The organism is Scytonema sp. UIC 10036, assembly GCF_009725235.1.
Genome location: NZ_WJFC01000021.1, coordinates 1 through 57,671 on the forward strand (window position 1 = coordinate 1; position 57,671 = coordinate 57,671).

Sequence of the window (57,671 nt, forward strand, 5' to 3'; positions counted from 1 at the left end):
CCCTACCCCCTACCCCCTTATTCATCAGTCATGCTTTGATTAAAGCCCAAGCCAAAGATTATATACGGGAGACTCAAATTAATTTGATTTTGCAACCTATTATTAATGAATCGGTCTCTCAGCTTGGTAGTTTAGAAAATATTTGCCGCAATCTCTCTCAAATTCTCTCCCATCTACGCGGAAAAACACCCAAAGAAACGGGATACGCAGCTGGAAATACTTTGAATTTGTTACATCAAGCACAAGTTGATATGACTGGCTTTGATTTCTCTGGTTTAACATTGTGGCAAGCTTATATGCAGGGCGTACATCTACATGACGTTAATTTTTCCAATTCAGATTTATTTCGCTGTGTTTTTACTGAAACATTAGGTAATATTTTATTCGCTGCTTTTAGTCCAGATGGTCAGCTTTTGGCAACTTGTGACACTGACTGCAATGTGCGTCTCTGGGAAGTCGAAACAGGTAGATTATTGTTAATTTGTCAAGGTCATAGCAATTGGGTAAGGTTTGTGGTCTTTAGTCCAGATGGAGAAATTTTAGCAAGTGGCGGTGCTGACCATACAGTAAAGTTATGGAATGTCAGTGATGGAGTTTGTATAAAAACCCTAACTGGGCATTGTCATGAGACATTTTCTGTTGCTTTTAGCCCTAATGGTGATATTTTAGCCAGTGCAAGTGGCGATCGCACGGTCAAACTTTGGAATATTCGTGATGGGAGCTGTATTAAAACTCTTACCGGACACACAGACTGGGTGCGTTGTGTGGCGTTTAGTCCAGATGGAGACATTTTGGCAAGTAGCGGTGCAGACCATAAGATTAAATTGTGGAACGTGGAAACAGGTGAATGCTTGCACACCCTATCTAAACACCAAAGTTGGGTACGTTCTATTGCTTTTAATCCAAGCGGTCACACCTTAGCCAGTGGAAGTGGCGATCGCACGATTGCAATCTGGGATTATCATACAGGTGAGTGCATCAAAACATATACAGGGCATACGAACAGTGTCTATTCTGTTGCCTATAGTCCTGATGGAGATATACTCGTGAGTGGAAGTGGCGATCGTACTGTTAAACTTTGGGATTGTCATACCCACACCTGCATAAAAACACTGCACAAACAAACCAATGAAGTTTGTTGCGTAGCATTCAGTCCAGATAACCAAACAATTGCTTGCGTCAGCCTAGATCAAACAATGCGGTTGTGGGATTACCAAAACGGGCAATGTTTAAAAACCTGGCAAGGAAACACCGATTGGGCGCTTCCCGTTACATTTAGTCCCAACGGGCAAATTTTAGCCAGTGGTAGTAACGACAAAACAATTAAATTATGGGATTGGCAAACAGGAAATTGTCAGTTGAGCTTGCAAGGACACACAGATTTTATTTATGGGTTGGCATTTAGTCCAGATGGGCAAATTTTAGCCAGTGCCAGCACAGATTCTACAGTTAGATTATGGGCTGTAAACACGGGAAAATGCTTTCAAATTTTACAAGGACATACAGATTGGGCTTATACTGTAGCTTTTCATCCTTCATCTGAAATCATTGCCAGTGGGAGTGCTGACTGTACCATAAAACTGTGGGATTGGCACACCGGACAGTGTTCCAAAAATTTAATCGGTCATGCAGACAAAATTTGTGGAATAGTCTTTAGTCCCAATGGGCAACTATTAGCGAGTGCCAGTGCTGACCAAACTGTGAAGTTATGGAATTGGGAAACAGGTTATTGCATAAAAACTTTACCTGCTCATGATGCCAGAGTGTACACCGTTATATTTAGCCCAGATGGTCAAACTTTAGCCACTTGTAGCACTGACCAAACGATAAAATTATGGGATTGTGAAACTGGTAAATGCCTTAAAATACTTACAGAGCATACCAATTGGGTATTTGCCATTGCTTTTAGCCCAGATGGACAAATCCTTGCTAGCGCCTCCCACGACCAAACCGTCAGAATATGGGATATCAAAACGGAGAAATGTCAACATATTTGTGTTGGACACGCCCATTTAGTTTCTTCCGTTGCTTTTCATCCAGATGGAAAAGTCATAGCGAGTGGTTCGCAAGACCAATCCGTAAGAATTTGGGATGTAAAGACAGGCGAATGTATGAGAATCTTGAGAGCGAAAAGACTCTATGAGGGGATGAATATTACTGGTGTGAGAGGTTTAACGGATGCAACAATTTTGACACTTCACTCTTTGGGTGCGGTAAGTTTAGATAGGTAACTCCACGATACTTCAACTCAGATTTGGTTTGAGTTGGAACTGTTGTTATCCTCAAAATTGAGTAACTAACGCCTCGGTACTTTGCATTGACAAAATATGGGGGGTTTGGCAATTGAGTATGGTTTGTGTTGTATTGAGAACCGCGATAAGAGAGTTGCATCATTGAATTTTTGTGGTTAACTAGTGTTGACTGTTATCACCATAGAATTTAACTTTCCTTAAGTCCATGTATAAAAGTTATGGAGTTGGTAAGTTCGAGACGACTTAATCCTTTGTTTCAAAGAACCTATAACCCACATTCAGCAGGTTATTTAGGATAAAAAATAATATTGGTGACAAAAAGAACCAAGAAACTGTAGAATCAAAGTTTGTCTAGGAGTGAGTTTAATCCTTGACTTAATCCCATCAACTTTGTCCATCATTTATAAAATATACCCCGTCCTGTCCATACTCCGACCTGATAGCATATTGAAGTTGATTCCACTTCATTAATGATACTCTTCCCCCTCAACAAGATTATTCTATTCCTCAGATGCCCGTAAAAATTTGTAAGGAAAAACCTACCTTTGCTAAAATAAATTCCTAGTGAGCAAGCAGAATATTTAAAATACCTGCTAATATTATAGTGAGGTATGCTAGAATGAAATCTACTTTTTTAACAGTATGGAAAGCCAAACTAGGTACGATCTAAACTATTTAATCAAGCTGCTGGAACTGTCTACTCCAGATTCACTGAATATTGCCTCTGCTATTTTAAAAAGAAATCACGAAATAGATATCCCAGAACTTCCACAATTGCGTCAGGCTGTCTACCGCAGTCTGTCAGAGAAGAAAAATCGGCAGCTTTCACAGGAAGTTAGAGAAATCAAGACAAAACTCATAGCTTCTTTGGCACAAAATAGCTAGGTGAAAGGGTTGTGTAGATTCGCGAACAATTCTTTTTCTCCAAAGTCCATGCCTAACATAAATTTCGGACATCAGGTCATCCCATATACAGTATTGCTGTAGCGATCGCAAAGTTACTCTTTTTTCTCTTCTCCCCCCGTAAAATTACTCAAACTCCGACTAGCCACGTCCGCACTCAGTCCCCAAACTAACAATCCGAAATAATCAGAAAAGGGGTCAGCCCCAAAAGTTGTTCCTTTTTGCACGTAAAGCGATCGCAACCCCACTACGGACAAACCAACTAACAACACCAAAGAAAATAATGGTCTTGCAAACCAATAAGTTACTTGAGTCCGAAATTTAGTTCCAGATAAGATAATCAGAGATTTCTGCAACCATAGCACCCGTTTATCTATAGGTTTGTTTACACTAGATTGAACAGCACTACCAACAGCTACAACAGCATCTTTTACCCCCTTAACAACTTCTGATAAGTTAACGGGTGTTTTATCTGGTCCCATCATTGACGGTAGTTGCAACTTAGTGACATCTTGCTGTAACTCTCCTAGTAAACTTTTTGCCTGGTCATCCTGTCGGATATCAATTTGCAATCGCACATTGTTGATTTTTTGAAGAATGCCATTGTCTCCCTTCACTTCAGGACGATTTTTGAGAGGTTCTAACTTTTGTTCTATAATACGTAACTGCTGCAAACATTCCCGACGAGCATCAATTTTCTCTACTTCTGTTGTTGCAGCTGACAATTTCATCTGCTGAACCAATTGCTCGGCATCTGATATCATTGGAATAAGAATTTTTTGGTCTTCTGAGTTACTCTGAGACACTTGCTTTTCTAGCTCTTTTACCTTACCTAGTGCTTCAGACTGGGGAATACCCTTTTCTTGCATATATTTAATTAATCTACCTAAAAGAATGCCCAAGAATAACACCAACAGTGGCATAAAGGGAGCAATTCGCATAGTCAAATTTACTGGAATAATTAAACGCTCACGCCCATCTTCTAAAGTTAGGTAAACTGCTCCTGTATAGCGGTCTGAGGGAATTTGGGTATTGTCCCAATTTAAAGGTAATTTGACAATTTGGTCGGCTTTTAAAATTTGAGGAATATTAGGTATTTTGATTTGGTTAGAACTTAACTGATAACCAGTTTGCTCACCTTTTAACAACACCTCAGCACCAGTTACTTTTACAGATGCATCCTCTGTATTATCAAAGGCTAAATCCCAGTTTTGTAAAAATGCACTTTTGGGAAAAAATAGATGTGCTAAACTACAATCTAACCACCAACTACACTGGGTTAATTGTAACTGTACCTGTTCGTTTCCCTTCAAAAGTGTTAGTTTTGGTCTAGCTTTTACTAATACAGTAATATTAATAACTTGTGGTTTTTGAGCGGGAAGCCGTACTTGAATTTGTCCTTTATATGTTCCTGGTAATTGAGGATTACTGACTTTTACCTGGAAATCTTTGGGTATACCAGCTTGTAATTTAGTTTCACCTATAAACGATACTTGCTGACGACCAATGACTTCATCCCCTTCTTGACGCTTCAAGTCGGAAGCTAAAAAAGTGAATTGTTCTACCTTTGCTGAAGCAGAAAGACGTATGCTACCTATCAGGGTATTTTCTTCATTCAACCATCCCTTAATCTCCAAAGGATTGTCCTTAGCATCCACCTGAATGTTGGTTTGAGCTAGAGCCGATGGGGGACAAATTAGCAATAAGCAAACAGCCGCAAAAATCCAACGTTTCATATTATTTCTGCAATACAGAACAAGCTAAAGCTATTTCATGGGCAGCATATAGAGAATAGACTAAGCCAAGGGGATTATAATGCTGTTGTAGCAATTCTCGACGCACTGCAAGCATGGATTGTCCCATTGGTTCCCCTGCAAACAAACGCTTAAATACCTCAATAGCATAATATTCAGCCAAATTTTCTGATACGGGACATTCTGTACCAACCACTCCACTTGCTCCCGCATTCAGAAAATCATCAATTAAACTTACGTAACTTTCAGGACCATAGTCTCCTGTTGCACAGCCATTGAGGAAAACGAGTGGGTGGTGTAGCCAATTTGACTCATAACACTCTAAAAAATTACTGTCAATGCGATCGTCACTCAGTTCTAAATATGGTCGTTTTGGCATCTCTTCTACTCCACCGTGACAGTAAAAGTATACTAAATCCAAGACTTTGCTGTGTTCTCCCCAAATGTGTTCTAGCTCTAATATTTCTTCTGCAAGTAGTATATTCACTGAAGCAACCGTTTCTAGTTTGGGTAGATGCTCTCGCCAAAGTTGAAAATCGCGGTATACATTAAAACTTAACTGTAATGGCTGATTATTTTTTATTTGTCGTACTAATGCTATGGGAGCAGAGTGTTTGCTACTAGTCCAGCAAGGGAGTTGCTCGATTGAGTAACGGTAGCCCCAGAAAGCATGGGGACAAACATATTTTGGATCGTTTTTATGAGGGCAACTTGTACAATCTAAGTCATGCTCGGTAAAGCGATCGCATACACGAGCGAGATGGCTTTTGACTTTTCGCTCATACAGCAACGCCCAAGGAATTGTTACTTTTCCTAAAATTGGGTTGACTTGGATGACTGTGTTTGGTTTAAGGATAGCTTGTAGTATTTCCCCTTGGTCATCTGCTAGTAAGTTAGCTTGGTTGTGGGGTAAAAGTTGTCGGTAGAGTTCCCGTCCTACACCTGCTAATTTGGGGAGCCAAGTATTAAGTAACTCCATGTTTCCCTCAACTTGTCCCCAATATCCGTCATGTAAAGTTGAGTAGAGTTGTTGGCGAATTCCTGCGATCGCATTCCCCAGTGCTGTAGGTTGCAGAGTAGTATCATAAAATGCTAGTTCCTTATTACCACCAGTTCGGTCAAGGAAACGAAAGTCAATACTGCCGTCCCTTTGGTCAAGTTCCACATCTACAGTCAATACCCGCTCGGGAAGCAGTGCTAGCTGCTCGTTGGTTAGCAAGTCAGTGGTAGTAAAGGTAATGCGAGCAGTTTGAGGGGAACGTAGAGAGTCAGGAATTTCCGCACCTACCATAGGTATAATTAAGACTGTAATTTTTTTGGACTGGAGTAGGTAGCCACGATAAAACAACTCCACCTGGATGTAGCCCCGACCTTCAAATAGGTTAGGTTTAACGGTGAACTGTACGCTATCTGAAGAACCACTGCGGGGTAAAGTTAACTTTTTTACTGGTGCATTAATACTAAAATTTTTAGAAGCAACGACTACATCTAGAACCAATGTTTCCTGGACATTCCAAATTTGAGCTAAAGCCTGTTCTGGAAAAGGAGTTTGCTGCTGGTCTATTCCTTTTTTTTCTGGGCTAATATCTATGTATAAAATGTAAACATACCCGTGAATGAGAGGTTCACTGGATGGAACTGTTATTTGATTGCTAGGGTCAGCAAAGTAGGTATTAAAGTAACGGTAATTTTGGACGAAGTCGCTTATCTGCTCCAGAAAAATTAGCTGTTTAGCAGTTCGATCTTGATTTTCAGTTAGCAAGATGTTACTGGTAATGGTGATTACCTCGTTAGGTTTACTATTGGGGTCTCCTTTGGGCTGACCATCAAAGGTTATAACTTCTTTTGTCTCCCCAAAAAGTTCTTGCTCTAACTCATCTAAGCTGGGAAACAATTTTCGTGGGATTTGTCCGTCTAAAGCATCTAATTTGACTTTGTTATATTGGTAAAGGTGATTTAAGGTGGCATTCGCCTCAATCATTACCATTAGCTCTTCTTCAATAAAGTCCCAGTCATCAGGGTCAAGAGCCAGTTGCTGCCCCACATCTTGTAGAAGTTCTTGTTCATCGGTGGTGAGGGGGATTTTCAGTTCTCTGAGAGCTAGTAAGAGAGCCAGTAGAGTTTTGGTAACAGAAGAATTCATCAAGCTAGGGTGCCTCGGTAACAGGATAAAGCAGTTAATCAGTATAGATTAAGTTTTTATGACACGAGATGCACTTGTAGTTGGTATAAATCAGTATCCTTTGTTGAAGGATACATCGACAAGTAAAGCCAAGCACCTAAAAACTCCCGCAACTGATGCGGAAGCGATCGCTCAACTGTTGGAAATCGATGGCAATTTTCGAGTGCAACGATTGCCACGAAGCAACATTGATGGCAGATTGCAGGTCGATCCAGAAAAAAGTGTTACTGCTGATGAACTGCTAGATGAAATTACCAAACTATTTCTGACAAAAGATCGGCGAGACACGGCACTATTATTTTTTGCCGGACATGGGCTACAAAAACCCTTGGGCAGTCTCAAGCAAATTCTAATAGCAACCAGTGATGCAAATCCTGTAAACAAAAAGTGGAATGGTATATTACTGCGAGATTTATGGGAAATCGTAGAGCAGAGCCAAGTAAAAGAGCAAATTATTTGGTTAGATAGCTGCTACAGTGGTGAATTACTAGAACTTAAGGATAGCGATTTCCCAGGACGCAGACGCTTAATAATTGCTGCATCTCATAGTTCAGAAGTTGCTTATGGGCGGCTAGATGGTAAACATGGTTTACTTTCAGGAGCACTGATAAAAGGGCTTAATCCTGATAAAGTTCCACAAGGAGATTGGATAACAGACCGTACATTGGCACATGATGTGGAGGAAGAGCTTAACAAATACTATGCAGAAAAGAAAATCCCTCAAATTCCCCAAATCAGAAGACCAGACCAACCTATCAAACTGATTCAAGGAAAAGGTCAGGTAAGTTTAAATAAGCTACCAGATGTAAAAAAATCAGCAGAGCGTAAAATCCCATTTGTGTTGCCTCAGTTGGATATCTCAACTTTCACTGGTAGAAATGAGGAGTTAAAAAAACTAGAAGAATCGCTTTTGGACAATCAAGGGGTGAAATTGTGCAGTATTGCTGGGTTGACTGGTGTAGGAGGTATTGGTAAATCGGCTCTCGCCTGTCATTTTGCTACATTACATAAAGCAGATTTTCCTGATGGAGTAATTGGTTTACGGGTGGATGGCAAGAATGTAAATACCATTGCCCGCCAGTTTGCCCGCCTATGCGGAGCGGAAATTAAGCTAGATGCAGATGAAGAAGAAGCGCTGGATGCCACAACTATTATGCAACACGTGTTTGCCCACCGTCGGATGCTGCTGATTTTCGACGATGCTGATGATAGTATTCGCCAATTGCTTCCAGGTGGCAATCGATGTGCAGTCATTGTGACGACACGCGATCGCGGATCGGCAATTTCGCTGGAGATTCCCAAAGAGGGTAGAATCAACCTCTCTCCACTTCCTGAAGCTGATGCACTGTTGCTGTTAGAAAAGCTTATAGGTAAAGAACGTGTGGCAGCAGAACCAGAAGCTGCCCGCGAGTTAATCGAATTGGTAGGTTATTTACCCATTGCTATTAAAATTATTGGTTCACTATTAAGTCTATATGAAAAGCGCAGCCTTACTCGCCATGCCAAGAGATTAACAAAAAAAAGGCAACTTGCACGTATAAAATTTGGCGACGTCAAACATTTGGATCTATTTGCTTGTTTCTCATTGAGTTTAGAGTATTTACAGCCGGATGAAATAAACTTCTTTGCTTGCTTAAGTGTTTGTGCCAAAAATGGCTTCTCTTTGCAAACTGCAATAGTTACAACTGCTTGCGATGACGACACTACTGAAGAGCGCCTGAACAAACTCGATCGGCTTTCGCTAATTAACAATTCCGAGGTAGGGGAAGACCGCTTTGTATTTCATCCACTTATCTACGAGTTTGCTGTAGAAAAGGCTATTGAGTTAGGGTTGCACGAGGAGGCAACGGCAAGACACGCTGAATATTTTATTAAGTTGGTTAAGAGGGAAATTAATCCCGTAGTTGCCAAAGAAATTGCAGCAGAGTTTGATGAAATTATCTTAGCTGCTCAGTGGTTGCAGCAGCAAACAACAATAAAATATCAAGAACAAGATAAGTATGAGTTCGCAGTTTACCTACAGCCATTTTTTGAGCAGTATGCTGATTGGGAACAGGCTGTTCATTTCATGTTGGGATTTGAAAAATTAGCAGAAAGTAATGAAAATTGGGAAAAAGTTGTAAAATTCCGGATTCAGCAGGCAAAATATTTATCTCTACAAGGTAACCGGACAGGCGCAGAAGAACTTCTCAAATCTGAACTTATCTCAGAAATATTGAGCAAAATTGAGGAAGAAACAACTCGTCAACTTTCTCTTGCAAAGTACCTTAATACCCTGGGTGGTATAGTAATGCGGCAAGGAAAATTTGATGAAGCTGTTAAAGTTTTCAAGCGTGCTGTGGAGATTGAGGAGCAACTGAATAATCAAGAAGGTTTGGCGATGGTGCTGAATAGTTTGGGAGGCGTACTGCGACGACAGGGAGGCTTCAACGAAGCCGAGGAGATTTTAAACCGCAGTTATGCTATCTCTATGCAGTTAAACGATAAACGCCATGCAGCTATGGTATTACACAACTTAGGTATATGTTTCCAGGAACAAGAACGTTTGGATGAGGCTTTTTATACCTTACAGCGCAGTTCTGCTATTTTTGAGGAATTGGGACATCAACGCAGCTTATTAATGGTATTAACCAGTCTGGGTAGAGTTTTACAAAGACAGGGAAAACTTGATGAGGCGATAACAGCAATTGAAAAAAGCGCAGCTATTGAAGAGAAACTGGCTGACAAACGCAACTTTATAATCAAATTAAACCTTCTAGGTAGTTTATACCAGGAGCAAGCAAGGTTCAATGAAGCAATCCAAACCTATGAGCGTGCGCTCGCCATTGCACAAGAAACGGATAACAAGCAACAATTGGCAATTACTCTAACTCAGTTGGGTGGTTTGTACCAGGAGCAAAGACAGTTCGACGAAGCCATACAATCCTGTGAGCGTGCCATCGCCATTACACTAGAAGCTGATAATAAACAACAATTAGCTATTATACTGACTCAGTTGGGTGGGTTGTACCAAAAGCAAGGACGAATCGATGAAGCCATACAATCCTGTGAGCGTGCCATCGCTATTGCACAAGAAACCGATAACAAGCAACAATTGGCAATTACCTTACATCAGTTGGGTGGGTTGTACCAAAAGCAAGAACAAATTGATCGAGCCATCCAATCCTTTGAAGGTGTGATTGCAATTACCGAAGAAACTGATAATAAGCAACAATTGGCAACTACTCTAACTCAGTTGGGTGGGTTGTATCAGCAGCAAGGAAGAATCGATAAAGCCATCCAATCTTTTAAACGTGCAATTGCTATTGCACAAGATGCCGATAACAAACAACAATTAGCAATCACTCTAACTCAGTTGGGTGGTTTGTACCAGGAGCAAAGACAGTTCGACAAAGCCATCCAATCCTTTGAGAGTGCCCTCGCCATTGAACAAGAAATTGATGACAAGCATTCATTAACAATTACCTTAAAGCAGTTAGGTGGGTTGTACCAGAAGCAAGGACAAATTGATCGAGCCATCCAATCATTGGAACGTATAGTCACAATTGCAGAAGGAACAGATAATAAGCAACAACTAAAAATTATTTTAGATAACTCACTTGATTATACAATTTTTTTGTGCCAAGTTGATATTTTGTACGGGTCTGCTGCTAGAGCAACGCAAAAATTTCATGCCCCTGAAATGATTCTCCGACGCTACTATGAACTATCTGTGAAATTAGATGACAAGCAATGGCAGGCAATCATACTTAACAGTCTAGGTCAAGTGTTCTGCAAGCAAGGAGGAGAGAAGAAATTTCAATTAGCTCTTATGTATTTTCGAGAAAGCATAAAATGTGCTGAACAATTAGATAACCAAAAACATTTAGCAAAAGTTCATACTGATATGGGTCAAGCCTTACTAGCACATGGACATACTAAGCAGGCATCTGAAGCATTTCGCATAGGTTTTGAAATAAATGAGAGCTTAAGAAATAGCTTGGGTTTAGTTAAAATCACGCCTGAATTAACATATGCTCTGGTACAGTTAGGAAATCGTGAAGAAGCTATCTCTTATTGTCAACGTGCGCTTGCTATTTATCCTCAAGACCAAGTTGTTGTTGAACTTTACGATAAACTTTCTTCATCAAAAGAAATAGTAAACTCAAATACCTTAAAACTTGGAACTGTCAAATTTATTAAGAAAAATAAGCAAGGTAAAGTATATGGATATATCGCTGCCGATGATGGTAGTGATGATATCTACTTCCAAGAAGATTTTATAAACTCAGACTTCATATTTCAACTGCAAAAAGGTTCTCGTGTAAAAGTGGAAGTTAAGCAAAAAGAAAAAAGAGTTTATGCCAAAAGTTTACGAATACTTACTAATGATGAGAGTACATAAATTAAAACAAGTACTTGAATATTAAATTATTAGTTTGTAGCAAATATATAAATCTTTAAATTAATTTACTGATATGAGTAAAGAAGCCTTAGAAGCAAAGAATTTTAAAAATCTACAATTAGAAGCTAACATTATCAATGAACTAGTGCAGCTGCTCCGACCTTTTTTGGAAGATGAGAGAAATCGTCGTCCCTTTTTAGTTTTCGCTTTGGGTAATGATGCACCTGTGTTGCAGCACATCAGTTGGGGTGGTGCTGTGGCAAGTTTTATCCCAGATATGATGTGCAAGCTAGTAGACTATGGCGAAGTAGCTCCAGGAAAACAAGCGCTTTGGGCATTGTTGGAATATGTGCGATCGCAAGTAGGTGTAGATGTGCAGCAACGTATCGATCATTTGCGTCCTCTACTTGATGTGGGAGCGATCTCTTCCACAGCAACTGATAGCATATCAATAGATGTCCTTGTGCAGAAAGTGCGTGCTCGCCTGCATGATGATATCCAAAGCTTGCATGGAACAATACCACTTTTAGGTGTTGACCATTGGGTAAATTTGGGCGAGTTATTTGTAGATGTTAATATTCTAGAACAAGTTAGTAGTAGCCGCAAATCAGAACTAAATGACTTGTGGCAAGATTTTAGTGTTGGTGTTAAAGAATATTCCAGTTATCGTAGTTTGGATCGCATTGGCTTAGGCAAACAGCAACAGCGAATATCTGGGTTAACAGTGCTGGCAAAAAATACGAATTTAATGGTGTTGGGGAAGCCTGGTTCTGGGAAAACAACTTATCTCCAGTGTATTGTCATCGAATGTAATGAAGGTAGATTGCAACCACATCGAATTCCGGTCTTGATTAAGCTACGAGAATTTGTAGATGATGGTCGCTCCTTTGAATATCATTTAGAGCGTTATTTAACTCAGCAATGGCGCTTGTCTGATGTTGAAACTGAATTAGTCTTAAGTCAAGGTAGGGCGTTGATTTTACTAGATGGTTTAGATGAGGTTACGGGAACCAACGGACAAGAACTTTCTAAAGAAATTAAACGATTTGCTCGTACATATCCCCAGAATCAGTTGATAGTTACTTGTAGAACACAAAGTCAAGAATCCCGATTTGACCGTTTTGATTATGTCGAAGTCGCAGATTTTAATCAGACACAAGTCAATGCATTTGCGGAACACTGGTTTAAGGTAGTTTGTTCAAATATAAAGGAAAGACAAGCGAAAGCACGAGAATTTATAGAAAAACTTTATTTAGAAAAAAATCAGCCAATTCGGGAATTAGCAATTACACCAATCTTATTGAATTTAACCTGTTCAGTGTTTCATCAAACAGAAAAGTTCTACTCAAAACGGTCGAAACTATACGAAGAAGGATTAGAGTTACTCCTAGAGAAGTGGGACAAATCACGGGCAATTGAGCGGGATGAGATTTACCGAGAGTTATTGCCTGAGCGAAAGCAGGAACTTTTGAGCTATCTAGCGGTGAAGAAGTTTGAGCAACCACAGTATGTGCTGTTTGAGCAGGAGGAAATAGAGAGGTATATTGCGGAGTTTTTGAAAATTTCGCGGCGAGATAGTCAGGTGGTTTTAAGAGCAATTGAGGCGCAGCATGGGTTGCTGATTGAAAGGGCGCAGAAGGTTTGGTCTTTTTCGCACCTGACTTTTCAAGAGTATTTCGTAGGAAAGTGGTTTTGCAAACGAGCTGATTGGCAGATACTAGCCAAGCATATTTCTGAAGTACGCTACCAAGAAATATTTTTGATTACTACTGAGCTATCTTGTAACAGTGGACAACTACTAAAAAGTATGAAAAACGAAATTGACTATGTACTAGGTGTAAATAAAGAGCTTCAAGATTTTCTCGCTCGTGTTTATGCAAAATCCCAATCTGTTACTGTTCCCTATCATCCAGCAAAAATTAGAGCTTTCTATTTTTCAATAAATCGTAATGATATTCTTGATTTTCAATCTCCTTCAAATTTTTGCTCCACACATACCTTTGACATTGATATTAATTCTGTAATTAATCCTGAATATGCTCTTGATTGTGTCCTTGACTACGAACTGGCTTTATTCCTATATAATGCTTATTGTATAGCTTCCAATCCACCTATGATGGATGCTTTTAGCTATTCTCATGTTAATCAACAATTCATTGAAGGATATGAAAAATTAACTGCATATCAACTTGAACCAGAATTTAGAACGGAACTTGAAAAGATAAAAAATGTGCTACCGAGCTTCTTATGCGAAGACTGGGAGAGCTATAGAAACTGGGGGTTAACAGAAGGTCGAATCTGGGCTGAGCGGCTTAGAGGATTGATAGTGACATATCGAAATATCAGACACAGCCTACACTATCTTAAAGATGAGCAATGGGAATCACTAAAACAGTACTACGATGCCAATAAACTATTAGTAGATTGTTTAAATAGTGGTAGTGTGATGAGTGGCACAGTTCGCGAAGAAATAGAAAACACCTTACTATTACCCATTACGGAGATTGAGAAGTACAAAAGCACGCAATGTCACTTGGAACAATAAGCGCTAAACCTCATGTCAGTACTCACAGTTATAAATCTATATCATCTTTAATTAGAAGATCGCTGCATGACTTTATAGGAGCAGTAACCGTGACCGTACAACTATCCCAACCCGACTTCCAACGCCTGACGCGCATTGTGCAGAATTTACCAGACTTTGCCAACGTGCGCGATCGCCGAGATTTTCTTACAGGAGCTTTTGGAGGAGATCCGAAAGCTGAGATAATTCTGGCGCGGCTAGATTGGGAAGGTAGCCCCATGAGTTTCTCTGTGAGGATAGTAACCTTTTTGTCGCAATTTGGACAGGTTGCTTACGGTAAAGAAGCCCTGGCAGTTTTCCTCAACCATATTCAGAACTATATTGGCGATGGTGATGATAAAGACTTTATTCTGGGCTTATTTCAAACATATCCTCTCCTAGATGTTGCTAGTACTCGCAATCGCTCTATTGATTCTTGGCGCGGAACTGACAGTATAGTTGACATCCAGGAAAAAATTATTGGAGAAGATACTCTACGCCATATTTACATTTTAAACTTAGCATTAGAAGCATCAAAAGCGGTGGTTCGTATCAAAACTCCAGAAGGTTTGGGTACGGGGTTTATGATTGCACCTGATTTACTCATGACGAACAATCACGTTATCAAAAGCCAGGAAGTAGCAGAAAAAAGTAACTTCAGCTTTAACTATCAATTAGATATCAATGGTAAAGAATGCCCAACACAAACTATTGGGGCTTTACCAGATGGTGCTTTTTACACTAACAAAGAACTGGATTTTACAGTAGTAACCCTGAAAGAAGTTCCAGACTTTGGCAAACCTTTAATCTTCAAAAGTCAATTAATGCGGCGAGATGACCGCGTGGCAATTATTCAACATCCAGGCGGACATTTAAAGAAGATCTCAATACAGAATAACTTTGTTGCTTACGCCGATAATCAAGTCCTGCAATATACTACTAGTACAGAACCCGGTTCATCAGGTTCGCCTGTTTTCGATGATGATTTTCAGGTGGTTGGGATTCACCATAGCGGTGGGATGTTAGTAGAACCAAGCACGCAACGGAGGTATTTACGTAATGCAGGTACGAGTGCGATCGCTGTTTTGAAAGATTTACAGGCGAATGCACCTGAAATTTACGCAAGATTGCAGGGGTAATTTAGATGGCAGAACTCAATGGGGAAATCATCCAAGAATTATCGCGTGTGTTAAGACCATTTATGTGGGATAAGCAACAACGTCAATCTTATCTTGTTATGGCTTTAGGGACTAATGCAAATGTCTTGAATCGTTTGGTTTGGGATACGAGTGTGGATGTTTTTATTCCCCAAATGGTGAGGGAACTAGTAGCATTTGGAGAAATTAACTCTGGGAAACCTGCAGTTTGTACTTTATTGGAAGTCATACGTGAAAATGTAGGCGTAGATATTCAACAAACAATTGATAATTTACTACAAAAAATTATACAAGAATTAGCAGAACAACAAAAACGAGTAGATAGTCTAGATAGTCGCTATAGAAATATCAATTCCCTCAGCGGACATTCAGATTCAGTTTTATATGTTGCTGTTAGTCCAGATGGTAAGATTGTTGCCAGTGGAAGTCGCGACCGCACAATCAAATTATGGAACTTAACGACGGTCGAATTGCTCACTACTTTCATAGGACATTCTAGCCCAGTTCTTGCTGTTGACTTTAGCCCAGATGGACAAACCTTGGCAAGTGTCAGTAACATGGAGTTTCAGGATGGTAATATCAAGTTGTGGGATATACGTACAGGTAAACTGAGACAAACTTTAGGCAGTTCGTTGGTTTCTTTGCGAACTAGTTGTGTCAGCTTTAGCCCGGATGGACAAACCCTCGCCACGGGACATTTTGACGCGGCTATTAGACTTTGGCATCTTAGTAGCGGAAAACAGTTACACACTTTAAGGGGACACGGATGGGATGTCAATTCTGTGACTTTTAGCCGTGATGGACGGTTTTTGGTGAGCGGTAGTATTGATGGTGCAATCATGATTTGGAATTGGCGTAATGGGGAGAGAATACGTACTCTCAATCGCCCAACCGACTTTTTTGGTTCTATGGTATCTTGGTTTGACCGTTCGGTAGGGTCAATTCGCTCAGTTGCTATTAGTCCTGACGGACAAACCATTGCCAGTGGAGGTACTAGTGTCGGTGATAATGGTGTTTCTAATCCACCAATCAAGCTGTGGAATCCAAACACTGGAACCCAAGAGCGTATTCTGACTGGACACACAGATTCTGTGAATGCGATCGCGTTTAGTCCATCCGAAAAAATTATCGCCAGTGGAGGTGAAGATAATACAATTAGGATATGGAATTATCAAACAGCAGAACTGTTACAGACTCTTGAAGCTCAAAGTCTTGTAAATTCTCTTGCTTTCAGTCCTCATCCTAAAATTTTAGTTAGTGGTAATGATGATTCCAGAATTAGGATTTGGGGTGTACCTTCTTAATGACGCTTACGTCTGTTTGGTTTCAGAAATGATAAAAGTAATACAGATAATCTAACCAAAATTTCCCAGGCATATACACCCTTTTGCAGTGAGCGACCTAATACACAAGTTATTACCTCTACTCAGACCTCTAATGGAGAATGAGTACCAGCGTCAAGGATATTTAAGGAGGGCGTTAGGGATGAATACGCCCGTGTTAAACCGTCTGTGCTGGAATTTACCCGTTGATGCGTTTATCGGGGATATGTACGTGAAACTGGTAGAATTTGGGGAAATTTCTCCAGGGAAACCAGCAATTTGTGCATTACTAAAGGTGATACGTGAGGAGGTGGGCGTTGATGTCCAAGCTATTATCGACACACTGATTGTAGAATTTCTACCACCAGCAGAAACTCTAACTATTTCTACACCGCCGCATTTACTCTTTGATTTACTGCTACAAATGGACTTTAAGCAGCAGGTGCGGTTAGTGGAAGATGTATTGGAACAACATCGAACAGCTGCATTCCTTGTTCACGGGGAACCTGACTGTGGGCAGGAATTACTGGTGACTCGTTTATTTCGGGTAAAATCAGGATGGAAGAATAACTCTCCCATTAAAAACGATGTGACCAACAATGCGGCTTATCGCAGTACTGAACGCTTGTGGAAACAACTCGCTCGTTCGTTTTTACTCCCACTAGATACTAAACCAGAACAAATTATTGATAGAATTTGCGATCGCTGGCAGACTCAAGATGTCATTTTCATCTTTGAAAAAGTTGACTGTATGCCGTCAAAAGTTCTCGTAAGTTGGCTTCAGGAGTTTTGGGAACCGCTAGTAGACAGAGGAAAGTTCAATCCACCACTGAAAGATACACATTTATTAATGTTCTTAGTGGATAATTGTGGTAATGTTTGTCAGTCACAAGTCATGCTGGCAAAGCAATTTGATGAACCGGAGTATCCTCGAATTCCCCTGTACTTGCCACCTGTTAGTCCGTTTCCAACCGATGTCCTACAAGATTGGCTAAGCGATATGAAGGTATTTCGCGATTTACAGATACCTACTAATTTAACTTATCAGCGAATATGGGAAAATTCTGATAACGGCATTCCTCAATTTGTCTATGAAGAAATTTGCACGCACTTTGATTTAAGTTGGGAAGGAGATTTGGCGAAATGGCTGATTTAGCAAGCGTACTCACCGCCAATGGCAAGCAGTATTATACTGGCAAGCCAATTTCACCCCAAGAGTGTCAAAAGTACGGGCTTTCTCCTTACTTACCATCACCAGAACTTATCAAAGCCGTTAATCTTGCTATTTTCTTAGAAAAACGTCCCTTGTTGCTTAAAGGTGAGCCTGGATGCGGTAAAACAAGTTTGGCGCAAGCAGTGGCTTACGAATTGGGCTTACCCTATGAAGCTTGGTATATTAAATCTACCACTAGGGCGAGGGATGGACTTTACACCTATGATGCTGTTGGTCGTTTGCACGATGCTCAACTTGCTCGCGTGGGGGAAGCAAGCAATTCTAAAGTCGGGAATTTGGACAATTACATCAAATTGGGACCCCTAGGACGTGCGTTTAAAAATCAACAACGCACTGTGGTGCTGATTGATGAAATTGATAAAGCTGATATTGACTTTCCTAACGATCTATTGCGAGAGTTGGATGAGCAGCAGTTTACCATTGAAGAAAAGGGGGAAGAAGTCAAAGCAAATTACCCTCCCATTGTCTTTGTCACTAGCAATGATGAAAAGGATTTACCTGATGCTTTTCTGCGGCGTTGTTTGTTTTATTATATTCAGTTTCCCTATTCACAGTTAGATAATATTGTCAAGTCTCACTTCCCCGAATCTTCGTCTGAATTAGTGGAAGCTGCGGTAAACCGTTTTACCGAACTACGGCAGAAAATGGAGAAGGGGAAAGCTGGTAAAAAAGTGAGTACCAGTGAGTTGCTTGATTGGTTTGCAGTGTTGCGGCAATTTCCTCAAGATGAGGTGTTAAAGCAGCTGCACGGAGAAATTCCTTTTCCGGAAGTTTTACTAAAAAAATGGGAAGACCATCTGCGGTATTTAAAGTATGAAGCTTGAAGAACTACCACTACTCGATATTTTTAACAGCCTACGACAGCGACATGGTTTGCCGTTGGGGGTTGAAGAATATCTGGCGGTTTTGCGTAGTTTAAAAGCAGGTTTTGGTATCAGTAATTGCCAGGAATTAGAGCAGCTTTGCTGTATATTATGGGCAAAGTCTGAGGAAGAAAATCGCCTAATTCGACGATTGTTTGAGCAGATGTGGCGACATTCTCCGGTGGAGTTAGAGAAATCAGAAATAAGCATACAACATAGTACTTCCAATTTATCCATAGATAAGCAGTTATCAGTTGATAAAGAATTAAAAACACTTGGTATAACCTCCGAAGCAGTGCAAGCAGTGCAAGCAGTGCGGAGTAGTCGCCGAGATAAAGAACTCAAGCGCCCCCGCTACATACTTTTAACAGAGTATTTCCCCGTTACCAAACGACAAATGAAGCAATGCTGGCGTTACCTGCGTCGTTCGGTGCGTCAAGGACTACCTACACAGTTAGATGTTGAGGCGACGGTGGCAAGAATTGGGCGTGATGGCATTTTACTACAACCTGTGATGGTGTCACCTCGTAGCAATCGTACAGATTTGATGTTGCTAATTGACCAGGAAGGCTCGATGGTGCCGTTTCACAATTTATCGCGGCAATTGGTGGAAACGGCACAACGGGGAGGACGGTTGAGAACAACAAATGTATTTTATTTTCATGACTACCCTGATGAATACTTGTATCGTCATCCTGCCATGCTTGATGCCAAGCTTGTGTCTAAGGCGTTTGAGGACGTTGGAGAACGAGCGGTGGTACTGATTGTCAGCGATGCAGGCGCAGCACGGGGAAACTTTGACCAAGAGCGGGTTGATAGCACTAAGGCGTGGATTGAGCAATTACAGCAGTCAGTGCGTTATTTTGCTTGGCTCAACCCGATGCCTAGTGAATCTTGGCGGCAAACTACAGCTGGTGAAATAGCTAGTTTTGTACCAATGTTTGAGATGAGTCCGCAGGGGATGAATGCAGCAATTAGTGTACTGCGAGGTCGATATATCGCTAGGGAGGTGATGTATTCATGGTTGATGTGACCGCAAATATTAACCAAACTCGTGCAAGAAGAATTGCCCAACGACGAATTGAAGGGTTTGCTCAGCAGTTTGGGGAAGTATACTGCAATTTGGCTCGTCACGCTTCATTTCCCTTGGTGCTCACACCCGACTTGCTTTACCAAATTTGGGCAAACTTTGTCCCCGAAGCCCCTTGGATAGCGGTTGCTCATGTCTTGCTATCTCGTTTATGCCGTCAGGTAGGTTATGAGATGTATGAGATGGATATTGCTGACCGGGATTTGTTATTGCGGGAACTGAAGGAGCAATTTGGGCAGGAAAGATTTGATGAATTGGGGCAGTTTTTGCTAGATTACGTGGCGCAGCAACTAACTGATGATGACACAGATACGCAAGATTTGCGGGAGGCTCAGGAGTGGACAGCCTTGGCGTATACTAAGCCGGATGAGGCAGCGCAGGAGTTGGCGCAGAGATTAAGTGAGAGGGTGAAGCGGAAGGATATGGGTGAGGTATTACGCTTAGTATCTTTGGTGGAGTCTTTTGCAGAACCGCTAATAGAAGCTGGGTTTGAACCATTACTAGTTTATAGTCGCGGAATGAAGAGTTTTGCGAGTGATGAATTAGATAGAGCGGAAGAGCAACTTCGTAAACTGCTTAAACAGGGACATAGAGTAGAAGTTGCTGGTGTAAGTTTAGAAATCCCATCAGCCACTCCTCAGCAAATAAATACTGCATCATTAAAATTTTTGCCCTGCTCCTTCTATCGAAGGACAATAAATCCAGAGGCAGACAAAATTTTTCAAGCAGGTCAAGAGTTTTATCAAGTTGATCCTAACAACTTGGAGGCGAAAATTCGCAGTTTTTGGTCGGCAACTCAATTAACTATGATCATCGATCGTGAGGACTTTGAAGGTATAAGACGTGAAATGTATGGTCACTACAATGGCAACGCGCTAGCAAATCGAATAGGAATGACTGATACTGAATTTCTTAACGACATCAGAGTCCAGTTTGAGGTTAATCAGAAGCTAGAGTTTACTCTATTATTTTGTCAGGGTAATCCCAAATACAAGATTCCTGCTAACATTTCCTATCTCGATATTGGAGTAAGAGTAGGAACCCAAAAAATCTTTTCCCACGAACATGAGCTATTGTACGATATAGCTGTTAGTATTGCCGAATCCCCAGCCAATCTAAGAACAGAAGCTTTTACTCTAATATTTGAAGCTGGTAAATACTATGATCTGAAATCCTTTTTCGATGAAAATGGAGTTCCGAAGGTAGGATTAATTAGTAACCCCTTACCTCCGTTACCATTAAATTGCAAGTACAATTTTTATTTACGGAGTACACAGACCAATTATTGGCAATTTATTGGTGAATTGTCTCAACCGCAAAGCTATACAGAATACCCTTGCCAATATCTCGTTACTCTTCTTGAACCTACAGGTATTCTACAGATTCATTTAGGTCAGGTTCCATATTGGACATCGGATAGTCAAGAATGTCTCAAGCATGAAGGATGCGTTTTTCGTACTATACTCGAAAAGCAATTTGGATAAGCGATTTTGCGTCATGTTTTAAACGTTGAGCTAGTTCATCTGAAATTTGAATCGTTAATTCTGCCCGAAGCGAACGCTTCCAAGCGTGCTACTCGGCTTGTCTTTATATGCCAATTATAGCTATTACAGCAAATCTAACGCTCTCGCTCTTTCAGACGTTGAGCAAGTAGACAGTCCTCAAAGCTCAACGCTTCTTCATCTAGAAAACTGGAGATTGCCATTTCAATTGTAGCTTCGAGGGAACATTCAAGTTCAGCAGACTTTTTCAAAAGTGCAGCTTTGATATAATCGGGGAGGTCGTTGACAAGCAAAGAGATCGCTTCTGGAGTCATGTGTTGAGTCGTGAAGGTTTGATTCATAATTCTTTAAGGATTTTGACGTTGTACGGGGGATGCTCCCGCTTGGAGATAATGGGTTTTAATTCATATAGTAACCCTGGTTTTTGCCACTGGTTTATCGTGACGAAGGCAATCCTTTTATCGCAGTCGCAATCTCTGCAATAAGGGGTTGATACTGAGGACTTGAGAAGGGGCGAAAATTATTTCTGCAATCCACGCTCATTTTACACAGCAGGCGAAACTGGAGCGGAGTTGGAGATTTATTGACACGCTCTACCCGCACACATTCGTTAGAATTTTGTCGAAGCCACTCAAAAACTTCTGCTTGCAAATATTGCGGACAGTAACCGACAATGTAGTGGTCTTCGGTGTTGAAAATTAAAGCTTGAGAATCGTAGGGATTTTGAAATTCGCTTTGTAACCATAACTTTTCCCCAGGCTCAAGTCGATCGATCCGCTCAATCGCTTTGCTTGACAAATGTCGCAACCCATGCAAGAAAAAATAAAGATGGTACTGTCCTTGTTCATTAACTTCTGGATAAGGAAAAACGGCGAGTGTATCTGTTTCTCGTTCCCCACCACTGCGGGCTAAAATTGCAATTGGGTCATTTTGATTATTCGGAATATTAAGCCATTCAATAAAACTTGAATAATCAGGACGCTTACGCGACATCACCCGATTAGCAAACACTGGAAATAACTGAGTTGATGTATAAATTTCATCTAAGCGCGGAAATGAAGACAAAGGTTTAAAAGCACATTTCTCTTCAGCTTCTTTTACACCTTGCGTGTAGACAAATTGATAGACACCCCCATCAAATGTTAACCGACCAATAGGGAACCAATAGTGACTAATGGAATCTTGCCAAGCTAAAAATAGGGTTTTTGGTGTTTTCAAGGTAATGTTTCCCTCAAAGTAAGTAACCTGTGACAGTTTATTTCAAGAATAGCTTGGGCAAAACGACTCGCATCGGGGGAGATGCGCGAGCGGTTAATCCGATGAAAAATATCTAATATATCTACTTTCGAGATATTTTCAAGTCGCGCCAACCATACACAAGCGGCTTCGGGATAGTGATGAGCAACGAGTGAAAGCGCTAACTCAAATGAGTAACGCTAGCATACCGTAACTAAGAGCCGTTCAGTATCAGAAGCCGCCATACATACATTTTATCTGGCGAGCAAATCCCCCCTGCTATCCAGAATGTTTATTTCTAAGCTCATCTATGAGTTGTGCTTATCCTAATTCAAATGGAAATATCTTCTAAGTATTGATAATTATGTCCTTTGTTATCAGGTTTTACAGGTGAAGAAGTATTTTGCTTTTGTAGAATTAAGTCAGCCCAGTTATTAAGACTTCTATCAGATATCCAATGTTCAAATTCGTGTAAAGAACGTACAATTGGTGGAATACTCAATCCCATACAAGAGCAATAATCACTTTGCCTTATCATTTCCTCTAATATTTCTGATGATACAATGTTGTCATAGAAAGTCATAATAAGAGGAATTACTGGCTTATCCTTAATATTGAGGGCTTTTACTGTTGCGGCGACTTGCTCGGATGCAGAGTGGATACGACACCACAGTTCAGCAACTCCATCGGGGTGAAAGTACGCGCTTGTATCGAGATACATAATACTGTTTTTACATTCTACTACTATATATGCATTAGAAAGTTTAATCAGAAAGTCAGCGCGTTTATCCGAACGTTTCTCAGGATTGTGAACCTCAGAAATCTTTTCAAAAGAGTTAGGAGCTATGGATGGAAAAAGTATATTTTCAAGATAATCCTCAAAGGAATCACTTAAAATGTTTCCTAGTTCTCTCTTGCCCCATTTTTTGAGAACTAGATCTTCAATTTGATTCCAACATGATTCAGTAAAAGAAAAAGGATCGGGCAAATAAAATTTCTCTTTCTCAAATTCAATCAAGGGGATTTCTAGGAAAATATTATAAAAAAAAGGATTATAATATTCAGATACTCGGTCGAGATTTTCTTTAACTTTACAGCGGAATGAAGTGTTAGATTCTAAATGAAATGGCGCACTATTCTGCTTAATAAACAACTTTAAATTCTCCAGAGTTATGCCCATTTTTTGAAGCTCATTATCAATAACAGGAAATTGAGAAAAGTCACACACTCCCAGGCTTTTAGGATGCAGCTTAAATAAGGCTAAACAACCCAAAAATTGCCTAAAGTAGATTTGTGGGCTTAATCCTGTAGATTTTACAAAATCTTCTGAAAAATTTTTACCAGAGTGTTTTTCTAACAAATTAATAAATTTAATTGTTCGTTTAATGCGAGAAAATTGTTTTCCAAAACCTGCATTTTGGAAGGCTGTTTGGCGTTGTAAAAACAAACCAACCATATGTTTGCGAATTACTGCAACATCAAAAATATCACTAAGTTTTAATGACCAATTCCGAACTTTTTTTGCATTTTCGTTCTCCCAATTGCGAATAGAAAAAAATAGAGTTTCTGCCTCTTTATCAAGAATATGTGGGTATGCAATAGTATGTTTCTCCCAACTAAAATAAACATTAATCAAATTCTGAAAATCTTGAAAATTAATATTCTTGCGTCGATAGGGATTGCCTGCACTAGCAAGTAACATTATACGGATAGTGTAATTACGTTTAGCATTATCTTGTACCCAAATTAATGGATCTGAGTATTGAGTTTCTGATATTTGCCAGCATATCTTAGTTCCTAGAGCCAAAATCGAATTTGAATTATATGCACGAATTGAATTTTGTAGTTCAGTAAAGTCATTGAATTTCATTTTATTCTGATAATTCTTATACATTTTCATATATAGGTTAACTTATACTTAGGGGGAAAAATCTTAATGGCTAGAGTGCTCATATAGTAAAGCTTTCAGCTAAGTGTGTAACTTTCTGTACAGTGGCTCATTTCAACCCGTTGAGCGATCGCTCCCAAGCGTGCTACCCGGCTTGTCTTTTATTCCAATTATAGCTTTGTCACGACTCTTCGGTGCTGTTCAAAACCTTCACAAACTCTCCCCACCCACAACAAGCAAAATCTGACCTCTCATAAAACTGAGAATAACCTCTCACTGGCGAATAAATTGATAACCCTTTAACACGCTCAAATTTCACCCCTGAAGTCACATTTGCCAAAATTAACTGCGGTTCAACTTCAAGAATTATCAAATCCATCACTTCATCTATAACCTGGGTTAATTCTGTACTCTCCCCTGCATATTTATCCCTTAACATCTTCAAAAAATCATACAAATCTACAAAGTCCCGATAAGCTGGGTACAGCTTGCGCTTCGCGATAAGCCGGGTACGGCTTGCGCCAAGGGCGATCGCGAAAACGCACTGCCTTACGTTGAGCATGATACAATGCATTCTCAGTATAAATATCTGACTCCGCCAGCAATTGACGCAAAACATTTGCCAATCTTCCCAACGCCTCAACCAACTTCTCAACTCCCTTCAAATTGGTCGCTGATTGGGTAATCTGAGCTACACTACCACGCGATTCTCCTCCGTAGTAGCGCCCGTATTCCCGTACAATTAACTTTGCCAACGTCTCTGCTGTTATTTCTGGATTGGCAGTTAAATTCTGTAAAATTGCCGTGTAAGGATAACCTGATAGGGGTTCTACTTCTTGGGATGCAACCATGTAATTGGCGTTTGCTCGCAGTTGATACGCGACTTCTACCATACCCATTAAACAAGCATCCATACCAATTAAGCTAACTTTTTTACCTGTAATCGCTTCGGCTTCTTGAAAAGCTTGCTGAAGTTTGGCATTATCTAGGAAATCTAAAGATGAATCGTCAAATGCGATCGCTCTTGACTCTTCATCTTCCAGTTGCAGCACTTCCACTATGGAAGACAGGAAAAAGGCACTCTGTAACTGAGGACTGCGTGTAAAAGAGCGCACTTCATCTTCACTCGCCCTCACTTGAACACCACGATTTCGCGCAACCGCATAGTTTTCCGCCGGATAATTCTCAATTCCCCAAACAATAAAGTCGCGTAATGCACGGGGATCGCCTGTATTCTGCTCTGGAATGTTCTCGATTTGCCTCGGTTCAAGAGAAGGGCGGATGTAAATACGGTAAGTGTGTTCGCGGTTGGAAAGAGTATCAAACTGCACTAGCACGGTTACTTCTGGAGTGGAGCCAACTGCTTCCATTTCAGCAATATCCTGATAACCTTGCTCCTCCATCGCAGCCATCAAGCGTTTACCTTGAAGCTGCTCGAACACTTTACCATTATCCCCTGCCATGTAGACCATCAAAGTCCAGTGACGATTTGTTTGAGTCATGTTGCGATCGTTCTGCGTTTAGTATTCTTTTTCTACAAATCCATCACTGTTATATCCATAAATTCCGCAAACTATAAGGTCATAATTCTGCTTTTGAGTTCGGCTAGTAGTTCCTCTGCTTGGTTAACATTGCGATCGCTAATAGCTAATTGCAAGTCTCCCAACCTTTCCAACAGTACGCGATCGGATGTCTTATCGTTATTAATGACACGTTGCAATCGGGCGATCTCTTCTTCTACTTGAAAAATCCGATTGGTGACAGTATCTTCATCTTGATGCACTCTCGCTTCTTCAAGTTTCTGGTCTACCTCTTGCTGAGTCAAGCGATAAAAACGGTCAAAAGTCTTCTCTACAGGTTGTCCTTCGGTACTCGTATCTTGCGCCAGCACGTGGAGAATCCCATCATGGTCAACTTTAAACATACAGTTAACCCTAACTTCTCCACCGGGACGGACTGTGGCTAAGTTGAGAACGACTTCACCAATAAATTCATTATCTGCTGCAATTGGTCGCTCTCCTTGATAAATACGGAAGCGTATACTCTCTTGTCCATCGCGCTGGGTGGTAAAGGCTTGCGGTCCCTTGCGCCACTTGGTCACTGGTATAGCTTCATTGGCGCGAATGATGACATCCATTTTGCCATTCGCTAACTCAATTCCTAAAGACAAGGGTGTCACGTCCCATAATTTCACCTCTTCGCGAAGATAGCCGCATAACCTTCCCCCTAAAACAGCTGCTCCTCTAGCAACGGCTTCATCTGGGTTTATTGAGTCGTTAATTTTCCAACCGTAGCGATGCGAGAGTGCTTCCTTGATAGCTGGTAATCTGGTTTGTCCCCCAACTAATAATACTTGGTCGATGTCAGTTGGTTGCAACTTAGCTTCTTTCAAAGTAGCATCGCAAATGTCTAAAGTGCGTTGAATAAAAGGTTGCACGAGTTTTTCTAACTCAGTACGAGTTAACGTTGCTTCTAATCCCAAGGACTTATTTTCTACGATGAAAAGATTTGGAATCATAATTTGATATTCTGTGGTTTGGGTAAGAGCGATTTTGGCAACTTCTGCTGTTTTTCGTAACTGCGATCGCAACTTACTGTCTTCTGCAACAGGTAAATTTACATTATGCTGCTGCTGAAACTTTTCCTTCATCCAACCCACAATGCAAGAGTCGAAATCATCCCCACCCAAGTGAGTATCGCCACTGGTAGCTTTGACACGAAACAAACCTTTTTCAATCCGCAGAATTGATAGATCGAACGTCCCACCACCTAGATCGTACACCGCTACTGTTTGAGGTTCTGTACCCAAACCAAATGCCAAAGCCGCAGCAGTTGGTTCATTAATTATCCGGGGAACCCGCAACCCAGCTAATTCTCCTGCTTCCTTGGTAGCCTGACGCTGGGATTCGCTGAAATAAGCAGGGACAGTGATGACAGCTTGAGTAATTTTTTTACCCAAACTTGCTTCAGCATCTTCCTTAAGCTTACGCAGAACATGGGCGGAAATTTGCGATGGTGAGAAAATTTCTTCCCCAACACGGATACTCACCTTACCCTGCTGCACTTGGGCGATCTCATAGGTAACTTGGGTTTGGTCAATGCGTACCCGTTCGTCACGAAAAGTACAACCCATGAAACGCTTTACGGAGTAGATGACTTGACTGGGGTGACTGGTGATGAAATCTAACGCCGATTTACCGACAATGGGTTGATTGGTTTTGGTATCAATCATGACCACAGAAGGAGTGAGGCGATCGCCTTCCAAGTTTGACAAAACTCTGACTCCTCCTGTATCTGACTCCCAGATCGCAATAGCTGAATTGGTTGTCCCTAAATCAATCCCCAGGATATCTACTTCACTCATCGGCTCACATGATGCTCAAATTCAAGCTTGTTTGCTGAAATTCATGCTTATTCTAACATTTACAAAAATATAAATGTTATAGCAGTCCTCAATCATTTGTAAAATCCTCTCTTTCTTAACCTCTGTGTCCTCTGCGCCTCCGTGGTTCCTGAAAAAATTTTCATGATTTAAATAGGATTGCTATAGAATAAGTTTAATAGGAGTTATATAGGAGTCTTATTTGATTTATAAAATTATAAACCGCAAAGACGCAAAGAGCACGAAGAAAAGAGGAATTTTACAAATGATTTAGGATTGCTATAAAATGTCTAAAATAAAAAATTAATTGTATAACAATGCCAGCCATCGTTAAATTACAACTCTCCTTAGAAGCTTTAGCGGAAGTCATATCTTCCCTTAACTTAGAAGAAAAACGTCAACTTCAAGAGATAATTGACAAACAAATTTTTGAAGCTGAAGAAGCGCTGTATGAAGATGATGCACCAAACAGGCAGAAATTCAAGCAGTTCGCGCTCTCGTATGCAGTTGGTGAGTACATGACTATGGAATTTAAAATATAAAGAAAAAGTCATGAAAGTTCGTGAGGTACTCAAGCGATTAGAAGCGGATGGATGGTATGAAGCGAGAATGCGAGGAAGTCATCGAGTCCTGAAGCACCCCCAAAAATCCGGTATCGTTGTTGTACCGGGGAATTTTTCTGATGAAGTTGCCATTGGAACTCTCAAAAGTATCTGGAAACAAGCGCAAATGGAGTCCGAATTATGAAAGAATATGTTGTCATTTTTGAATGGGCTGGCAGTAACTATTCAGCTTATGTTCCAGATTTGCCTGGTTGTATTTCTACAGGGAAAACCCTTGAGGAAACAGAAAGCAATATTAAAGAAGCCATTGAGCTTTATATTGATACTCTCCTTTGAAGATGGTCAAACTATTCCAGAACCATCCCTTAAGGCGAAGGCAATTTCTGTTGCAGTGCCAATGAACTTATGAGCACTAAGAGCGGTTTGAAGAGATGATTTTTTCTTTCGGTTCAATGGATATTGAACGCCGTCTGGTTCCAATACTACGATGGTTTTCGATAGTCAAGATGCCAGTTAATAGCTATAACAACTCAAACCGCATGGTGTACCCACCCATAACTGAGTCTCCCCAACATTCTCTTTACTTATAGTAAGCGCTATAACTCGATTTGCAGCTAAACCGCTATTGTGAATATTAAATTCATTTACCAAGTTCCAATTATTCCCTTGATGAACAACACGAAATAAACCTTTATCGGTCCCAACCCACAAACTATTGGTGTTACCATCCCAAGCTAAAGCCGTAATTGTGCGGTTCTCAAGATTAGTTACAGCCTCCCAACAATCAACCTTACCCACATACAACCCAAGACTTGTGCCTATCCATACCAGTTCCGACTCATTGTGAAAAATTGCTAGCAGCGATCGCACATCAGCACTACCCAAATGACCGCTAATTGCAGTCAGTTTCTTAGTATCAGTTGTGTAAACCAACAATCCTGTAGAAGTTCCCAGCCACACGCGATCTTTAACTCCTTGAGTAACAGCTTGCAACCACCCGCGCACGGGTAGTTCTTGCGTTGAAATCACTTTTACCCAATCAGAATTATTGTAATGATATGCACCATCTAGCCCAACAGCCCACAACTGAGAATCAAGCCCTGTAGTGAGTGCCAAAATCGGTTCGGAAATATTGGGTGCGGTTTCCAATTCTGCTTTTTCTCTCAAGGAATGTAAACCGCTAGACCAACTGGCAACCCAAATATTTTCTTGGTTCTGACTGGTGGCGATAAGCTGGGTACAGCTTGCGCCAAGGGCGATAAGCTGGGTACAGCTTGCGCTAAGAGCGATCGCACGGATATCCTGGGTAGCAAGTTGCCCATAACGCCGCCAACTTTCTGTTAATAAGTCATAACGAAACAAACCGCGTGCTGTACCAATCCATAAAATAGAACGGTCTGTCAATTGCTGGACTGAAAGCGCTTGCACTAAATGACTGAAGGTAGGTGGAGACTTGTCACCCGAAGCCAACCCAATGACATCAGGAGGGGTATCTGTTAAGTACAAGCGTGTCTCTTTATTCTCACCTCGCAACAGTCCATCATGAGTACCAATCCATACTTTATTATCGCCACCTGCTACCAAGCTGGTAATGGGAGCATTAAATCGCTTTTCTCCCAAAGGTGTCCAACCCGTTTCTGTTGCTAAACCGACTTGTCCGCCGCAAGCTGCCCAAACTCCTTCAGGATGGGAAGCTAAGACAGTAACTTCACTTAAACATGTAGTATCAATTTTTTGAGAAGTATTAGTTGTTAAGTCAATGCGTATCAGTCCTCGAAAAGTTCCCAACCATAAATTTTTGTCCTGACGAGCTAGTGTTAAGATATCTGGTTGCACGCTGTCGGTAGTACGCACCCAACAAGAATTTTTGTAATTATAAACACCTTGAGCATTGCACAGCCAAATGTCGTTTTCATTTGCAATCGCCATTGCTCTTGGAGGAAAACCAGCAGGAGGTAGCTCAATAGCAGGTTTACGTTCTGGACTGTTGATAGCATAGATACCGCTAGCAGTTCCTGCCCAAAGCTTACCAGTAGAGTCCACCGTTAAACAACTGACCTTCACTTCTCCCAAGAAGCTATAAAGTCGCCAAATGTCATTTTTTAGATAGTAAATGCCAAAATGCTCGTGAGCCGCCCAAACTTGACCTGCACTATCCACTGCAACTGCCAACACTGAGTTACCTGGCAACCCATGTTCGCTAGCATATCTAACAAATTGGTTTGCTTCCAACTTCCAGTGCAGGACTCCTCCCCCTGTCGCTAACCATAAATCTCCCCGCGCTGAGTCAAAAGCTAAAGAGCGAACATGACGTTGACTCGCCAAATTACTCCACTCTAAAAAAGCTTTGTCCCTCGTTTGTTCCTGTTGCGGTGCAGCATCAGCTACGGGGATGGGTAAATCCTCAACCCCAAGTGGAACTGGTAAATCGAGTTGGTAGTCTTTGCTGCTCATAATTTATTGGTGCTGGTGATTCGCTCCCACTCCTCCTTTAATTTGTCTAACTCAGCAAGTAATTCATAATTTTGGTCTTGCTGTTGTTCGACGCATTGATTGAGAAAAGTGCGCCAGTGTTCTTGACCTTTTTGCTGTTGCTGCCAAAGTCCGTAACGTGCATCTTTGTACAAACGTTCTGTTGCTTGGTTCAAAGAAAGCATCTGTCGGTTTAACGCTCCTTCCCAAATCTTCAGACGTTGATACTGCTGTGTCAAGTTTTCTTGGGAGTTCCGAGTTGTCCAAACAACTCCCCAAGGCAATTCTTCCAAAATATCAGCTAAACTGGCTGTGCAATCGCTGCATAAACCCTGGAGATTTGCCAGTAACTCAGCATCTTCATCGTTAACATCAGGGTCGAGTACCCGAAAAATATGCTCTAATAGCATATCTTTATCAACCGCTTCCGGGTCTTGTAAGCTAGATTCTGTTATTCCTTCTTCCCTGTAGAGAAAATTGTCGTTTCCTGCATCCTGCTGTTGTGTATCGTCTTCGACGTGGGTGAAGCGTTCAATTTGGGTGCGAAGAGAGGCAATTTCTGCTTGCAAGCGCATTGAGTGACGGCGTAATGCACCGACTACGGCTTGGAATTCGTTGTAAGCTTCAGCGAGATTTGCTGACATTGGTGTCATTGTTTCCCGTGCGATCGTGATTCCTTGGCGCAGTTGTTGCAGTTGCGTGAGTAAATTGTCCACATCTGCTTGGGTAATGTTTGATGTAGATGCAGGGTTTGTCATGAGGCGACACCTACTGTAGCAAGGGGTTGAGTTAATCGGTAGTAAGCAGGACTATAAAGACCATAAGCAAGACCTAAAGGGTTATTGTACTCCTCTATAAAATATTTGCGGGTAGCTTGCAATGCTTCCCCGATTGTCATTTGTTTTTCGATGAAAAAAGTATAAAATTGTTGAGCGAAAGCTGCTGCAAAACGGTCTGGTACCGGACAAGCGGTGGCTATGACTGCTTCTGCACCCCGTTTAATAAACATTTGAGGTAAGTTAAAAGTTTTGCGTAATGCATCAGTTCCTCCTGCTGACTGACAGGCATTAAGGAATACTAAAGGTTGGCACTGGAATTGTTTATCTTCTTTGACTAAAATAAAAGCTATTGTTCCTAACTGAATAACTAAAGGTTCTCCTTCTTGTCCTTCATCCTTTAACATAGAAAATAGCAGAGTATCAACTTCTAGTTGTTCTGAGAGACAGTGACAGGCAAAATGTAGAATGTTATGGTTAGCTTCTATGAAATAATCCAGTAGGTTTTCTCCACTTTCAATCCCCGTTAACTTACCTACTGCTGAAAGAAGAGAGCAACGGCTATTTTGTAAACTGCGAATGAGTTTTTGAATTTGCAGCCATTCATTTTTATGCGCTTCTCGCAATCCATGATGCAGACAAAACATCATATCTAATGGTGTGGTTCTTTCTGCCAAAAATCGAGAGATATCTTTTTCGGGAGTCAGAATTCTAGCAGGGGTGTAGCGCAATCCCCAAAACATTTCTGGATTAGCTTCTTGATAATTATCTCCTGCATACAAGACTTCCCAAGGAAAAAGGACTCGTTCTGATATAAAAGTGGGTGCAGGGGTTTCACTACCCATCATTTTACAACGACCTTCGATAATTTGACGAGAGCGTTCGTCTTCAAAAAATCTCCGGTAAGCAGCTAAACCCCACTTTGCCAGTTCTTTCATTTCTTTCTGACAAATCTCTGCATCTAACTTGATGCTTTTTACTTGATTAATGGCTTTTTCTAGTCTCCAGAAAGAATCTAAAACCCCGTTCGTAAATCTGAGTAGTTCTTCGTCAGTGGCGCTTTTTTTAAACTGATGCCAATCAATATTATAAGATTCTGTACGGACTAAAATAGGTAAAAAAGATGCCATTGTTTGATGGCGGACGGCGCTACTGATACCACTCATTCTTCCCTCCTGCTCTCAATTTTGAAGGAAAAGGTGAGGCTGTGAATTGGTCGCATCCCATCTGCAAAGTACACTTGAACTAAAGCTGATGGCTCGGTCATTTCTGCAGGTACAACTAGGGTAAACCAGCCTAAATAATCACCTTTATCAGTGCGCGTCATTGTGATGGGCAGTTCTGGAATGATTTGGAGTCCATAGGTTACAATATGAACTTGCAGATTCTCAAAGGCAAGATTTTCTGCCACTTCGATGACTCTATCTTTATGCCAAATAGGACACCCTACCTGGAAGCAAGTTGCAGATTACGGCTTCTGACTGAGCTTTCAAAGCCAATTCCTTAAGGTTGACACTGCTAATAGCTTGTCGAGCCAGCTCAGCACTAAGTAAATCAAACACCTCAATGAGAGTACACTGATTCTGAAAAGCATTTGCTAACGGCAACTCTCTTTGTAAAACTGCTAAAAAATTTTCAGCTGATAGAACTAAACAAATTGTTTCTACAGAAGCAAATGCTGTTTCACAAGGTACTCCCCTTACCAAACCAACCCAACCAAGCATTTCTCCCGGTTGTAGCAACTTCAGCGTCACTGGTTCCTGAAGGTGGGGAACATAACCAATGAGACGGGCTTTCCCCTCGTAGATAATTCCAACACAGGCAGGCATTTTCTCCCGTGTAACAATCGCCTGACCTATCCGATAGCGCAACCACTGACACTGTGTTGACAGTTCTGCTCGTGCTGCTGATGACAACCGATCAAAAGGATAGATGCCAGCAAGAAATTCTTGAATTGTGCTGCTGGTGTAAGTCATGGGGACGTTCTCAATTTGTTGGCTCTACATCCTTACTCGATAACCCGCCGGACTATAAACCCCATAAGCCAATCCCAACGGATTATTAAACTCCTTCAAAAAATACCACCTTGTCGCCCGTAGTGCCTCCCCAATTGTCATAATTTTAACAAATTTCTTCCCAGTTGTTTCATCCTCTACCACCTGTCCCCGCAGAAAAAACTTATAAAATACCTTCGCAAACGCTGCTGCAAACATATCCGGTACAGGACAGGCTGTAGCAATCACCGCTGCTGCACCATGCTGAATAAACACCTTGGGTAAATTGAATGTCCTTCGTAACTCATCCGCACCTCCAGCTGACTGACAAGCATTAAGAAACACCAATGGTTGACAGAGAAATTTCCCCTGTCTCAATAAAAATTTATAAGTTTCCAACTCTAAGACTAAAGCATTTTCTGCAATCTCCTCATCTTTAAATAAAAGAAATCAGCAATTTATCCCCCAGCTTGCTTTCCTTACAATGGCAAGCAAAATGCAGCATATTGTGACTGGCTTTGTAAAGATATTTGAGCAAATCATCGCCCAAGGGGTCGCTGCATTTACCATTGGTCAAGTTGCAGGCTGTTCTCAAGAGGGTAAAGCGATCGCGTGATGTCACCCTAACAACCTTTCAATTTCCGGTCTTTCCTTCCTATGAGCGTGAAGCAACCTGTGATGCAAACAAAACAGCATATCTGAAGGTTGAGCTTGCTCCAAAACATAATCTGCGATATCTTTTTCTGGGTTAAGAATTCGAGCCGGGGTGTAGCGCAGTCCCCAAAACATCTCTGGATTTCCTTTGCCACCTCCATCAACCGATTTTCGTACCATACAGGAGGTGTGCGGCGCAGGCTAACGCGAAAACGGACTGTGCTTTCTCTTCCGATCGCTGTTGTTGAAACTATACTTTAAGAATAATCATCCTCTTCTAACCACTTCCAATTCATGAGCGACGAACAGCGTTTTGAAGTCTATCTCAGCCTCATTAATCAATTATTATCCTGTAATGAAGGCGATGAAACTCGAATTCTACAGGATAATCAAGAATTATTGAATCAGGAATTGATTGAGACAATGATAGCCGTAGCTCAACAATACGGGGAAGCAGGAAGGAAAAATGAGGCACAGTGGTTGATGAATATAGCGCAACAGTTAGCAGAAGCTTTAGGGTTATTAGAAGATGAACCCACAGCAACCACTAAGACCCCTCAAGACTATCTCAAGTTCTTGATGGAAGTATTACAAAAAATCTCTGAAAATCCTAACCCCCAGTTAATTTATCCTTTTTTGGCACAAAATCTGGATAAATTAGATGAAAATCTGATAGTAGTTTTAGATGATTGGGCAAAAAATACTCTATCATCCGTTGCTCCAGAAGAATCTGAATATATTGCTGATGTTATCTTTGATTTTAGTAGCTTAATTGAACAATATTCTCTCGGCAGTATTGCCAATAACTTAGAAATCGCTATTACAGGATATCAAATAGCCTTAAAGATATTAACATTTGACAAATTTCGCCAAGATTGGGCAATATTACAAAGTCATCTCGCTATTGCTTATTCAAAAAGAATTAGAGGAGATAAAGCTGATAATTTAGAACAAGCGATTATCTGTTATCAAGAATCGCTGAAGGTATTAACTTTTGAGGCATTTCCTAATGATTGGGCTAAGATAAAAAGTAATCTTGCTAGTGCTTATTCAAAAAGAATCAGAGGGGATAAAGCTGATAATTTAGAACAAGCGATAGTTTATGAAAAAGAAGCTCTGAAAGTATTGGGTTTTGAGTCATTTCCTCATGATTGGGCAGGCACACTACATAATCTCGGTAATCGTTACTCAAACAGAATTAGAGGGGATAAAGCTGATAATTTAGAACAAGCGATGGTCTGTTATCAAGAAGCATTGAAAGTGATGACTTTTGATGCTTTTCCCCAAGATTGGGCAAATACGCAAAATAGTCTCGCTAATGCTTACTCAGATAGAATTAGAGGGGATAAAGCTGATAATTTAGAACAAGCAATTATCTGTTATGAAGAAGCATTGAAAGTTAGGAATTTTGATACTTTGCCCCAAAATTGGGCAACGACAAAACATAATTTAGCTGTTGCTTACTCAAAGAGAATTAGAGGGAGTAAAGCTGATAATTTAGAGCAAGCGATTATCTGTTATCAAGAAGCATTGAAAGTTAGGACTTTTGATGCTTTTCCCCAAGATTGGGCAAATACGCAAAATAATCTTGCTGTTGCTTACTCAAAGAGAATTAGAGGGGATAAAGCTGATAATTTAGAGCAAGCGATTATCTGTTATCAAGAAGCATTGAAAGTTAGGACTTTTGATGCTTTTCCTCAAGATTGGGCAATAACAAACAATAATCTGGGTGGTTGTTACTGTGAAAGAATTAGAGGGGATAAAGCTGACAATTTAGAACGAGCGATCGTTGCTTACACCGAAGCTCTAAAAGTGAGAAATTTTGATACCTTTCCACAAGATTGGGCAAGTACGCAAGATAATCTTGGTAATGCTTACTTTCTTAGAGTCAGAGGGGATAAAGCTGACAATTTAGAACGAGCGATCGTTGCTTACACTGAAGCTCTAAAAGTGAGAACTTTTGATACCTTCCCACAAGATTGGGCAAGCACACAAAATAATCTCGCTAATGCTTACCTTTTCAGAATTAAAGGGGACAAAGCTAACAATTTAAAGCAAGCGATCGAGTTTTATCAAAATGCTTTAAAAATCCGCACAAAAGAAGATACTCCTTTGGATTGTTTACTAACCGCCCGTAATTTAGGCATCCTATACTACACCGAAAATCAATGGCAACCCGCCACAGAAGCCTATCATCTCGCCATTGAAGCCCTCGAAAATGCCCGAATAGAAGCACTTAATCCCCAAAATCGCCAACAAACCCTCTCTAATGCCATTGATGTCTTTTATGGTATTGTGCAGGCGCATATTAAACTCAATCAACCTGACAAAGCATTAGAATACATTGAACGCAGTAAAGCGAGAAACCTTGTGGAATTGATGACTCAAAAAAATCTCAAACCCCAAGACGTTAGTCAAGCTACGATTGATCAATGGGATAAATTACGTCAAAGGGTAGTTAATGAACAAATCCGCCTCCAAAATCAAAGCATTAACCAAAATACTAGCCGTAATGATAATTTAATGCCTTATGTGACAGATCAAAGTCATCTCAAGGAATATCAACAAGAATTAGATAATTTTATTGATCGGAAAATCACACCATTTGATCCCACTTTCAAACTAACTCAAAAAGTTGAACCCATCTCCTTTAAAGAGATTCAATCCTTAAGTGATATTGAAACTTGTCTTTTACAATTGTATATTACGGGTGAGAAAATATTAACTTTTGTCGTGTCTGATGATACAGAAGTTAAAGTTTGGGAATCTTCAGTAAGCGAATTAAAGTGATACTATTAATAATTATCTACAGCTTTACTACTCCAAAAATGGTAAACAAGAATGGATCAATCAACTTCCTAACCTTTTACAAACCTTTGCAGATAACCTACATATTAACGATATTTTTGATCTCATTCCTAAAACTTGCCAACGCTTAATTATTATTCCTCATCGTTATCTACATATTTTACCAATTCATACATTTCCTTTAAAGAATGGTGAATATTTTTATCAAAATTTTGCTAAAGGTATAGCTTATGCTCCTAGTTGCCAAATTTTAAACCTGGTTAAACAATCATCAAAACAAACAAAACTGTATCGTCTATTTGCTATTAACAATCCTACCAGACAAGACCTAAAACCCCTATTAGGTGCTAATCTGGAAATCGAGAAAATTAAGCAAGGTTTTGAATTAGAGCAAACTGTTATTATCGCTGAAAAAAAAGCATCAGAAAAGATTATTACTCAAAGAAAACAAGAGTTACAATCTGCTCATTGTATTCATTTTTCTTGTCATGGTAAATTTAATCCTGAATCTCCCCTAGATTCCGCTTTATGTTTAGCAGATCCCGAAGGTAATTTAGGAGAATCAGCTAATCTAACCCTAGCCGAAGTATTTGAAAAACTTGACCTTAAACAGTGTCGTTTAGTCACCTTTTCTGCTTGTGAAAGTGGCATGACCGATCCTAACATTATCAGTGATGAATATATCGGTTTACCTAGTGGTTTTCTCTTTGCTGGTAGTTCTAGTGTTGTTAGTACCCTTTGGACAGTCGATCCTCTTGCAACTGCTTTATTTATGTCTAAGTTTTATCATAATTTGCAACGAATATCAAACCTAGAGCAAGGCAGTATTGCTATTACCTTAAATAAAACTCAAAAGTGGTTAAGAACTCTTACCAGTAAAGAATTAGCAAGAATTAAAAATAGTAGAAAATTTGAGCAACTCTTAGATAAAGTCTTTGAAAATAAGAGAGAGCGTCTGAAATTCAAAGACTTATTAGAATCTGCTGTAAAACGTCAACCTTATCCCTTTGAAAATCCCTATTATTGGACAGGATTTATTGCTACAGGGGTTTAAGTTAAGAAGCGGTAGAATTTCGACAAAAATTATCCATTCCTTTCTCTGAAATATAAATAGCAACTGGAGTTGCTAATAGTCCGGCTACTCCGGGAGGACACATAAAACATCCGGCTATAATATCTGTTAAAGGAGGAATAATTGCAGGTAAATATTTTTCCCGTAAAGTTTCATACTTTGGTTGACAAATAGAATCACGACACTGTTTTAAAACAATCACAAACCAACGTAAATCAGCATTATCTTCTACTCCTTCAATTCCGTTACGAGTAGCAAGAGATTCTGCCGCATCTGCTAAATCTCCATCCCATTCCTCAATTACATCTAAAGCAGCGATAGAATTAGGATAATCTGCTAATTGAGCGCGATATTCGGCAATTTTTTCGGAACTAAGTTGAATTAAGTCGTTCATAAACATAATCTTCTTTCTATGAACTAAGGGAGCGATAAAAATTTAGCACATCCTGTCCCCATATTGAGAAAATAGTAGGCTGTGCCAACTACATAGGCTGTTATTCTGGGCGCACTTTCCTCAATAATTAGCTTTCCAAATAAAATAAATGTCTCAAACGGCCAAAACTTTAATCCTCCCTCTGTATAAAACTCGTACCCTTAAAGCTGAGTAGTAGCAGGTGTTAACTATCATACTTAACAATACCAATCACCAATGCATATCGAGCCATACTAGCAGTCATTACCCGGATTTCTCACAAAGATTTCAACGACTTGCCCAAAATGCTTATGCCACTTAGATTTGAGATAAAATACCTTGTCAACGGACTGTCACAATTCACGCGCTCGTCTAAAACGCTCAAACTCTATGCAGGATAAAGGTTTTGGTAATAGCGATTGCACGCTTGTGAGAAATGCGGGATTATAGGGTTTTCTCAAAATGTAATCCATACATCTTGTGTTTTATAAAATTCCCCATATTGCTCTAAGGTATATCCTCCTAATAATAATCCCAACCAGACTTCTATCAAAGGCATTTTTAATGCTTTTTGCAAATCTAGCAGGCGAATACTTTGATTCTTAACCTGCTTTAAGTGTTGTGAGATCGCTCCTATCCACTCCTCGACTTTTTCCTCATGTGCCAAATTTATAATCTCATCAGCCAGTTCTGTTTCCGTTAGTGTTTGCTCTGCCAAAAGTTCATCGACTACGTTAAGCAGCGTAGTTTTCTCCACTTCACCAACTGTTGAGCCATTTATGTGAAAGGATGATTGTTTCTTTCGGTTCAATGGATATGGCAATACTTTGGATTGCAGCATCCATCACCGCTTTCTCCATGCTTTTGCTGTGCTTCAGATGAACTCAGTTTTGAGCAAAGCCGACATTTTTCACTATCTGGACGCGCCATTTCCACCTCGAATCGGGGCTAATAATTCCTCAACCCACTGTTGGTTGGCTTGTGATAATTTAGGAGGTGGAATGGGTTGGCTGTAATCAATGCGATCGTTATACCCAGCCCGCTCGCACACCCCATCAACAATTGGCTGCAAATCAACGCTCAATTCTTCATCTTCTAACAAAAGCGGTAAAGGAAAACTGGGAATTGGTTCTGGTAGATTGAAGCCATATAAGTCAGCTTTGGGACGTTGTTCGCTTCGACTCACAACGATACGGTAGTCTGTTGGCTGTACTTTACCTAACATGGTCATCGGTGAGTGAGCGCGTAGTAAGTCAATTTCGATCAGATGCGAGAGGCTTCTTAAAACCCGCGCCCGTTTCTTTTCATAAGCGGTTCTACCCGAACCTTTTTGTTTATTTTTGGGCGATAACACTTCAATGACGGTAATTACAGTATCGCTACCTATTTCTCGGACTTCCAAATACCGCTCTTTTACAGTTATGGGCATGGGTAGCGCTATTGACTGCGGACGCTTTTGAGTTAGGGTAAATCCTGTCTCTGGTTGAAGTTTCTCTCTGACTGGATGAGATGAACTGCTTTTAAGGACTGTAGCATCTGGAACTCCAACTAAAATCTCATCGCTCTCAGAGTCTTGGTAAGTGCGAGTTTCGACTTCAATGTAATACTTTGGGCGCAACTGAGGTGCAACTGTATCGGCGATTGCAACCAAAAGTCGAGTATGAAATGAAGACCAAAAAGCAGATTGTTCCAGATAGGGGTCCATTCCCGGAAATGGTGAGGGCATTCGTCAAACTTCTATCCCACAAGCGTTTTTCACAGTATACCTTATTGTTGGTTGAATTTAGTCGGAGTTTAGTCGTAGAAAAGATATTGCCTACATATTTTATATAAATGAAAGAACGCTTTTTACAGGAAGATGTGTCAGTTCGCTTAGGTGAATTGGCGGCTAATTTGGTACGAACAAAATCCCGGTGTCAAAATGTTGCAAATCGTGATGTCGTTAATAGTCTTATTGAAGATAGTTTGTACTTAATTGAGTGGATTAATCTTGATGCAGATGTTCCTACAGAGACCCAATTAAGTTCTTTAAAAACACAGCTACAATACTGGCAACAGAATTTATCAAATATTTGGGCAGACCCTACGAAGCGAACAAATCTTGCTTTTGAGATACGTAGGTCGGAACGGGTTCTGAACATATCAGGTTTGTTAAACGAACCTGCTGCGTCTTAACAGTACGATGCTTACTAGGATCTGCTTACAAGGAGCTTTGCGGTAATGCTTTTAGGCTGTAGTTGACGGTTTATAAGCAGAGCGATCGCTTTGGGATCTCCCTGTTTCGCTAACTCTAGTAGATCTGGCTGAGTCATAAATGATACGCTGGTAAGCGATTGTAAGTATCATTTTTAGGGTTTCCAAATTTACAACCCCAAACACCGCTAAACTGGCGTACACCAAACAGGGTTAGATCTTGTTTGTTGTATAAACTAAAGCTAAATCATTTGTAGCTCCTGCTGCATCGCGATTTTAGCTTTACCGTGCCTGATGACTTTCATCTCTCGGATGCTGTTGACCTGTATGACAACCTGCATCAGAAGCAAACATTTGGATGTAATATAAAATATTATTGTCTCCACAAAAGTGGTACAATAGTACTTGTACACTCTGGTGTATGTATGACCATTCAATTTAATTTTCATCCAGAGAAGGCAGTAGAAGCAGCAGCCTTGTTCCTGAAACTTCATGGTAAACCCATGAACTATTTAGGTCTGCTTAAGTTATTGTATATGGCTGACCGCATTGCTCTAGAACGTTTGGAGCAACCGATTAGTGGCGATCGCTATGTATCAATGGATCGTGGTCCCGTTCTTAGTGCTGTTTATGATTTAATTAAAGGGAACAAGGTGGATGGTGCTGAAGATGTATGGTCTAAATACATCTCTAGTCGTAGTAATTATGAAGTCTCCTTACTAAATGATCCTGGAGTTGACGAACTCTGTGAAGATGAAATTGATATTATCAAACAGGTTTATCAAGAGAAGGGTCATTTTGACCGATTTGACTTAGTAGAAATAACTCACCTTTTCCCTGAATGGCAAAATCCTAATGGTAGTGCTATACCTATTTTTGTTGAAGATATTCTTCAAAAAGTAGGAAAAACAAACGATGAGATAGAAGAAATCCGCAAAGAGGCTGAGAGAGAAGCTTACTTAGATTTGGTTTTGAATGACTAATTTTTGTGTAAATCTTGGAGATGCATTCCTGTTGGAGACTCCACCCAACGGAATGCATTTGTATATTGTTATAGCTCTTATAGATGAAGACAGCGACACTTACTTATTCCGCTCAACCATCGCATATTTGCTCCCCATAACTTCATTCACTCAACTTAGTGTTCCCGTTAGAAGGGGCGAAGTTAACATTTATTGCTACAGGAACGTACTCACTCTTTCATAAGTAACAGGTTGAATCCCTAGTGTTTCCATGAGTTCTGATAGGGAGACTTGACGAAGTTGAGCGAGGTTGGCGAGAGCTTCGAGGCGCTGGGCACCAAATTGTTCGATAGTATTGCTAAGTTGGATCAGGGTGTTGTATTCAGCGTCCGTGAGAGTTTCGGCTTCTTTTTTTGCACGCAGTGTTTGGTACTGAGCGCGGAGTTCTGGGTCGATACCTTGGTTAATTTTGTGGAGCAGTTGAGCTTCTTCTAATGGAAGGACGTTTGCTTTGCGGTGGGCACGAAGGATGACAACCTGCTGAAGGAGCCGATCCAAATCTGAAGAGTTCAGTTGATTAGCTGCCTGGATGAGTTCGTCGAGGCTCATAAGGGCATCCAAAAGATATTACGGAATTTTTTCCATTATAAACACAAACATAGCGTTCAATTTTTGCTTCTCTTTTTTTGTTAATCAAAATCTGCATATTGAGGAGGGCTAGCCCCAACCCGCTCGGTGATTCTGGGATACTTGCTCTCTAGAGCCTTGTGCGCGATGTTGGTTACATTAATCTGATGCCACCAATCATCACCAAAATCGAACCAGTAACCAAAAGCATCATCAATAGATAAACCGAGGGAACCAATTGTGGTGCTAGACACATCCCCCGTAGGAGCTTCTGTCAAATCGGAACTGGAAAATGCTTGTTTCAAGCCATACCGTCTTGCATTTGGGTCTTGTGGTCCGCGACCTCCCACTTGAAATTCGTACATATGCTCATCTTTGCGATCAAATGCCTTGAAGATAATTTTATGGAGGTCTTCCAGGGTATTGCTACCTTTAATCTCAATGGTTCGGGATATCACTGGATTTTTGGCGATAAATTTCTCTGCAATCGGACCGTCAATTAAAAACACATCTAGTACATACAGGGCATCGGGAGAAGAGTTAACCGATTTATTTTGATGGGGTGATACTTGCTTTTTACTTTGATGAGATGATGCTTGTTCCTCATCAATATCTTCCGGTTTGCCATCAGCCGGAATATAAGGAATAAAACCCCGTGCGTATGCTTCTTCTTGTATTTCTCGGGGGACAGACCGGGCATCCAAGATAAATCCATCCACAGAAATCATCCAAGCCATAGGGTTTTTGTCCAACTTGCTTGGCAGACACCAATCAGGGTCCATCTGCCGCATATCCAGGATATCTCGTACCTGTTTTGATTTTGACTGCCCGGTACTGGGACTGACACCAAACCAATCGTAGATTTCCTTGGCACTAACATGGGGTTTTTGTGAAGAGTCAAAGAGAAAATTGACCATACCAATAGCATGGGTAATGCCACAAGCCCAAGTCTTTTCCTTACCGCTTGCCAGGGGAGATGGTCTCTTCCGACACAAAGCTGCTGTCGCAAAGCGAATCAACTGGGCATATTCCGAGTTCAAATGTTGCTTGGCAAAATCATCCGTTATCCCTACAATTGTATTGAACTTTGAAAGCATCGTATTGGGAACGTTTTCTGATTTCTTAGTTTTAGCCATACTCATTACTCTGGTTTTGCTCACCGACTCTTCTGTGCTTTGCGATTGTAAACCATAGCCTGACCAAAAGTTAACACAATTCTCTTGGGTTACAGCCCGAAACATAACATTTTGTATCAAATCGCGTTTTTACTGCAAAAATACAAAATCGTTGGAGATCGCGCTCCATTGTGTATTACACAGTACTCCTTGAATTCATGTAATACACGGATTCTCTGGGCTGGGTTTACCATGTATTACACCGTATTCCTCTCTCTCTTTCAACTAGGAGCAAACGTACAGTTATTCACAAAGATATTTCTAGAATTTACAAAAAAGTTAAGGAGTTTTGAAACTTAACTTTTCTGTATCGACGGCAATGACTTAAATAAGTAAAAATATTCCTGAATTGTATAATTCAGAATTTGGCAATGATACAGCTAGACAAGGCAATTCTGGAACAAAACAGACAGGTAGCGAACCAATCTAATAATAACGGTTCGCTGCCCATACTGGAATGGTTGGATAGTCTCTTGAAACAGGTAATTAGCTCAAACGACACCAGCCACGAAATAGATGAGTCCAGGGTAAATCCTTACTCTGGGCTGTATATTGACCCGGTAAGTGTCAGTAAACTATTGGTGGGTGAAGCAGGAACACCAGCATTTTCTGTAGATACTCAAATTTTAGAAGTCCGTTTGCGAAAGGCTTTGCAGGCAGATATTTGCTGGCAGCAGTTGCAGGAATATTTTAACTTATCAGTCTTCGATATGGGTGTCATAGCGATCGCTATTGCACCCGATTTTGACTTGCGTTATGAGAAACTTTATGCGTATCTACAAGATGATGTCACTCGCAAACGTCCCAGCATCGATTTGGTATTGAATCTGCTCTGTGCTAATGCTGTTGACAAACTGCAACGACACTCCCACTTTGCCCCCAATGCACCACCGATCCGTCATGGCTTACTGCATCTCATTGCAGATGGACACCAGACACAGCCTGCTTTTCTCAGCTATGCCTTGAAAGTGGACGAACAAGTCAGTCGCTTTTTACGACAACAACCAGGACTCGATCCCCAACTAGCTTGTCATTGCCAGTTAACTCAACCAAATGTCAGTTTGAGTAGTTTATTCTTAGAGCCAACAATTGAGCAAGGGTTACAAACAATTACCCACCACCTCAAATCCAAAAATCAGCCACTCAGTTTGTATTTCCAGGGAGAACCAGAATTAGGACAACACAAAATAGCTGCTGCTATTGCTACAGAATTACATCGTCCGTTATTGAGCGCTAATTTAGCCCAGGTATTAACCTCAAAAACCAATACTTCTCAGTGGTTACAGCGTTTATGGCGAGAGGCAATATTTCAGGGAGCAGTGCTTTATCTAGAAGGATTGGACAGCTTAAAGCCTCAAGAACATCCAACAGCTTATGCTCAACTGTTGACCATACTATCATCCCAAACATTGCTCGCGATTTTATCAGGCGTGCAGCCGTGGGAAGGAACTAGTGACATTGAAATAATTACAGTTTCTTTGACAGTGCCTGATTTTCATCGAAGACGTGCTTGCTGGCAGTTTCACCTAAAGACAGCTCAAATTCCTCACTCTGATAGCGACTTAAATAACATTGCTGACCGATTTCGCATCACAACAGAGCAAATTGGTCAAGCGATCGCAACTAGCCGCAACCAAGCTCTCTGGCAAGCAATACAACAACAAAGCCAAATCACAACCCCTGCGATCGCTGATGTGTTTGCCGCCGCCCGCACTCAGTCGGGTTTAGATTTAGGCTCGGTTGCTCGCAAGATTCAACCAAAGCATGGTTGGGACGACCTTATATTATCTTCCGAACCCTTAGCTCAACTCAAAGAACTGTGTAATCACGCTAAATATCACCATGTTGTATTCGAGCAGTGGGGCTTTGAACACAAACTGTCACTCGGTAAGGGATTAAATGCCCTATTTGGGGGTTTGCCAGGAACAGGGAAGACAATGGCAGCCGGAGTCATTGCCAGAGAACTACAACTCGAACTGTATAAAATTGACCTATCGCAAGTTGTGAGTAAATATATTGGCGAAACCGAGAAAAATCTCGATCGGATCTTTACCGCCGCCGAAAATGCCAATGCTATTTTATTGTTTGATGAAGCAGATGCCTTATTTGGCAAACGCTCGGAGGTAAAAGATGCTCGCGATCGCTACGCCAATTTAGAAGTTGCCTACTTACTCCAAAAGATGGAAGAGTATGAAGGCATCACGATTTTGACTACAAATTTACGTCAAAACCTTGATGAAGCCTTTATCCGACGGATTCGCTTTATCATCAGTTTTCCCTTCCCTGAAGAAGAAGAACGCCTGCGAATTTGGCAAAAGATGTTTCCTACTGAGACACCTCTAGCAGCTGATGTTGATTTACCTCGTTTAGCCAAACAATTCAAACTAGCAGGGGGTAGCATTCGTAATATTGCCCTTGCGGCAGCGTTTTTAGCAGCTGATACAGGAGAAGCAATGCTCTCTGAAGGGAGCCACTCTGCGATCGCAATGAAACATTTACTCCAAGCAACCAAGCGAGAGTTACAGAAAACAGGACGGTTAATCAACGAAGCTGAGTTTTTATGAGGATTTGTCATTGGTCATTGGTCATTAGTCATTAGTCATTTGTTATTAATTTTTTCTCGAAACTTATTGGGAGAGGTATAGTTAATTTACAGAAAAAATAATTAACCGCAGATGAACGCAGACGGACGCAGATGAATTTGTACCTTAGCAGACTGGGAAAGGCTATAAACAATCTACATCTAAAATTAAACGAATACCAGTAGAGATAGTACGATAATTATACTTTTTTTGTCATTAATGATTTGTCATTAATTTTTTCTTCCTTATCCCCAATCCAAAATCCAAAATCCAAAATCCAAAATCCCCAATGATTCATTACTTAGACGAAACACTCAGGATTTTACTAAGTGAAGTGATGTCAGGAATGCAACCTCATAGCATTCAATTTGAGCGTCCCACTAAAACTTGGGAAGACCAAACGACAGAACCGCGCATTAATTGTTTTCTCTATGATATAAGTGAAAATACAGAATTAAGATTTGATAGACAACAATATCTAGATGTACCACCCAACAAAAAAACAGGTACTCGGCAAGTTGCTCCCCGACGCATAGATTTTACCTATCTGATTACAGCATGGTGTGCAGAGGTTAGCGATGAGCATGAATTGTTGGGTAACGTGTTACTGACGTTATTGCGCTACCCTACTTTACCAAAAGATAAGCTACACCAAAACTTGCAAAATCAACCATTCCCGATCCGAACTTGGGTGAGTCAACCAGAAGACACGCCCAAGATTTGGGAATTTTGGGGTGCGAATGAGTGGCGTTTAAAAGCTGGAATTAGTTATCGCCTGATACTAGCGATCGCGCCAACTCCCGAAGAAGTTAAGTTGCCTAAAGAAACACGAATCAACATCAACATTGATGACAATCCAAAATCTATGATCCAAAATCCAAAATTGAATTGAGGTATCTCATGTCTCGTAAATCCCTAAAAGCGATCGCTTCTTCCAAATCTCAAACAACACAACAAACAACTGATTTGCAACCAGAAAGTTTAGAAGTAGACGATCTGTCTGCACAACAACCAGTTTCACTTGTAAAACAAATTTCGCCAATTGGCACGGCTCCAAATCCAATTGCTCATGCAGCGATGATAAACCGTGCTGTAGCATCTCCCCAAGATAACGTAGTGCAGTGCTTTAAGGTAGTGAACCCAGAGGATATGGATATGTCAAAGTCTGTAGACACCAGAGTGAATGAATTGGTGAAGAACAAAGAGACTGGCAGTTTCAATTATAAAATCCAAGAACAAAAGAGTGTTGGGTTAAGAGTGTCTGATGATGACGAAATGGCTGTTCCTAACGTGTCAGAAACAAAGGATTTTTATATCACAGAAAGTGTCTGAGTATTTTGGATTTCAGTGACGGAATAGCTCTGCATCTTAACACCATTCTCAAAAGCTTTTGACTCTATTGTAATGTAAATCGCTCATCATTGTATTGGTACTTTACGATAGTCCCTTAATAAACTAGTCAAAAATACTTAACTTTTCTGTATCGACAGTAATCACTCAAATAAGTAAAAATATTCCTGAATTGTATTAATTCAGAATTTGGCGATGATACAGCTAGAAAAGTCATTCTTGAAACTTTGTGACGACCAAAATCTAAAATCCCAAAACTGAATTGAGGTGTCATATGTCCCACAAATCACCAAAAGCGATCGCTTCTTCCAAATCTCAAACCACACAGCAAACAGCCGATTTGCAGCCAGAAAGTTTAGAAGTAGAAGAACTGACTGCACAAGAACCAGTTGCACTTGCATCACAGATTTCGTCAATTAGTAATACTCCAAATCCAAATGCTCATGCAGCGATGATAAATCGCGCCGCAGCATCTCCCCAATCTTCGCAGCAAGTTATCTTGCAATTACAGCGACAATATGGCAATCGCTATGTCAATCGAGTCCTGCAGCAAACGCGACAACTCCAAACTCCCATTCAAGCAAAATTAACCCTCGGTGCAGTAGGGGATAAATACGAACAGGAGGCAGATCGCGTAGCTAAACAAGTTGTTAATCAAATCCAGACACCGCAATTAACCAGTACAACTCAAACGCCGTCTGTACAACGAGACATGATGGCACAAGAAAACAAACTCCAAATGAAACCTGCGGACATCATTCAACGAGAAGGCGTGTTGGATGAAGAGAATGAGTTAGGGATGAATGCTCGATTGCAGCGATCGGCAACTGTAGATGGAGGAACTATTACACCCGATCTAGAAACCTCAATTCAACAAGCTAGAGGCAGAGGAAAACCTTTACCAGACAATATTCGGCAACCGATGGAACAGGCATTTGGGGCTGATTTTAGTGGCGTGAAAGTTCACACAGATGCACAATCCGATGGACTTAATCAAGCAGTGCAAGCAAAAGCATTCACCACAGGTCAAGATATTTTTTTCCGACAAGGGAAATACGATCCTGGCAGTTCAATAGGACAAGAACTGCTAGCCCATGAGTTAACTCATGTAGTACAGCAAATGCAAGGGCAGATACAATCGATCCAAAGAGCAGAAGATGAAGATAAAGGGGAAAAAGAGAAACAAACTCAAGAACTCAGTAATGGAGAACTACTACAATTAATATATACATTAATCGAAGACATTGAACATCCCACGAACTTAGAGGACACACAGGCTCAAGAACTCAGTGATGAGCAACTATTAGAATTAATATATACATTAATTGAAGACATTGAACATCCTAACAACCTAGAGGATACAAAGGCTCAAGAATTCAGTAGCAAGGAAGTACTAAAATCAATATATACATTAAATGAAGACATTGAATATCTCAACAACCTAGAGGACACACAAACTCAAGAATTCAGTAGTGAGGCAGTATTAGAATCAATATATGCATTAATCGAAGACATTGAACAATTTCCTACTAACCAAGAGGAGATACAGACTCAAGAACTAAGGGGCGAACAGTTAAAAGATTCTTCCATTACTAAATCAAGTATAAATACTAACCACGACCGACAAAAACAATCATCAAATTTACTAGACAACGGCAAGGAGCAAAAAGAATTGCCAGAAGAAGTGAGCGATGCAATCTATCATGTGTCTAATACTATTGGATCGGCAGGTAGTGTTTTAGCTTTAGATATCGATCGCCTTACATCGTTAGGGAAGGGTATTGGAGCAGAGAGAACATTACTGCTAGCGCCCAATATTGCTAGTAATAGTATAGGTATTGTTGGATCGCTAGGAACAGGATTGATTAGTGGAGCTTTTGAGGCAGCAGCAGCGCATAAAGCTCTTAAAGAAGGAAGAAAAGCAGAGGCCGCTGCCTACGGTATTCAATCTGGGGGAGATTTGGCAAGTGGTGCGCTTGGAATTGCGTCCAGTGGCTTAAGTCTTGCAGGTCATGCAGCAGCAACATCTGTAGGTAGTGGTGCTTCGGGTGCTGGTGCAATATTCGGTACGGTAGAAGCCCTTCGTTATGGGGTTGGCGCTCACAGGTCTAAGAAAGCTAAGGAAAAACTGGAGAAAATTGCGAACAGTGAAATAGCCTCACCTGCAATCAAAGAGGTAGCAAGATACGCTGCAAAAATTCAGCAAAAGGCAAGAACTCGTCAAGCTCTATACGCAACAGGTGGCGCATTACAAATGGCTGGAGGTGTAATTACTGCTGCTACAGGAGGAACTGGGATTGGTGCTGCTGTAGGCATTGGTATTGGACTTGGCGGGGCAGCAGTGAAACCTGTGCTAAAAGTTACACGATTACTGAAGCAAAAGGGGCGAGACTACGCTGCAAATCATCAAGATACAAAATTTGAAAAAATCTTTAAATTTAACAAAGAAAAGAGTACAAAAAACAAGGACAAAGAGCGAGAAGAGATTGCCAATCTACTGATGAAAAATTATCAAGATTCAGATATGCAGGAAATATTAAAAAATCTGCCCCAGGTGACTAAAGAAGAAATTAGTCAATATCAAAAGGGAGAGATGACACAAGAAGCCCTTATTTCAATCCTCGAACGACGAGAAGAAACTTTGAAACTGAAAGTTCCGAATGCATTGAAGTTCTCCCACAAACCGAAGTTGTCTCTCGCAAACCCACCACAATAGCCTGCAAAGAATAAAATTGCATCTACCTTCGAGAGGCATTATCAAATTTTCAAAAAAGGAAGGTACTAATTTGTGACAAATCCAGAAATATCTCAACTACTACCAATTCTCCAACAAAACGGTTTTGTAACCCAACTGCTTCCAGCTAATAATGAATTTCCTAACGAACAACTGTTTGTTGCTTTGGGTACAGAACACAAGTATCAAACCTGGAAGCTAGAAATGCTATTGCTACCAGGAGTTGACGCTCCACCACTCCTACAATTGTTTCTGTTACTGCCATTGGAGGTGAAGGAGACAGTCATATCAGATTTGGTGTCAGTCATTGTTTATCTCAACGACAGACTCCCCCTACCTGGTTTTGGATTCAATTGGCAGGATGGTATTATTTACTATCGGCTTATCGTTCCTTGTTCCAATCGGGAACTAGATGGAGAAGCAATTTTAGGTACAATACGAATGATTTGTTATTTAGTTGATGAATTTGTTGAAATTTTAGAAGATGTTGCCCAAGGGAATAAAAATCAGGAACAAGGGATGCAAGCTATTGAGCAGCAAATTGTCGGTTAAGCTATAGAAAATAACTTAAAGGCAAATTCCCACAAGTAACAATGCTCCATTTAAAGCTAGCTTTATAACCTCTAATTAAGGTATCATTCAAAATTACTTTAAACTATTGTAATTTTGTGTTAATTGAACCTCATATTCTTGAATCATTGAGTCGAGCCTACATTCGAGCGATCGCTGGTAAAGCAGGCTTAAATCTTTCTATCCGTGAATACGATTATGGAGTGGACGGCAACTTCGATGAAATTACTATTCGCAACAATCGACGAGTCGAGTCAGGCTTTTCTCTCAGCTTTCAATTAAAAGCTTCAACCCAATGGCAGCGAGATGATAACACGGTGATTTATGACTTGGAAGCCAAAACTTATAACGATTTAGTCATTCGACGTAATTTCAGGATGGCTGTACCTTGTATCCTTATCCTGTTCGCTTTGCCTACCGACTCATCTCATTGGTTGATATATAATGAAGAAGAAATGCGGCTTCGAGGCAGCTGTTACTGGGAATATCTTAGTGGCAAACCAACCGCAAATCGGCAAAGTGTTAGAATTAGAATCCCGCAACAACGATTAACTCCAGAATCATTGCTAGATTTAATAGAGAAAGTAAAAACAGGAGAGTGGTCATGACAGAAAAAATTCTCCAGGAGCAATTACAAACTCATCCTCTCAAAGTTGCTGATGTCGTATCTTATCTTCAGCAAAATGGTTGGCAAACAGTCACCCATCCCAACCCGCGTTTATTAGTATTTCAAGGTGCTGTAGATGATGCAGGAAACCCCATCCAGCTTATATTGCCAAGTCAAAACACTTTTGAAGACAGCGATCGCTTGTTAACAAAAGCAGTCAACCTGCTAGCAGTTATTGCAGATAAATCCCCAAAAGAAATTGTCGATCTAGTGACCCAAACTCATGCAGGTTCAACAGCAGGTAGCTAGCTTTGATGAAAAGTTAAGCATAGCAGCTAGTCAAAACTACTTAACTTTTCTGTATCGACACCAAATCTAGAAAAATCTTATAACATAAACAGTTCAATCAAAAAACTTTTTGGGAATCAACGCACGATTACCCATAACTAATAACTTATTCTCAAACTCAGGAGATCGTTCTAAATATGGAATATCGTTCCCCTGGTGTTTACGTCGAGGAAGTTCGCTCCGCCGTCCAAGCGATCGCAGGCGTAGGCACTAGTACTGCCGGTTTTATTGGGGTAGTTCCCGATACAATTGAAATTCCCAGACCTAATCCTAACTACGATCCGACTCAAGCCATCAGCCCTCAGAATGTGCCAGATGAAACAACTCCCTTTGCAGTAACAGTCAAAGTGGGTGAAGTCAAATTATGTACTAACTTCAGTGACTTCAAGCGTTTCTTTGGTGATTTTTCTAACAATACAGGTCAAAATCTCCTCGCACACGCTGTTTATGGCTTTTTTAATAATGGTGGCACAAGCTGTTATGTAGTGCGGGTGGTTACAGAAAGCGACATTACTGTGGACTTTTTGGAAAAAACATTTGAACCGATTGATGACATTGCCATTGTCGCTGCACCAGGGATTCTTAATGATGCCGTGCGGAGTGCAGTTGTCACTCATTGCGCTCAAACCACTCAAGACCGATTTGCCATTCTCGATAGTCATGAGGTTGTGGAAGCAGAGGGTCAAACAACAAGCGAGAATATGCAGAGTTTCCCTGACTTAAATAAATTCAATCCGTCTATAACTCCAAATCTTCTCCCTCAGAACTCTGACTATGCTGCTTTCTACTTCCCCTGGATTGAGGTATTCGATCCAGTTACCCGTATTAGGCAGCCTAATGGAAATGGACGCAAATATGTTCCACCTAGCGGTCACATTGCAGGTATCTATGCCAGAGTTGACAGCACGCGGGGCGTTCACAAAGCACCCGCTAACGAACCAATTTTTGGCGCACTGGGTTTGAAATACAATCTCAGTCGCAGTCAACAGGATAGGCTTAATCCTCAAGGCGTTAACTGTATCCGGGATATCAATGGTAATATTCGGGTGTGGGGAGCGCGGACAGTGGGTGGCGATCGCAATGGCGAGTTTCGCTATATCAACGTGCGGCGGTTTCTGATTTTCTTACGCGAATCAATTGATGAAGGGACTCAGTTTGCTGTCATGGAGCCGAACGATCCCGCCTTGTGGGCAAAAATTACTCGCAATGTCACTGCATTTCTCATGACTGTTTGGCGATCTGGGGCGTTGTTTGGTGCGACACCTAACGAAGCATTTTATGTTCGGTGTGATGAAACCACCAACACACGAGAGGATAGAGAATTAGGTCGAGTTGTGACTGAAATTGGTGTCGCTGTTGTCAGACCAGCTGAGTTTGTGATTTTCCGCCTCAGTCAAACGACACCTGTGAGTTAAGTTAAGTTTTTATCTCACGCAAAGGCGCAAAGGCGCAAAGAAGAATTTATGATGACTGCTTATCGCGCTCCTGGTGTGTATCGAGAGGAGATTTTCTTACAGCCAGAAGCTCCTTTACTAACTGGTATTCCAGGATTTGTAGGTATATTTAATCGTCTGGATAATATTGCTGAACCGCGTGCTAATTTTCCAATTTTGTTACATCGGCAAAGGGAGTTTGAGGACTCTTTTACGAATACAGTGACAAATGTCTTGGGTGTTAAGTCTGAGGGGTATTTGCAAACGGCTATTCGGGGGTTTTTTGAGAATGGTGGTACTCGTTGTTATGTGGTGCGCGTGGAGTCTCTACAAGAATCGGCTTTTCAACAAGCGATCGCGTCTTTAGCTCCTCTCACCGATCTGGATTTGGTAGCAGTACCAGATGTTATGTTACTGACGGATGAAAACGCTATTCTACGGGTGCAGCAGAGGGTTTTACAACATTGTGTCGAACAAGGCGATCGCTTTGCTATTCTAGATGCATTGCCGAACCGTTCCACAGAAACCATAATTGCTCAACGCCAACAACTGACGGTTGCTCAACAGGAGCCTGTGAATGGGGCATTGTATTATCCTTGGCTGACAAATGCTTCAGGTAGATTGATTCCTCCTAGCGGTCATGTTGCGGGAATTTTTGCTCGGAGCGATCGCGATCGGGGAGTCTTTAAAGCACCCGCTAATGAGATTATTCGCGATGTCTTGGATCTAGAAAAGGCGATCGATAATCCCACTAACGCCGAATTAAATGGACAAGGTATTAATTGTTTGCGGGGTTTTCCAGGACGGGGAATACGTTTATGGGGTACACGTACCCTCAGCCGCGATCTCAACTGGCGTTACATAAATGTTCGGCGGTTGTTCTTGACGGTAGGACGTGCGATCGAGCGCAATCAAATTGGTGCTACCTTCGATCCCAACGCTCCTCAATTGTGGAACCGCATTCAGCGTGAGTTGAGCGCTTATTTGACCCAGCTTTGGCAAGAAGGTGCATTGCAGGGACAGACTCCAGCAGAAGCATTTTACGTGAAATGCGATGCTGAAACAAATCCGCCTGAAGTCCGAGAACTTGGACAGGTGATTACAGAAATTGGTCTAGCACCAGCCACACCTGCAGAGTTTATTGTCGTGCGAGTTATTCAGCGTGCTGGAACTACGAAAATTATACCGGAATTTTAGTTTGTATTGTGAGGTACAAAAAGAAAAATTAACCGCAGATGAACGCAGATGCACGCTGATAAATTTGTACATCAGCGGAGTAGAAAAGGCTATAGCGCTCAAAAAATCGTTATGACGCTTACTACCAATCCCCAATCTTTAATCCACAATCTTCAATCCAAAATCCAAAATCCAAAATCTAAAATCCTATGACTGACCCATATCGTGGCTTTAACTTTCGTGTCGAAATTGACGGTATCACAGAAGCTGGTTTTCAAGAATGTAGCGGTTTAGATGTCACCACCGATCCAGTAGAATATCGTGTGGGTACTGACCCTAACCATGTTCGTAAGTTGACAGGCTTAAATAAATTTTCTCCAATTATGCTTAAGCGTGGCATTACCGACTCTCAGGAATTATGGCAATGGCAGCAGTCAACTGTTGCTGGACGCACTCAACGACGTAATGTATCAATTGTTTTAGTTGATGAATCTGGTGAAGAAAAAATGCGTTGGAATCTCCTTCGAGCTTGGGCTTCCAAGTGGACGGGACCAACTTTTAACGCGACTAGTAATGAAGTTGCGGTTGAGCAGTTAGAAATCTGCCATGAGGAACTCGTGAGAGCTTAAAAAAACACTGATAAACAATACCCCACCCGCCTAACGGCACCCTCCCCTTACCAAGGGGAGGGTTGGGGAGGGGTAAATTTTGAGAAATGATGTACTATGTATGCTTCAAACTGAATTTCCGTTTACGCTACCTTTGGGCTATGTTGATGCTGAGGGGAACCTGCATAAAGAAGGGGTAATGCGTTTAGCCACTGCTCTAGATGAAATTGCTCCTTTTAAAGATGCACGGGTTCGTAGTAACCAAGCTTACCTACTGTTAATCTTGCTTTCCCGTGTGGTCACAAAACTAGGTACTTTAGAATACATTAATCCTAAAGTGATTGAAAGTTTGTATGCTGCCGATCTAGCTTATTTACAAGACCTCTATAGTCGCGTCAATCAAACAGGACAGAACCGAGTGCGTACTCAGTGTCCTCATTGCGAACAAGCTTTTGAAGTGGAGTTGAGCAGCGTGGGGGAGTAAAAAGCTACCCCCTCCATCGCCTCTACGAGGAGGTAGCATATATTGCTTATCATTTTCACTGGTCAGGCGATCGCATCTTGGAATTAGAACATCCCGAACGCCTGAAATGGGTTGCAGAAATTTCTAAAATTAATCAGCGTTTGAACCAATGACTTTTCTCGGAAACACACCGCCCGGTTTAAATATTGCTACCAGTGTTGTTACTAATGTTACAGCCCAAATCCTTGACCCTTACCGAGCTTTTAATTTCTTTATTGAAATTGATGGCGTTCTAGCGGGTGGTTTTTCAGAATGTAGTGGGTTGCAGGTGGAAACTGAATTTATGGAATATCATGAAGGTGGTATTAATGAATATCGCCACCATTTTGCCGGAGCTACGAAATATCCACCCTTAGTTCTCAAGCGAGGACTAAGCCTCATTGATGAGTTGTGGACATGGCATCAAGATATTGTTATTAATCACAAAATTCAGCGTCGCAACGGAAGTATTTACCTGTTGAACGAACAACACTTACCAGCGATTTGGTGGGATTTTAGAGATGCTTTTCCCTATCGCTGGATTGGTCCAGAACTACGGGCTGATACGAATGCGGTGGCATTTGAAAGTGTAGAACTCGTGCATCGTGGCTTAAGTCGCCCAAGGACACCTGGCACTTTTAGACGCATAAGAAGGTGATTATTATGCCCGATCCTATTTTATCCTCAACAACACCAGAATCATCAAGTCCTATCATACAAAGACTGGAACGCTGTCAGAACGAATCTGTTGGTTTAGTAAATTTACTGAATTTTCAACCAAGAGCGGCAAAAATACCACAGGCAATTGTGCAGCGAGCGGCATTGGTTCAACAATTACAAACCCGTTATGGCACTCATACTAATGAAATTGCTGGTTCGGAACTCGTGTTAGCAAATCCACCAGACTTAGAAGTACCTAGCGATACATTGTCAACAGTTGCTAATTCTATTGCGAAGATTAAGCAAGAAGGCAAAAGGCAGGAACCAGAAAGACAACAGTCGAAAGCCGAGTTAATTCAGCGATCGCCTGCAAATACATCTCTCCCCTCAGCATCTTTTACTCTCAAACAAGAAAGTACAAGAGAAGAGAATCGAGAGAGGTCTGAGTCTCAACTCATGGAAAAGCACCAAAACTTTCCCTCTACTCAGCCCAAGACTCAATCTACTTCACCTATAAATCCTTCACCTGAAGGTCAATTTCGAGTGAGTCGTAAAGTAATTCCCAAGATTAGTCAAATGAATGCCAGTCCCACAATAAAAGCAAAATTGGAGACTCGCGATTCAGTGAAGCCCTCAGTTTCAACAACAAAGGTGCAACCACCATTGCGTCAGATGACAACTGCATCAACGCCATCATTACCATTATCAAAAGCTGAGGTAATTCAGCGATCGCCTGTAGATACATCTATTCCTAGCACTTCCTCCAATCCTAGTGTTGTAAAAGCGGGGCTGACATCTACTGCTAATTCATTACCTGTTGTTTTTGAACTCCCATCCAGTTCCCTACTACTTCAAAGGGTTAACGATGAAGATGTTGTGGATTTGGGATACATTGATTTTCCAAGTTTTGACAATTCTGCCAGAGCAGCAGATTCACTGTTACCATTTAGGCAGAATGTACAAAGAATAAACCTTCAAGAAAATAGCAATGTAAACATTGAGGGTATTGGCGCTGATTATGCACGTACCAATCCTCGCACAAAAAATGCTCCCGCCGCTTTCCCCTTAAATACAGGTTCAGTATACGAAAGTGTTTCCGCAGAGCGATCTTTCTCAACTCTCGTACCCGCTCCAGTGAGGATTTCCAAAGAACCACAGACCCCTCCACAAGAGATAGATGTTGCACAGATAGCAGAACAGGTTAGTCGCAACTTGTTTCGTCAGTTACGAATTGAACGCGAACGTCGAGGATTTAGTAGATGAATAATCATCGCCCAATACTACCAGCCTCAAATCAATCTAAAATCCAAAATCTAAAATCCAAAATCTAAAATCCAAAATCTAAAATCCAAAATCTAAAATCCAAAATCGAATGACACTCGCAAAACTCAAAATTAGACCAAAACCACCTTCCAAGCTCAAAAGTATAGAAGTTCTATTTAACCCCACTACTTATTCAATTACTAAGTCGGTAAACTGGACACCACCCCAGGATAGTAACTGCAAACCAATTAAATCTCAAAATTATTTAAACGCACCAACATTATCATTTAGTGGTGGTGGCAGCCGCCAACTGTCGTTAGATTTATTTTTTGACGTTACAGAAAGTCAATTTCAAGATGTACGAGAAGAAACAAACAAAATTGTTGCTCTCACACGTATCGAACCGATTAAGCCAACA

The 57,671-nt window shown here is 40.9% G+C and carries 53 protein-coding genes and 1 pseudogene (1 of these 54 running past the window's edge); 33 read left to right on the forward strand and 21 right to left on the reverse strand.

Annotation, left to right across the window (positions count from 1 at the left end; genetic code table 11):
* Together F7734_RS12275 and F7734_RS12285 are read left to right on the forward strand one after the other, a co-directional pair.
* Positions 1-2,231, forward strand: a pseudogene (locus F7734_RS12275) (hypothetical protein); the annotation flags it as partial.
* Positions 2,232-2,894: 663 nt separating this feature from the next.
* The gene (locus F7734_RS12285) at positions 2,895-3,137 is read left to right on the forward strand and encodes a hypothetical protein (protein WP_155744927.1); all 243 of its coding nucleotides are present in this window, start codon (positions 2,895-2,897) and stop codon (positions 3,135-3,137) included.
* Between the two features lie 113 nt (positions 3,138-3,250).
* Here F7734_RS12285 and F7734_RS12290 read toward each other — a convergent pair whose 3' ends face one another.
* Together F7734_RS12290 and F7734_RS12295 are read right to left on the reverse strand one after the other, a co-directional pair.
* Entirely contained in the window at positions 3,251-4,891 is a 1,641-nt protein-coding gene (locus tag F7734_RS12290; protein ID WP_155744929.1) for a hypothetical protein, read from the reverse strand.
* Position 4,892: 1 nt separating this feature from the next.
* A complete protein-coding gene (locus F7734_RS12295) occupies positions 4,893-7,052 on the reverse strand; it encodes a CHAT domain-containing protein (protein ID WP_155744931.1) in 2,160 nt (719 codons plus the stop codon).
* 58 nt (positions 7,053-7,110) lie between these two features.
* On the opposite strand from F7734_RS12295, the gene F7734_RS12300 reads away from it, so the two are divergent.
* The 8 genes from F7734_RS12300 to F7734_RS12335 all read left to right on the forward strand — a co-directional run bounded on the left by F7734_RS12300 (position 7,111) and on the right by F7734_RS12335 (position 21,188).
* A complete protein-coding gene (locus F7734_RS12300; RefSeq protein WP_155744933.1) occupies positions 7,111-11,475 on the forward strand; it encodes a tetratricopeptide repeat protein in 4,365 nt (1,454 codons plus the stop codon).
* A gap of 73 nt (positions 11,476-11,548) precedes the next feature.
* Complete coding sequence (locus tag F7734_RS12305; RefSeq protein WP_155744935.1) at positions 11,549-14,020, forward strand: NACHT domain-containing protein; 2,472 nt, start codon at positions 11,549-11,551, stop codon at positions 14,018-14,020.
* An 89-nt stretch (positions 14,021-14,109) separates the two neighbouring features.
* The gene (locus tag F7734_RS12310; protein WP_166481870.1) at positions 14,110-15,177 is read left to right on the forward strand and encodes a serine protease; all 1,068 of its coding nucleotides are present in this window, start codon (positions 14,110-14,112) and stop codon (positions 15,175-15,177) included.
* A 5-nt stretch (positions 15,178-15,182) separates the two neighbouring features.
* Entirely contained in the window at positions 15,183-16,499 is a 1,317-nt protein-coding gene (locus tag F7734_RS12315; protein ID WP_155744936.1) for a WD40 repeat domain-containing protein, read from the forward strand.
* Positions 16,500-16,587: 88 nt separating this feature from the next.
* Positions 16,588-17,673 carry an XRE family transcriptional regulator gene (locus F7734_RS12320; protein ID WP_347566179.1) on the forward strand — a complete coding sequence of 362 codons (1,086 nt, stop codon included), beginning with the start codon at positions 16,588-16,590 and terminating at the stop codon, positions 17,671-17,673.
* Positions 17,661-18,575: a MoxR family ATPase gene (locus F7734_RS12325; RefSeq protein WP_155744940.1), complete on the forward strand. Its 915-nt coding sequence runs from the start codon at positions 17,661-17,663 to the stop codon at positions 18,573-18,575. The genes F7734_RS12320 and F7734_RS12325 overlap by 13 nt, the downstream gene beginning before the upstream one ends.
* On the forward strand, positions 18,565-19,647 hold the full coding sequence (locus F7734_RS12330; RefSeq protein WP_155744942.1) for a hypothetical protein: 1,083 nt from the start codon (positions 18,565-18,567) through the stop codon (positions 19,645-19,647). Before F7734_RS12325 ends, F7734_RS12330 begins: the two co-directional genes overlap by 11 nt.
* Positions 19,635-21,188, forward strand: coding sequence for a hypothetical protein (locus tag F7734_RS12335; protein ID WP_155744944.1), 1,554 nt, complete (start codon positions 19,635-19,637; stop codon positions 21,186-21,188). Before F7734_RS12330 ends, F7734_RS12335 begins: the two co-directional genes overlap by 13 nt.
* A gap of 134 nt (positions 21,189-21,322) precedes the next feature.
* Here F7734_RS12335 and F7734_RS12340 read toward each other — a convergent pair whose 3' ends face one another.
* From F7734_RS12340 to F7734_RS12360, 6 genes are all read right to left on the reverse strand, one after another.
* A complete protein-coding gene (locus tag F7734_RS12340; protein WP_155744946.1) occupies positions 21,323-21,547 on the reverse strand; it encodes a hypothetical protein in 225 nt (74 codons plus the stop codon).
* 94 nt (positions 21,548-21,641) lie between these two features.
* Positions 21,642-22,424: an HIRAN domain-containing protein gene (locus F7734_RS12345; RefSeq protein WP_155744947.1), complete on the reverse strand. Its 783-nt coding sequence runs from the start codon at positions 22,422-22,424 to the stop codon at positions 21,642-21,644.
* A gap of 349 nt (positions 22,425-22,773) precedes the next feature.
* Entirely contained in the window at positions 22,774-24,312 is a 1,539-nt protein-coding gene (locus F7734_RS12350; RefSeq protein ID WP_155744949.1) for a hypothetical protein, read from the reverse strand.
* A gap of 199 nt (positions 24,313-24,511) precedes the next feature.
* Positions 24,512-24,769 carry a hypothetical protein gene (locus F7734_RS63375; RefSeq protein ID WP_243146840.1) on the reverse strand — a complete coding sequence of 86 codons (258 nt, stop codon included), beginning with the start codon at positions 24,767-24,769 and terminating at the stop codon, positions 24,512-24,514.
* 10 nt (positions 24,770-24,779) lie between these two features.
* Positions 24,780-25,832, reverse strand: a complete 1,053-nt coding sequence (locus tag F7734_RS12355; protein WP_243146841.1) for a clostripain-related cysteine peptidase — start codon at positions 25,830-25,832, stop codon at positions 24,780-24,782.
* 71 nt (positions 25,833-25,903) lie between these two features.
* The gene (locus F7734_RS12360) at positions 25,904-27,694 is read right to left on the reverse strand and encodes an Hsp70 family protein (RefSeq protein WP_155744950.1); all 1,791 of its coding nucleotides are present in this window, start codon (positions 27,692-27,694) and stop codon (positions 25,904-25,906) included.
* A 335-nt stretch (positions 27,695-28,029) separates the two neighbouring features.
* Between F7734_RS12360 and F7734_RS12365 the strand changes: the two genes are divergently transcribed.
* The 3 genes from F7734_RS12365 to F7734_RS12375 are packed head-to-tail and all read left to right on the forward strand — an operon-like array spanning position 28,030 to position 28,611.
* Complete coding sequence (locus tag F7734_RS12365; protein WP_155744952.1) at positions 28,030-28,254, forward strand: hypothetical protein; 225 nt, start codon at positions 28,030-28,032, stop codon at positions 28,252-28,254.
* A 10-nt stretch (positions 28,255-28,264) separates the two neighbouring features.
* Complete coding sequence (locus F7734_RS12370) at positions 28,265-28,459, forward strand: type II toxin-antitoxin system HicA family toxin (protein WP_155744954.1); 195 nt, start codon at positions 28,265-28,267, stop codon at positions 28,457-28,459.
* Positions 28,456-28,611: a type II toxin-antitoxin system HicB family antitoxin gene (locus F7734_RS12375; protein WP_155744955.1), complete on the forward strand. Its 156-nt coding sequence runs from the start codon at positions 28,456-28,458 to the stop codon at positions 28,609-28,611. Before F7734_RS12370 ends, F7734_RS12375 begins: the two co-directional genes overlap by 4 nt.
* A 177-nt stretch (positions 28,612-28,788) precedes the next feature.
* Here the strand turns inward: F7734_RS12375 and F7734_RS12380 are convergent, their stop codons facing one another.
* From F7734_RS12380 to F7734_RS63380, 6 genes are read right to left on the reverse strand one after another with little or no spacing between them, the layout of a single operon-like run.
* Entirely contained in the window at positions 28,789-30,729 is a 1,941-nt protein-coding gene (locus F7734_RS12380) for a hypothetical protein (protein ID WP_155744956.1), read from the reverse strand.
* Positions 30,726-31,505: a hypothetical protein gene (locus F7734_RS12385; protein WP_155744958.1), complete on the reverse strand. Its 780-nt coding sequence runs from the start codon at positions 31,503-31,505 to the stop codon at positions 30,726-30,728. The genes F7734_RS12380 and F7734_RS12385 overlap by 4 nt, the downstream gene beginning before the upstream one ends.
* A complete protein-coding gene (locus F7734_RS12390; protein WP_155744960.1) occupies positions 31,502-32,689 on the reverse strand; it encodes a CHAT domain-containing protein in 1,188 nt (395 codons plus the stop codon). The genes F7734_RS12385 and F7734_RS12390 overlap by 4 nt, the downstream gene beginning before the upstream one ends.
* The gene (locus tag F7734_RS12395) at positions 32,686-32,934 is read right to left on the reverse strand and encodes a hypothetical protein (RefSeq protein ID WP_155744962.1); all 249 of its coding nucleotides are present in this window, start codon (positions 32,932-32,934) and stop codon (positions 32,686-32,688) included. The genes F7734_RS12390 and F7734_RS12395 overlap by 4 nt, the downstream gene beginning before the upstream one ends.
* Before the next feature lie 16 nt (positions 32,935-32,950).
* On the reverse strand, positions 32,951-33,499 hold the full coding sequence (locus tag F7734_RS12400) for a cyclic nucleotide-binding domain-containing protein (RefSeq protein ID WP_155744963.1): 549 nt from the start codon (positions 33,497-33,499) through the stop codon (positions 32,951-32,953).
* Positions 33,500-33,523: 24 nt separating this feature from the next.
* The gene (locus F7734_RS63380) at positions 33,524-33,943 is read right to left on the reverse strand and encodes a CHAT domain-containing protein (RefSeq protein WP_347566183.1); all 420 of its coding nucleotides are present in this window, start codon (positions 33,941-33,943) and stop codon (positions 33,524-33,526) included.
* 58 nt (positions 33,944-34,001) lie between these two features.
* Here F7734_RS63380 and F7734_RS65225 point away from each other — a divergent pair, with 58 nt between their 5' ends.
* A complete protein-coding gene (locus F7734_RS65225; RefSeq protein WP_279239701.1) occupies positions 34,002-34,133 on the forward strand; it encodes a hypothetical protein in 132 nt (43 codons plus the stop codon).
* A gap of 2 nt (positions 34,134-34,135) precedes the next feature.
* On the opposite strand, the gene F7734_RS63385 is transcribed toward F7734_RS65225, so the two are convergent.
* The gene (locus F7734_RS63385; RefSeq protein ID WP_243146843.1) at positions 34,136-34,351 is read right to left on the reverse strand and encodes a hypothetical protein; all 216 of its coding nucleotides are present in this window, start codon (positions 34,349-34,351) and stop codon (positions 34,136-34,138) included.
* A 114-nt stretch (positions 34,352-34,465) separates the two neighbouring features.
* On the opposite strand from F7734_RS63385, the gene F7734_RS12410 reads away from it, so the two are divergent.
* Both F7734_RS12410 and F7734_RS61870 read left to right on the forward strand, forming a co-directional pair.
* Entirely contained in the window at positions 34,466-36,961 is a 2,496-nt protein-coding gene (locus F7734_RS12410; RefSeq protein ID WP_207714083.1) for a tetratricopeptide repeat-containing protein, read from the forward strand.
* A gap of 124 nt (positions 36,962-37,085) precedes the next feature.
* Positions 37,086-38,033 (forward strand): CHAT domain-containing protein, encoded by a 948-nt coding sequence (locus F7734_RS61870; RefSeq protein WP_347566184.1) that lies wholly within the window; start codon positions 37,086-37,088, stop codon positions 38,031-38,033.
* A 1-nt stretch (position 38,034) separates the two neighbouring features.
* Here F7734_RS61870 and F7734_RS12415 read toward each other — a convergent pair whose 3' ends face one another.
* The 3 genes from F7734_RS12415 to F7734_RS12425 form a co-directional block, all read right to left on the reverse strand.
* Complete coding sequence (locus F7734_RS12415) at positions 38,035-38,445, reverse strand: hypothetical protein (RefSeq protein WP_155744965.1); 411 nt, start codon at positions 38,443-38,445, stop codon at positions 38,035-38,037.
* A gap of 475 nt (positions 38,446-38,920) precedes the next feature.
* Entirely contained in the window at positions 38,921-39,304 is a 384-nt protein-coding gene (locus F7734_RS12420) for a hypothetical protein (protein ID WP_243146844.1), read from the reverse strand.
* Between the two features lie 72 nt (positions 39,305-39,376).
* Positions 39,377-40,189 carry a DUF4058 family protein gene (locus tag F7734_RS12425; RefSeq protein WP_155744967.1) on the reverse strand — a complete coding sequence of 271 codons (813 nt, stop codon included), beginning with the start codon at positions 40,187-40,189 and terminating at the stop codon, positions 39,377-39,379.
* A gap of 107 nt (positions 40,190-40,296) precedes the next feature.
* Here F7734_RS12425 and F7734_RS12430 point away from each other — a divergent pair, with 107 nt between their 5' ends.
* On the forward strand, positions 40,297-40,638 hold the full coding sequence (locus F7734_RS12430; RefSeq protein ID WP_155744968.1) for a hypothetical protein: 342 nt from the start codon (positions 40,297-40,299) through the stop codon (positions 40,636-40,638).
* Between the two features lie 14 nt (positions 40,639-40,652).
* On the opposite strand, the gene F7734_RS65230 is transcribed toward F7734_RS12430, so the two are convergent.
* A complete protein-coding gene (locus F7734_RS65230; RefSeq protein WP_279239702.1) occupies positions 40,653-40,775 on the reverse strand; it encodes a hypothetical protein in 123 nt (40 codons plus the stop codon).
* Positions 40,776-41,081: 306 nt separating this feature from the next.
* Here F7734_RS65230 and F7734_RS12435 point away from each other — a divergent pair, with 306 nt between their 5' ends.
* Positions 41,082-41,639, forward strand: coding sequence for a Panacea domain-containing protein (locus tag F7734_RS12435; RefSeq protein WP_155744970.1), 558 nt, complete (start codon positions 41,082-41,084; stop codon positions 41,637-41,639).
* A gap of 195 nt (positions 41,640-41,834) precedes the next feature.
* On the opposite strand, the gene F7734_RS12440 is transcribed toward F7734_RS12435, so the two are convergent.
* Together F7734_RS12440 and F7734_RS12445 are read right to left on the reverse strand one after the other, a co-directional pair.
* Positions 41,835-42,227, reverse strand: coding sequence for an STAS/SEC14 domain-containing protein (locus tag F7734_RS12440; RefSeq protein ID WP_155744971.1), 393 nt, complete (start codon positions 42,225-42,227; stop codon positions 41,835-41,837).
* Between the two features lie 80 nt (positions 42,228-42,307).
* A complete protein-coding gene (locus F7734_RS12445) occupies positions 42,308-43,381 on the reverse strand; it encodes a plasmid pRiA4b ORF-3 family protein (protein WP_243146845.1) in 1,074 nt (357 codons plus the stop codon).
* A 410-nt stretch (positions 43,382-43,791) separates the two neighbouring features.
* Between F7734_RS12445 and F7734_RS12450 the strand changes: the two genes are divergently transcribed.
* From F7734_RS12450 to F7734_RS12515, 15 genes are all read left to right on the forward strand, one after another.
* A complete protein-coding gene (locus tag F7734_RS12450) occupies positions 43,792-45,984 on the forward strand; it encodes an AAA family ATPase (protein WP_155744972.1) in 2,193 nt (730 codons plus the stop codon).
* A gap of 307 nt (positions 45,985-46,291) precedes the next feature.
* Complete coding sequence (locus tag F7734_RS12455) at positions 46,292-46,894, forward strand: Pvc16 family protein (protein ID WP_155744974.1); 603 nt, start codon at positions 46,292-46,294, stop codon at positions 46,892-46,894.
* Positions 46,895-46,902: 8 nt separating this feature from the next.
* Positions 46,903-47,334 (forward strand): hypothetical protein, encoded by a 432-nt coding sequence (locus tag F7734_RS12460; RefSeq protein ID WP_155744977.1) that lies wholly within the window; start codon positions 46,903-46,905, stop codon positions 47,332-47,334.
* A gap of 292 nt (positions 47,335-47,626) precedes the next feature.
* Positions 47,627-50,068, forward strand: a complete 2,442-nt coding sequence (locus tag F7734_RS12465; RefSeq protein ID WP_207714084.1) for a DUF4157 domain-containing protein — start codon at positions 47,627-47,629, stop codon at positions 50,066-50,068.
* A gap of 72 nt (positions 50,069-50,140) precedes the next feature.
* Complete coding sequence (locus tag F7734_RS12470) at positions 50,141-50,638, forward strand: hypothetical protein (RefSeq protein ID WP_155744978.1); 498 nt, start codon at positions 50,141-50,143, stop codon at positions 50,636-50,638.
* A 116-nt stretch (positions 50,639-50,754) separates the two neighbouring features.
* Positions 50,755-51,264, forward strand: a complete 510-nt coding sequence (locus F7734_RS12475; RefSeq protein ID WP_166481871.1) for a DUF4365 domain-containing protein — start codon at positions 50,755-50,757, stop codon at positions 51,262-51,264.
* Positions 51,261-51,572 (forward strand): hypothetical protein, encoded by a 312-nt coding sequence (locus F7734_RS12480; protein ID WP_155744980.1) that lies wholly within the window; start codon positions 51,261-51,263, stop codon positions 51,570-51,572. Before F7734_RS12475 ends, F7734_RS12480 begins: the two co-directional genes overlap by 4 nt.
* A 176-nt stretch (positions 51,573-51,748) precedes the next feature.
* Positions 51,749-53,026, forward strand: coding sequence for a phage tail sheath subtilisin-like domain-containing protein (locus F7734_RS12485; protein WP_155744982.1), 1,278 nt, complete (start codon positions 51,749-51,751; stop codon positions 53,024-53,026).
* Between the two features lie 48 nt (positions 53,027-53,074).
* A complete protein-coding gene (locus F7734_RS12490; protein WP_243146846.1) occupies positions 53,075-54,241 on the forward strand; it encodes a phage tail sheath subtilisin-like domain-containing protein in 1,167 nt (388 codons plus the stop codon).
* 188 nt (positions 54,242-54,429) lie between these two features.
* Positions 54,430-54,849: a phage tail protein gene (locus tag F7734_RS12495; RefSeq protein ID WP_155744984.1), complete on the forward strand. Its 420-nt coding sequence runs from the start codon at positions 54,430-54,432 to the stop codon at positions 54,847-54,849.
* Between the two features lie 100 nt (positions 54,850-54,949).
* Complete coding sequence (locus F7734_RS12500) at positions 54,950-55,312, forward strand: phage tail assembly protein (RefSeq protein ID WP_155744986.1); 363 nt, start codon at positions 54,950-54,952, stop codon at positions 55,310-55,312.
* 74 nt (positions 55,313-55,386) lie between these two features.
* Positions 55,387-55,464: a hypothetical protein gene (locus tag F7734_RS66085; protein ID WP_347566185.1), complete on the forward strand. Its 78-nt coding sequence runs from the start codon at positions 55,387-55,389 to the stop codon at positions 55,462-55,464.
* The gene (locus F7734_RS12505) at positions 55,461-55,988 is read left to right on the forward strand and encodes a phage tail protein (RefSeq protein ID WP_155744988.1); all 528 of its coding nucleotides are present in this window, start codon (positions 55,461-55,463) and stop codon (positions 55,986-55,988) included. The genes F7734_RS66085 and F7734_RS12505 overlap by 4 nt, the downstream gene beginning before the upstream one ends.
* Before the next feature lie 5 nt (positions 55,989-55,993).
* A complete protein-coding gene (locus F7734_RS12510; RefSeq protein ID WP_155744991.1) occupies positions 55,994-57,253 on the forward strand; it encodes a hypothetical protein in 1,260 nt (419 codons plus the stop codon).
* Between the two features lie 109 nt (positions 57,254-57,362).
* Positions 57,363-57,671, forward strand: partial view of a LysM peptidoglycan-binding domain-containing protein gene (locus F7734_RS12515; protein ID WP_155744993.1) — the beginning only. Its footprint extends 360 nt past the window's final position; the window shows 309 of its 669 coding nt (coding positions 1-309); its start codon is at positions 57,363-57,365; its stop codon lies off the right edge, out of view.

What these genes read in the sequence shown, in the direction of transcription:
- F7734_RS12285 (WP_155744927.1), top strand. Translation starts at nt 2,895, where the DNA reads ATGGAAAGCCAAACTAGGTACGATCTAAACTATTTAATCAAGCTGCTG.
- F7734_RS12290 (WP_155744929.1), bottom strand. Translation starts at nt 4,891, where the DNA reads ATGAAACGTTGGATTTTTGCGGCTGTTTGCTTATTGCTAATTTGTCCC.
- F7734_RS12295 (WP_155744931.1), bottom strand. Translation starts at nt 7,052, where the DNA reads ATGAATTCTTCTGTTACCAAAACTCTACTGGCTCTCTTACTAGCTCTC.
- F7734_RS12300 (WP_155744933.1), top strand. Translation starts at nt 7,111, where the DNA reads ATGACACGAGATGCACTTGTAGTTGGTATAAATCAGTATCCTTTGTTG.
- F7734_RS12305 (WP_155744935.1), top strand. Translation starts at nt 11,549, where the DNA reads ATGAGTAAAGAAGCCTTAGAAGCAAAGAATTTTAAAAATCTACAATTA.
- F7734_RS12315 (WP_155744936.1), top strand. Translation starts at nt 15,183, where the DNA reads ATGGCAGAACTCAATGGGGAAATCATCCAAGAATTATCGCGTGTGTTA.
- F7734_RS12325 (WP_155744940.1), top strand. Translation starts at nt 17,661, where the DNA reads ATGGCTGATTTAGCAAGCGTACTCACCGCCAATGGCAAGCAGTATTAT.
- F7734_RS12330 (WP_155744942.1), top strand. Translation starts at nt 18,565, where the DNA reads ATGAAGCTTGAAGAACTACCACTACTCGATATTTTTAACAGCCTACGA.
- F7734_RS12335 (WP_155744944.1), top strand. Translation starts at nt 19,635, where the DNA reads ATGGTTGATGTGACCGCAAATATTAACCAAACTCGTGCAAGAAGAATT.
- F7734_RS12340 (WP_155744946.1), bottom strand. Translation starts at nt 21,547, where the DNA reads ATGAATCAAACCTTCACGACTCAACACATGACTCCAGAAGCGATCTCT.
- F7734_RS12350 (WP_155744949.1), bottom strand. Translation starts at nt 24,312, where the DNA reads ATGAAATTCAATGACTTTACTGAACTACAAAATTCAATTCGTGCATAT.
- F7734_RS63375 (WP_243146840.1), bottom strand. Translation starts at nt 24,769, where the DNA reads ATGTTAAGGGATAAATATGCAGGGGAGAGTACAGAATTAACCCAGGTT.
- F7734_RS12355 (WP_243146841.1), bottom strand. Translation starts at nt 25,832, where the DNA reads ATGACTCAAACAAATCGTCACTGGACTTTGATGGTCTACATGGCAGGG.
- F7734_RS12360 (WP_155744950.1), bottom strand. Translation starts at nt 27,694, where the DNA reads ATGAGTGAAGTAGATATCCTGGGGATTGATTTAGGGACAACCAATTCA.
- F7734_RS12365 (WP_155744952.1), top strand. Translation starts at nt 28,030, where the DNA reads ATGCCAGCCATCGTTAAATTACAACTCTCCTTAGAAGCTTTAGCGGAA.
- F7734_RS12370 (WP_155744954.1), top strand. Translation starts at nt 28,265, where the DNA reads ATGAAAGTTCGTGAGGTACTCAAGCGATTAGAAGCGGATGGATGGTAT.
- F7734_RS12375 (WP_155744955.1), top strand. Translation starts at nt 28,456, where the DNA reads ATGAAAGAATATGTTGTCATTTTTGAATGGGCTGGCAGTAACTATTCA.
- F7734_RS12380 (WP_155744956.1), bottom strand. Translation starts at nt 30,729, where the DNA reads ATGAGCAGCAAAGACTACCAACTCGATTTACCAGTTCCACTTGGGGTT.
- F7734_RS12385 (WP_155744958.1), bottom strand. Translation starts at nt 31,505, where the DNA reads ATGACAAACCCTGCATCTACATCAAACATTACCCAAGCAGATGTGGAC.
- F7734_RS12390 (WP_155744960.1), bottom strand. Translation starts at nt 32,689, where the DNA reads ATGAGTGGTATCAGTAGCGCCGTCCGCCATCAAACAATGGCATCTTTT.
- F7734_RS12400 (WP_155744963.1), bottom strand. Translation starts at nt 33,499, where the DNA reads ATGACTTACACCAGCAGCACAATTCAAGAATTTCTTGCTGGCATCTAT.
- F7734_RS65225 (WP_279239701.1), top strand. Translation starts at nt 34,002, where the DNA reads ATGGCAAGCAAAATGCAGCATATTGTGACTGGCTTTGTAAAGATATTT.
- F7734_RS63385 (WP_243146843.1), bottom strand. Translation starts at nt 34,351, where the DNA reads ATGGTACGAAAATCGGTTGATGGAGGTGGCAAAGGAAATCCAGAGATG.
- F7734_RS12410 (WP_207714083.1), top strand. Translation starts at nt 34,466, where the DNA reads ATGAGCGACGAACAGCGTTTTGAAGTCTATCTCAGCCTCATTAATCAA.
- F7734_RS12415 (WP_155744965.1), bottom strand. Translation starts at nt 38,445, where the DNA reads ATGAACGACTTAATTCAACTTAGTTCCGAAAAAATTGCCGAATATCGC.
- F7734_RS12420 (WP_243146844.1), bottom strand. Translation starts at nt 39,304, where the DNA reads ATGCTGCAATCCAAAGTATTGCCATATCCATTGAACCGAAAGAAACAA.
- F7734_RS12425 (WP_155744967.1), bottom strand. Translation starts at nt 40,189, where the DNA reads ATGCCCTCACCATTTCCGGGAATGGACCCCTATCTGGAACAATCTGCT.
- F7734_RS12430 (WP_155744968.1), top strand. Translation starts at nt 40,297, where the DNA reads ATGAAAGAACGCTTTTTACAGGAAGATGTGTCAGTTCGCTTAGGTGAA.
- F7734_RS65230 (WP_279239702.1), bottom strand. Translation starts at nt 40,775, where the DNA reads ATGACTCAGCCAGATCTACTAGAGTTAGCGAAACAGGGAGATCCCAAA.
- F7734_RS12435 (WP_155744970.1), top strand. Translation starts at nt 41,082, where the DNA reads ATGACCATTCAATTTAATTTTCATCCAGAGAAGGCAGTAGAAGCAGCA.
- F7734_RS12440 (WP_155744971.1), bottom strand. Translation starts at nt 42,227, where the DNA reads ATGAGCCTCGACGAACTCATCCAGGCAGCTAATCAACTGAACTCTTCA.
- F7734_RS12445 (WP_243146845.1), bottom strand. Translation starts at nt 43,381, where the DNA reads ATGGCTAAAACTAAGAAATCAGAAAACGTTCCCAATACGATGCTTTCA.
- F7734_RS12450 (WP_155744972.1), top strand. Translation starts at nt 43,792, where the DNA reads ATGATACAGCTAGACAAGGCAATTCTGGAACAAAACAGACAGGTAGCG.
- F7734_RS12455 (WP_155744974.1), top strand. Translation starts at nt 46,292, where the DNA reads ATGATTCATTACTTAGACGAAACACTCAGGATTTTACTAAGTGAAGTG.
- F7734_RS12460 (WP_155744977.1), top strand. Translation starts at nt 46,903, where the DNA reads ATGTCTCGTAAATCCCTAAAAGCGATCGCTTCTTCCAAATCTCAAACA.
- F7734_RS12465 (WP_207714084.1), top strand. Translation starts at nt 47,627, where the DNA reads ATGTCCCACAAATCACCAAAAGCGATCGCTTCTTCCAAATCTCAAACC.
- F7734_RS12480 (WP_155744980.1), top strand. Translation starts at nt 51,261, where the DNA reads ATGACAGAAAAAATTCTCCAGGAGCAATTACAAACTCATCCTCTCAAA.
- F7734_RS12485 (WP_155744982.1), top strand. Translation starts at nt 51,749, where the DNA reads ATGGAATATCGTTCCCCTGGTGTTTACGTCGAGGAAGTTCGCTCCGCC.
- F7734_RS12490 (WP_243146846.1), top strand. Translation starts at nt 53,075, where the DNA reads ATGATGACTGCTTATCGCGCTCCTGGTGTGTATCGAGAGGAGATTTTC.
- F7734_RS12495 (WP_155744984.1), top strand. Translation starts at nt 54,430, where the DNA reads ATGACTGACCCATATCGTGGCTTTAACTTTCGTGTCGAAATTGACGGT.
- F7734_RS12500 (WP_155744986.1), top strand. Translation starts at nt 54,950, where the DNA reads ATGCTTCAAACTGAATTTCCGTTTACGCTACCTTTGGGCTATGTTGAT.
- F7734_RS12505 (WP_155744988.1), top strand. Translation starts at nt 55,461, where the DNA reads ATGACTTTTCTCGGAAACACACCGCCCGGTTTAAATATTGCTACCAGT.
- F7734_RS12510 (WP_155744991.1), top strand. Translation starts at nt 55,994, where the DNA reads ATGCCCGATCCTATTTTATCCTCAACAACACCAGAATCATCAAGTCCT.